This window comes from Nostoc sp. (assembly GCF_036917575.1).
In the GTDB taxonomy this organism is placed as follows: domain Bacteria; phylum Cyanobacteriota; class Cyanobacteriia; order Cyanobacteriales; family Nostocaceae; genus Nostoc.
In genome coordinates, this window is record NZ_JBALDC010000054.1 from 57,672 (window position 1) to 109,150 (window position 51,479).

Consider the following 51,479-nt stretch of genomic DNA (forward strand, 5'->3'; position numbering starts at 1 on the left):
GTAAACAAATCCCGGCGACTTGGCACATAGCCGGCACTGAAAATGAATCGGCGCTGTGCTTCCCGACTGGTAAAATACTGAATTGCTTTCCAAGCTTCTTCTGGATGTTGAGAGGATTTCGCAATCCCTAAACCCCAGCCCCCTAGACAAGCAGCTCCCATCTTACCTGGAGCATGAACCATCGGTTTAATCGCAATTTTGCCCCGGATTGGCGAATTTTCTGCCTGGGCTAAAGGCCACGCATAGGGCCAACTGCGTAAAAATGCTACTTTACCACTTTGAAACAAGCGTCGGGTATCTTCTTCCTGGTAAGTCGTGACTCCAGGAGGAGAAATGCCTTCTTTAACGGTAGTACGCAAAAACTCAATGGCTTGTAATGTTTCTGGTCGATCTAGTCCAACTTCGAGCGTCTTGGGATTAACCCAGAAGCCACCAAAGCCATCGAGGACTTCCGCAAACATCGCCACAAGTCCTTCATATTGCCTACCTTGCCAAAGATAGCCCCAATTTACCTGTTTTTTCTTCTGCAAAATTTGGGAAATTCTAATCAAATCATCAAAGGTTTCTGGCGGTTTCAACTCTGCTTGTTTAATTAAATCTTCCCGGTAGTAGAGCATTCCTACGTCGGAACGTACTGGTATGCGGTACAGCTTGTTTTGGTAACGTCCCCCTTCTACATCCTGGGGTGAAAATGCTGCCAACTCTTTTTTAGAAATGCGATCGCCTAAGGGTAGCAACCATCCAGCAGCAGCAAACTTGGATGTCCAGATCACATCCATATTGATCAGGTCGTAAGGGGATTCACCCAAGATAAAAGATGAGGTATACAGGTCTTCGAGCAAATTTGTGGCATTGGGCCCTTCAACTAAGTTAATACGAATACTAGGGTTCTCAGCCTCGAAGTCTCTAATTAAACCCTGCCTCCAAGGTTCGGCATCAGGAGCAGTCATTAATATATTGAGGGTAACTGGTTGCTGCGAGAGTGCTACCCAACTGAAAAATATAATGCTCAAGAGAGTTGCCAGGAAAACCCCTATATGCAGATAGCTTTGTTTTTGGATGAATTTTTGTAACTTGTTTATTGGCTTTCGGTACAACATTATCAATGTAGCGATCGCTAGTGGTAATTATTAAGAAATAAAAACATAAAATATCTGAAAAAAGATTATTTTGTATTATTTTTTATCCTTTGCAAGTACCTAAACATACAGCTTGATAGTTGATAAATTTCTGCCTGTTAACTCTGTCATTTGTTAGAGTAAACGATTGTTCTTGTTGACTAGGATGTGAGTGCTGTCCTTAGTTCCTATACATGGAAGAGAGCGATCATGGCTACACTTGAACAATTGCAAGCATGGCATGAATTGGCACAACAACTGCGGATTGATAGTATTCGTGCCACCACCGCAGCCGGATCTGGTCATCCCACCTCCTCAATGTCGGCTGCTGACCTGATGGCAGTGCTACTTGCCAAGCATCTACGTTACGACTTCAGCAATCCGCACTCCCCTAACAATGATCACCTGATCTTCTCAAAAGGACACGCATCACCACTGTTGTACTCAATATATCGAGCGGCGGGAGTAATTGATGATAGCGAATTGATGTCCCTCCGTAAGTTTGGTAGTCGCCTAGAAGGGCATCCAACCCCAGCATTACCTTGGGTAGATGTGGCAACGGGTTCATTGGGACAAGGACTGCCGATCGCTGTTGGTATTGCTTTAGCTGGAGAGTATTTAGACAAGCTGCCTTACCACACCTGGGTTTTGTTAGGGGATAGTGAAATGGCGGAAGGTTCTATTTGGGAAGCCTTTGAACACGCCAGTCACTACAAACTGGCAAATCTGATTGCCATCCTCGATGTCAACCGTTTGGGACAGCGAGGTGAAACGATGCTAGGCTGGAACACTCAAACATACTGCGATCGCGCTCTTGCTTTCGGCTGGAAGGCAATTGAAATCGACGGTCACAACCTAGAAGAAATTGACGAAGCTTATGCAGCAGCGATGGAGAACCCCAACTGTCCGACACTGATTGTGGCTCGGACAAAGAAGGGCAAGGGTGTTGCAGATTTAGAGGATGTTGGCGGTTGGCATGGAAAAGCCTTGAAACCTGACCAAGCAAAGGCAGCAATTAAAGAATTAGGTGGTGAACGTCAAATCACTATTGCCGTTTCCAAACCTAATTTACAAATCCAAAGAAGTTCAATTGGACAATTTCAAACTCTCCAACTTCCTAGCTATCAATTGGGAGAAAAAGTGGCAACCCGTAAAGCTTATGGGGATACCTTAAAAGCTCTGGGAGCGTCTCGACCAGATGTAGTTGCCTTAGATGGTGAGGTGAGCAACTCCACCTACGCCGAAGAATTTGCCAAAGCTTATCCTGAGCGCTATTTTGAGATGTACATTGCCGAGCAGCAATTGGTTGCCGCAGCAGTGGGGTTACAAGTGCGGCAGTATAAACCCTTTGCTTCCAGTTTTGCGGCATTCTTAAGTCGCGCTTATGATTTTGTGCGGATGGCTGCCGTTTCTCGCGCCAATATTAAACTTGTTGGTTCTCATGCCGGAATTTCAATTGGTGAGGATGGCCCTTCACAAATGGCACTGGAAGACTTAGCTTCTTTGAGAGCGGTGTACGGCAGCACCGTGCTTTACCCTAGTGATGCCAATCAAACTGCTCAACTTGTCGCCCAAATGGTCGATTGTGATGGGATTGTCTACCTACGCACAACCCGTGAAAGCACACCTGTTCTCTATGAAGCTGAGGAAGATTTTTCAATTGGTGGCAGCAAGGTCATCTATAGTTCTGAGCAGGATCAAGCAGCAGTGATTGCAGCAGGTATTACGCTACATGAAGCACTTAAAGCATATCAGCACCTCAAGCAGGAAGGGATTACGGTACGCGTTATCGATGCTTACTCAGTCAAACCAATTGATGCTACAACCCTGCATCAGGCTGCCCGTGATACCCAGGGCAAACTCGTTGTAGTCGAAGACCATTGGGGCGAGGGTGGACTGGGAGCTGCTGTCCTTGATGCTTTTGTGGATACAGATGCTGTTTCTACCTCTGGTGGATTGCCACTAAACCTAATCAAACTGGCAGTACAAAATCTGCCTGGATCTGGGACTCCAGAAGAGTTACTTCATGCAGCAAAAATTGACGCTTCTTCTATTGTCGAGGCTGTGCGATCGCTTGTTAGACAACCTGCTTGGGTATCAACGAAGTAACGACTTATTACTTAATTTACTACAAAAGTGAGGGGAGAAAGCGGCAGGCGACGGTTGCCGCTTTCTCCTCTTTATGAGAATAATAATTTTTATCAAAAATGAGGATGTTTTATTTTTTGGAAATCTTTAACAGCCGCATTACAGATATCCACCTTTAGGAATAGGATTTCTTGTAAACATCTAGTTTGACGCTTTGTCTTTTGACAGCGATCGCAACTTCACTTACAGTTCCGCATTAGAGGAGTGTTGAGTACTGAGTAAAGAAGAAAAAAAATTTTCTTATTACTTCTTCAAAATCTTTATGCGGACACTCAGGACTCAAAACTCAGAATCTCGGAACTTTTTTTATGGTAGATTTGTTGCTGATCGCAATCCTGGGGTTCCTGGGGAGTTTTGGACATTGCTTTGGGATGTGTGGCCCGCTAACAGTGGCATTTTCCCTGTCTCATCAGCCAAAAAGTCCACAAACAGTCTCCTTGGGACGGACATTAACCTTAAAAAAACCCGATACTTGGCAACAGCAATTAAAATTTCATATCCTGCTAAACCTGGGGCGGATGTTGAGCTATGCTCTAGTCGGTGCTGGCATTGGGGCGCTAGGTTCGGTATTGCTGCAAGGTGGACAGCTAGCGGGTGTTGGCAGCGACTTCCGGCGCTGGATGGCAATTCTGACTGGTGTGATGTTGATTTGGTTTGGCTTAGGACAAGTGAAACCCGATTTACTACCGCGCATTCCCGTATTACATCCCTTATTGCAAGGTAGTTTACACGATCGCCTCAGCAGAGGAATGGTTAAGCTTTCCTTAAAAACCAAATGGTGGACGCCAATGCTTTTGGGGATGACTTGGGGTTTAATGCCCTGTGGTTTCCTGTATGCTGCCCAAATTAAAGCCGCTGAAACTGGCAATTTATGGATGAGTACAGCTACTATGCTGGCTTTTGGTTTGGGAACCTTGCCCACGATGCTAGGTGTAGGCGTTTCCACATCTTTAGTAAGTAAAGACAGGCGCAGTCAGTTGTTTCGATTAGGCGGTTGGGTAACACTCACCATTGGCATCATCACCTTGCTACGGACTGGTGACACAATGGTAGATTACACTGGACACGCGGCGTTAATCTGCTTAATTTTGGCGTTAATTGCGCGTCCGATTAGTGGCTTGTGGGCTTCACCACTGCGTTACCGCCGCGGCTTGGGAGTAGCATCTTTTGTGCTTTCTGTGGTTCACACCTTCCACATGATAGAACACTCATTGCAATGGAATTTTGCCGCCTTTTCGTTTCTGCCGCCAGAATTTCAGTGGGGGATGGCTGCGGGTGCTGTAGCATTGGTATTAATGTCCCCCGCCGCTTTTACAAGTTGGGAATCGTTGCAAAAATCTTTGGGCAAGCGTTGGCGACAGATTCATCTATTGGGTGTGCCAGCCTTGCTATTGAGTGCCATTCATACTGTGTTGATTGGTTCCCATTACCTGGGTTCCTTGCAGTCAACTTGGGGAAATAAATTAGCGGCAGTACTGATGGTAATTGTTACTTTCAGTGTATTGCTAGTGCGATCGCGCTTTTTTTGGTCAAAGTTAGCCGTAGAAAAGTTTTATGTTCCCCCAACCAAATCGCGGTAAATCATCCTTATATTCTGGCTCTATTCTAACGAGTCAAAAACAGAGGCGTTACCCCTTCAAAGGCATTTTCTGGAAGAATCAAGCAACAATAAAGTATTTATTATTCCTCAGTTGCTTAGTTATATCAATAACTAATCTTTACCCTGCTTTTGCTCATAAAGTGGAGGTAGCCTCAGATGTTGGCGGCACTCTTCACATTGAACCAAATGATAATCCCCGTGCTGGAGAACCAAGCCAAGCCTGGTTTGCACTTACCCATAAAGGTGGAAAGGTAATTCCCCTATCACAGTGTAATTGTCGGTTGGCTGTTTATGCCGAACCTTATGCAGTCGGAGAGCCACCGCTGTTAGAACCACAGTTAGAACCTGTGGCAGCCGAACGCTATAAAGGTATCCCAGGTGCAGAAGTTGTCTTTCCCAAACCAGGTCTTTATGAATTGCAACTAAATGGTAAACCTGTCTCTGGGGCAAGATTTAAACCCTTTGAATTCAAATTTGAAGTTACTGTGGCAGGAGGCGGGTCTACACAAAACACACAAAACCTGCGAAATGTCAATGGCGATTTAGCAGAGGGTGAATCTCAACAATTACCAACTTGGGCGATCGCACTGCCAATTCTCGGATTTATTGGCATCTTAGTTGTCGTCATGCAAAGTATGAGGAGGGGTGGGGAATAGGGAGTGCTGAGTGCTAAATGCTGAGTTGGAAATCTCAATTATTTACTCAGCACTGGGAACTCAGCACTGGGAACTGTTTTGCTCCATGCCCTTACTTATGTCGCTTCTGATGCCACTGCCACGCATGAGCGACGATATCTTTGATGGATGGATACTGAGGTTGCCAGTTTAAGATTGTTCTGGCTTTATCACTGGTGCCAATGAGAATTGGGGGATCGCCAGGACGGCGATCGCGTTCTTCTACTGGTATTGAAATTCCTGTCACGTCTTCGACTGCGGCAATGACTTCTCTGACGGAGAAGCCGCTGCCATTGCTCAAATTAAAAACTTCGCTATCGCCACCTTTTAATAAATATTCCAATCCCAAAATATGGGCATCTGCTAAGTCATTAACGTGAATATAATCTCGAATACACGTACCATCGGGCGTGGGGTAATCAATGCCGAAAATTGAAATGGCTTCTCGTTTGCCTAAAGCTGTCATTAGTACCAAAGGAATCAAATGGGTTTCTGGGTTGTGATCCTCGCCCAGTAAGCCATTGGGATTAGCACCAGCAGCATTGAAATAGCGAAAACGCACTGATTGCAAACCGTAAGCGACATCAAAATCAGAAAGAATCCTTTCTACCATCAGCTTTGTAGCGCCATAAGGATTAATCGGATTTTGGGGATGGGTTTCTGGAATAGGCACGAATTCCGGTACCCCGTAAGTAGCACAGGTAGAAGAAAAGACAAATTTCTTTACAGATGCTGTCAGCATCGCTTCTAACAACGTCAAAGTACCAAGGACGTTATTGCGGTAATATTTGGCCGGATCGCTAACAGATTCTCCTACGTAGGCATAAGCAGAAAAATGCATCACCGCAGCAATATCGTGGGTTTTAAATAGATGATCGAGCAAGGCGCGATCGCTTGTGTCCCCAATTATCAGTTCTACCTGTAAAACCTTTTCTACTAAATCGCGATGTCCATAGACCAGATTATCAAGTATGACAACGCTATAACCCGCTTTCTTCAAAGCAAACACTGTATGGGAACCAATATATCCAGCTCCTCCCGTTACCAGAATAGTAGGCTTTTCAGGCGACATAGTTTTTCCTTTTAAGTCGATTACTTAATTAATTTAGTTTATCGGTGCTATATTACTCTTCTGGAAAATTATAAATAATAGACGCAGTGTCAAAAAATTGCACTAAAATCACTACGACGGTAGTCTTTGGGTGTGAGGTTTGAGAAATTTTAAGTCAAACAGTACGATTACAATTTGACAATAAAATAAATCCATTTCCCGAAACCTCTAGGTTGAGCCTTACGAGTGACGCTTATAACGTCGTCAGTAAGAAGTCACCAGTTGTTTTATGCATGGTTTCCCTGCATAGCAGTCCTTTCTGGGGGCAACCCCAATCGAAACGGACTGCCTTACCACCACACTGACTCACTACACCAGAAAATTTGAGAGTTAGTCTATGTTTCTATTGTTAAGCCGGGTACTGCTGTGGCTGCTGATTGGCACTATCGTTTATTCTCTGTTCCAGCGATTTTATCCCTCTGGAAGTTTTGTCGGGCGATTAATCTTAGTGGTTATCTTGGTAATCGTAGCCCTATCATTTCTTAACCCCAATGAACCTGCTGTGGCGTCGTTGTGGAGGATGCTATCTTTTCCACTCAAGCCTCTAGGAGCTTCTGTTTTACTGATGATTATTGCCGCTCAGAAAATCAAAGGAGGTGGAATAGACAAGCCAGGAGGATACTTGATCGGTTGGGCACTGACGATTTTGCTGTTGGCAAGCACACCAGCAGTCGCCTATTTACTTTATAGAGCGCCAATAGCAATGACGACAGGTGAAAGCTCTGTCGCGACTGCTACACCAACATTTGAGACACTGGTGGCATTAGGACAACCCACCACAGCTAACATCTCAGATGTAACGGGAGATAGCATTCTTTCTTATAATTTAAGAGTGCCTCCTTATTTATTACAAGGAAGTCCTCAAGATATTCGCACACGCGGTTTACGACTTGAAGACTTTGTACCAAATTCGGAAACATTGCAATTGACAACAAGAACTTGGGAAAGTTATCTCGTTGAAATTTACAGGTTCATGCGTGTTCAGCGGTAATCAGGTAAGAAAACTTTACTGGGTTCGTAGTAAGCGCTTGAGTGCTCAATCCAAGGACTAAAGTTTTTACTACGAACTTATTTCTTTATTAAAGTTGCTGTGATGGACTACTAGTACCAAACGGCAATAACTATCCAGTTAAAAGAGGTAACAAAAGCTGAAGTTATCACAAGCAGTATTTCCTCTGCATAGCTGCCTTCTTGGACTAGCAGTTAATCTAGATGATAAAGTTGCACAATTGCTTTAATGGCAAAATCTCGACGAATCGCTAAACTCGGTGCTTACCTACAACCCCATTGGCGGGAAGCCTCCTTGGGTATTCTCGCTTTGTTGTCTGTCAATGCACTGGGTGTTTATATCCCTTGGTTGATTCGTGCTGGTGTTGACAAACTCTCGACAACCTTCAGCTGGAACCAAATACTACATTATGTAGTAATTATTGTCTTGCTCAGTTCGGCGATGTGGCTAATGCGGATGGCATCACGCATTTGGCTATTTGGGGTGGGACGTCAGGTGGAATTTGACCTGAAACAACGGATTTTTGAACACTTACTGAAGCTGGAGCCTGCTTATTTTGCCAGTAATACTGCTGGCGATTTGATTAGTCGGGCTACTAGTGATGTGGACAATATCAAGCGGTTATTAGGTTTTGCGGTCTTGAGTTTGGCAAATACGGTGTTTGCTTACGCCCTGACACTGCCAGTAATGCTGGCGATTAGTGTGGATCTCACCCTAGCCGCCCTAGCAGTGTACCCTTTTATGCTTTTGTTGGTGAGTCTATTTAGCGATCGCTTACGTAAACAACAAGCAGCAGTCCAAGAGCAACTCTCTGACATCAGCGAACTCATCCAAGAGGATATGAGTGGCATTGCCTTAATTAAAATCTATGCTCAAGAAGCAAACGAGCGTCGAGCTTTTGCCAAGAAAAATCAGCAGCTATTGACTGCTAACCTGGAATTGGCAAAACTCCGCAATACACTGTTTCCGCTAATTGGCGGGCTAGCTAATATCAGTTCACTGGTAATCATCTGGCTAGGGTCGGCACGGATGTCTGCTGGGACACTTCAAGTTGGCGATTTTTTAGCACTGTTAATTTATGTAGAGCGCCTAGTTTTTCCCACTGCCCTTTTAGGATTCACAATTACTGCTTACCAACGCGGTGAAGTTAGTATCGATAGGCTAGAATCTATTCTCTCTGTGACACCAAAAATTAAAGATGCAGCCGATGCCATACATTTACCAGTGGCTGAACTCAAAGGCGAACTGACAGCTAAAAATCTTACTTACAATTACCCTGGTTCTAGGACTCCAGCTTTAGCAAATGTTAATTTTACCATTGCTTCTGGAGAAACTGTAGCGATTGTTGGGGCAATTGGTTCGGGTAAATCTACTTTGGCCAATGCTTTACCGCGCTTGTTGGATATTGAATCAGGACAATTGTTTTTAGATGGGTTAGATATTACTAAGATCGCTTTGACAGATTTACGAGCTGCGATCGCCTACGTTCCTCAAGATAGCTTTCTATTTAGCACTACAATCAAAAATAATATTCGCTACGGCGATCCACTTAGCGAACAACAGCAGGTAGAATCTGTCGCTAAACTTGCCCAAATTGAATCAGAAATTCAGAATTTTCCACAGCAATATGAAACTATTGTTGGCGAACGCGGTATTAATCTTTCTGGCGGTCAACGGCAACGTACTGCTTTGGCTCGCGCAATGTTGGTCAATGCTCCAGTGTTAATTTTGGATGACGCTCTCTCTAGTGTGGATAATCAAACCGCCACGCAAATCCTCAAAAATCTTTCCAGTGGTACTGAACGTAAAACAGTAATTTTTATTACGCACCAGTTATCAGCGGCGGCGGCGGCTGACCGAATTTTTGTAATGGATAAGGGAAAAATTGTGCAGGTCGGAAATCACTTAGAACTTTTAAAACAACAGGGTTTATACAAAAGTTTGTGGAGCCAACATCAAGTTGAGGAATTACTGCGGTGAAAATACTAATTCGTAATTCGTAATTCGTAATTCGTAATTCGTAATTCGTAATTAAAAGGAACGGAACACCGCGCTAAATTTTTTTAAGTTAGCGGTCTAAAATTAGTTGGGGTTTAAATCCCTAACTAATTAAATTACAAATTACGAATTACGAACTAGTAATTATAGCCGTAGTCACACTCTTTAGGACATAAGGATGGGGTGAAAGAAGAGAGTTAGCAATAGTTTTACCTCCTGCAAGAACTGCCCTCTGCCTCCTGCCTCCTGCTATATTTTAAACATCCGCCCTTTTGGAATCACGCAGTTAGGTCTAGACTTATCATTAAGACTGCTCTTAGCAGAAAGCAGAGGGAAAGAGGGTTTTAAAATTTTTGCATAGATGCCCAGAATAATAACTAATTAAGCGGACATGATATGACTCCAATTCATGCCCAATTTTGATGGCTGACACCTTTATTCTTTTCTGTTAAACTTCTCTACCGCCTGTATGTGAGGAAGTCAACGTCAATAGATAGCCGTCCGGCCCAGTCAAGGTAAATGAACTATGGATTCTGCCTGCTTCGATCTCAGAAACAGTCAGTCCCCACTTCCTAAAAGTATCTCTGGTGACGGAAACATCATCTACCATTAGATCAAAAGGCGCATTCATTCCAGGAGCGATCGCCTCTGAACTTGTTCTCAAAACTAAGTGCGTTCCTCCGCGTAATTCTAAAACAGCTAATTGTTCTGATTGAGCGATCGACCGCAGCCCTATCTTAACGAAAAAATTGCTAGCTTCCGATACATTACTCACATATAATCTCACATGACCAATCGCCACAGGAGGACGAGTATCCTTTTGTTTTGCAATAGTTTCTGACAATGACATAGCTTTAATCCAATTTCATCTAAAAATATTTAGTTACTGTTCAACTCTGTTGACATCAGTAGGTTTTTCATCTCCACAATCAGCTTGTTCAAATTCAGCAGTTTTGGGCAAATTTATCTCAACGTTTGATAGAGTATCAAGTCTTACTGACGGTTAAAATAATTATCTATAAATAACGTTTGAGTTTCATCAGATAAAAATTCTTACTTTCAAATACTCCTATACTACGTAGGAAAATTCATAGACGCTTGGAAGGTGGCTTCTGGTAGAGTGGGAGATTGACAGCAATTAGCTTACAACATAGCAATAAATGCAAGCATTGATGAAACAAATCTTTTTGTAAACTGCTTGATTCTTTTGTCTGTCTCGTGATAAATTTCTTTCTACGTCCATAAACTACTGTAATTTTATCAGCTTACCGTAGTTTATTAAATATCATTAACTTAGTTGCAAGGATTTGAAGTTAAGAATAAATAGTTAATCTATCGAGATTATTTATTACAGGTAGTATATTGCGAACCAACGAACTAGAAATTAATCTCTAAGCCAGGGCAACCTTATGAGCAAAATACGTGCTGTGATTGTCGATCCCAATGTACCGGGGCGTTTGGCACTGAGCGAAGTGACTGCACCAAAGCCTGTCCCAGATGAAGCTCTAGTGCGGGTAGCGGCAATTTCCCTCAATCGGGGAGAGATAAAACGTTCAACTTCTGCTGAGGCTGGTTGGCAGCCTGGTTGGGACTTAGCAGGTGTAGTGGAAACCTCTGCTGCTGATGGTTCGGGGCCTCCCCAAGGGGCGCGTGTAGTTGGCTTGCGCCGTGCCGGTGCTTGGGCAGAACTGGTGTCTGTTCCTACTAACGCCTTAGCAGTAGTGCCGTCATCGGTATCTTTTGCTCAAGCCGCCACACTGCCTGTAGCAGGTTTAACTGCATACCATGCAGTGTTAAAAGGTGGTTCGCTTTTGGGTCGGACAGTTCTGGTTACAGGTGCATCAGGAGGTGTTGGTTACTTCGCTATCCAATTGGCGCAACTGTCAGGAGCGCAAGTTGTGGCACATATTCGTCAAGCTGGCTATGAAACTTTAGTTAGAGAAGCAGGAGCGCAATCGGTGGTGATTAGCGAAGACCTTTCACCCGCCAGCGAGTATGGGCCCTACGATCTAATTGTAGAGTCAGTAGGTGGCAAGACTTTGGGGATAGCCCTTGGCTTACTGGCACAGGATGGGAAAACTGTGCTGTATGGAGTATCTGGGGGAGCTGAAGTGACATTCAACGCGGCTCAGTTTTATGGGACTGGTAGCGTTAGCCTATATGGTTTACGTCTATTTGATGAATTGAGATTTGAATCAGCCGCAGTCGGTCTAAAACGGCTTTTGAGTCTAGTAGAAGCAGACCAGTTACATCCTCACATTGATTTAGAAGCTTCTTGGACAGAAATAGCTGATGTAGCACAACAACTACTCGACAGGCGTTTTCCTGGCAAAGCTGTATTGCACATTTCCAAATAATTCGTAATACTCGCCTTCATGCGAGAAGCAAGCTACGTAATTCGTAATTCATAATTAATTCTTTTTTCATGCACTCATTTATGGAGAAAGACTAATGTTCTTCGTTGTTGCAATTAGGCAGATTTATCTGTGGGGTGATAATTATGAATTACAAATTACAAACTACGAATTATGCTGATTTCTGGTTCAAACTAGAGCGGCTTGTAGCCATTAGCAATCTCAAGATAGATCGCCCAAAAGGAACATCACATCCACGTTATCCATCCTTTGTTTATCCACTGGACTATGGATACTTGGAAAATACTCACTCTGGAGATGGAAATGATATTGATGTCTGGATAGGTAGCTTGTCTAATCAAACAGTAACTGCTGTCATTTGTAGTGTTGACTTGGAAAAGCGTGATACAGAAATAAAGATACTTCTAAGTTGTACATCTGATGAAAATCAAGCAATCTTGGATATCCACAATACAGGTTTTCAATCGGCAGTATTATTGGTTCGCAAGTAAATTACATTTTTGAAGGTAACTGTGTATGAGTTTAGAACTAAAACTATCAGGTAAAACAGCGATCGTCACTGGAGGAAGTGCGGGAATTGGATTAGCTACTGCCAAAGCACTTTATAGTGAGGGTGTGAATGTGGCGATCGCAGCTCGCAATCAAGAAAAACTAGAAAATGCAGTAGCTGCCATCCAGTCTTTACCAACTCCTGGCGCTAAAGTTATTGCCATCAGTGCAGATTTGACTAAAGCAGAGGATATTGAGAAAGTTGTCTCCACAACATTGGCCCAATTTGGTCAGATTGATATCTTAATTAATAATGCAGGTTCAGCCCGTGCTGGATCTTTCCTAGAATCCACTGATGATTTATTTTTGGATGCTTGGAACTTAAAATTATTGGGCTATATCCGCTTAGTTAGAGCCGTCGTTCCCCATCAAAAAAGTCGCGGTGATGGGCGGATTGTCAATATAGTCGGTGGTGCAGGCCGGACACCTCGTCCTAACTTTTTAGCTGGTGGTACAAGCAATGCTGCTTTGCTGAACTTTACAAAGGGCATTTCTAAAGAGCTAGCTGAGTACAAGATTCGCATTAACGCTATCTCTCCTGGTGCTACCGCTACTGAGCGTGCCGAGACTTTAGCTCGGCAAAATGCCCAAGCGCAAGGGATCACTGTCGAGGAAGTAAAGGCACAAAACATTCAAAGTATTCCTTTAAAAAGAATCGCCCAGCCAGAAGAAATTGCCGCGCTGGCGCTATTTTTGGTGTCCGATCTAGCTGCATCGATTACAGGAACAGAGATTATCGTTGATGGCGGATCTACCCCTGGTATTTAGTAGAGACGCGATTAATCGCGTCTCTACTGTTGTAAAAATATAAACTTCTTGGAGATAAAAACATGAGTTCTCAATACTTTGATATCAAACCAGTTGCAGGACGTATCGGTGCTGAAATTATTGGTGTTAATCTGAGTTCTAACCTCAGCGATGACATCATCAGTGATATTCGCAAGACTCTAGTCAAATACAAAGTCATCTTTTTCCGTGATCAGCAACAACTCGATGCTGATGGACAGGTTGCCTTCGCTCGTCGTTTTGGTGAAGTCACTACAGCCCACCCAACTGTACCATCGTTGCCAGAAAACTCAGAAGTCTTAGACCTGAATTATGGGCGTACCACTTCTCGCGCCAATAGCTGGCATACTGATGTAACATTTGTAGACCGTCCTCCTCTCGGCTCTATCTTACGAGCGCTTGACATTCCGCCAACTGGTGGCGATACAATCTGGGCAAACTCAGTAACTGCATATCAAGATTTACCTATTCATCTACGTAATCTAGCAGATCAACTTTGGGCAGTACACAGCAACAAATTCGACTATGCTACTGCATTTGACTTACCTGAAGATGCCAAGGCTTATCGGGCTGTCTTCACTTCGACTGTATACGAGACTCTGCACCCAGTTGTACGCATCCATCCCGAATCTGGGGAGCGTGGGCTATTCATCGGCGGATTTGTGCGCCAGTTCCGTGGCTTATCAACAACTGAATCAGATGACATTCTGCGGCTGTTGCAAGCATACATCACACGTCCGGAAAACACAGTGCGGTGGCGTTGGCAAGTTGGTGACGTAGCCTTTTGGGATAACCGCGCTACTCAACATTATGCGATCGCAGATTACGGCGACCAGCCCCGCCACGTTCAACGAGTCACAATTGTCGGCGATCTCCCAGTTGGCATCGATGGTAAACAAAGTGAAGCGATTAAAGGAGATGCTTCTGAGTACAATCGACGTCAGGCGGTAACTGCGTAATCGGAACTGGCGTCAAAATAAAATACCAGCTAGACAATCTCTATGAAGTAGAAGATTTCAAACTTGGGCAGAGGAGCGATGCATGGGTAATACACGTGCTACTGTTTTGGAAACAATAGCGGATACTTTAATCAAGCGTGCTGAGGCTCTGCCTTCTCGTGTTCTGCAAGTAGCGGTAACAGGCATTACTGCTAGTGGCAAATCCACTTTGGCACAGGAGCTAGCGCAGATACTAACCAGACGGGGAAGAAGTTCTGTTCAGATTGCAGTAGATAATTTCCATAACCCACGTGATCTGCGCCATCGCCGAGGTCGTGAGTCGGCTGAAGGCTACTATTTTGATGCCTACAACTATCCGCTCCTCAAAAAGCTTGTGCTTGAACCACTCGGGCCTGGGGGTAATTTAATCTACCAGGCATGTGGGTTCGACTTGGAAACAGATGCTCCAGTGGAAGAGGCACTTAATAAAGCCCATCCTGGAGACATTTTTCTTTTTGCTGCCAGTTTTCTGCTACGACCAGAGATTGTCTCTTACTTTGACTATCGTATCTATATAGATACAGATTTTGAAGTGGCCGAGCAGCGTGGGGTAGACAGGGATGCAGCACAGCTTGGGTCTAAGGAAAACGCAGTTCGTCTATATCGTCAGCGATACCATGCTGCACAACGAATCTACTTTGCAGAATCTAATCCTGTGCAGTATGCCGATGCTTTATTGAAAAATAATAATTTGGCAGAACCAATTCTCTTGTTGAGAGCAAATCATCTTTTCTAATTTCTTGACTAGACATTTGAACCCAGTATCTAATGATGATCGCGCTTTTTTATGAAACTCTTCTATACACCTAACTCACCCTATGCACGCATTGCACGGGTAGTAATAATAGAATTGAATCTGTGCGTAGGCGTAGCCCGTCGTAGACATCGCATCGAAACGCAAAAAGTCATTGCACGAGATCCAAACAGCGACCTACTAAATTACAACCCTACAGGTAAAGTACCAACGCTAGCGACTGATGACGGATTTATCTTGAGTGAAACACGTATAATATGCGCTTATCTGAATCATTTAAATCCTGAGATCAAATTAGTTGCTGACATTTCTAATGGCTTTTTACAACAACTCGAAGGTATGACTGGTGGGTTCATAGATGGTATTGCTGTCTGGGTAAGGGAGTTAAGGCGTCCCCACAATGAGCAATCACCTGGGGTAATCGAGTTTGAGCGTGAGCGGGCGTTAAGAATTTTGGACTATTTCGAGAAGATATCAGATAAACTCGACCAAACTCCAAAACTTGCTCATATAACCCTCGCCTCTGCACTTGGATTAGAGATCCGTCTTCCTGATTTGCAATGGCGGCAGAAATATCCAAAACTTGCCCATTGGTACGATGAATTCTCTAAACTACCCTCTATGCAAGCAACAAAACCAGAGTCTTAATAACTAACATTTTCTTGTTCCAAACAAGAGAAAGAAAAAAGCATGAGTACGCTCTCGCAAATATAAATATGAGTACGAAAAAACAACTTAAACTCGGAGCATTTTTACCTGGTAGTGGTCATCATGTGGCAGCATGGCGACATCCCAACACCCCGGCTGATGGAGGTCTAAACTTCCAACATTATAAGCAGCTGGCACAAACGGCTGAACGGGGCAAATTTGATATGCTTTTCCTTGCAGATGGTTTAGCCGTCTGGGATCGAGGGCAAGGGACTGAGGCTTTTAGCCGTTCGGGACAATTCAGCGTCCACTTTGAACCTTTAACTTTGTTGTCGGCTCTATCTGCGGTGACAGAAAATATCGGATTGGTGGCGACATCATCAACGACTTATGATGAGCCTTTTCATCTCGCCCGCAAGTTTGCGTCACTAGATTACTTAAGCGGTGGTCGTGCCGGATGGAATCTTGTAACCTCTGCTGCTGAAGCCGCAGCGCAGAATTTCAGCCAAGAAAACCACCTAGAACACTCGCTGCGCTATGAACGGGCGAGGGAATTTGTGGATGTTGTCACCAAACTTTGGGACAGTTGGGAAGACGATGCTTTTCTCCACAATAAGGAGTCAGGTATTTACTTTGATGCAGAAAAGTTGCATGTTCCCCACCACAAGGGTAAATATTTCTCGGTGCGCGGCCCGCTCAATGTGGCGCGTCCACCGCAGGGATATCCAGTAATCGTACAAGCTGGATCTTCCGAGGCTGGCCAGGATTTGGCTGCCCAAACAGCAGAGGCGATTTTCACTGCACAACAGACATTGGCAGAAGCTCAAGCCTTCTACGCCAACGTCAAGGGGAGATTGGCTAAATACGGACGTTCCCCTGACCATCTCAAAATTATGCCAGGGGTATTCCCGGTAATTGGTAAGACTGAGCAGGAAGCTAAGGATAAATATGAGCAACTTCAGGAGTTGATCCATCCCTTAGTAGGATTAGGGCTGCTTTCTGGGCTAGTGGGTGGACATGATTTGTCTAAGTATCCTCTAGATGGGCCCCTGCCTGATCTGCCAGATACCAATAGTGGCAAAAGCCGCTTGCAGCTGATTACCGATCTTGCCCGTAGAGAGAACTTAACAATCCGACAACTGTATTTGTGGATTGCAGGAGCGCGGGGACATCGAACGATTCTCGGAACACCAGAACATATTGCCGATCAGTTAGAAGATTGGTTCGTTAATGGTGGGGCTGATGGATTTAACATCATGCCGCCCTGGCTACCTGGAGGTTTAGAGGAATTCGTAGACTTGGTAATTCCCGAACTGCAACGCCGGGGAATATTTCGTACTGAGTATGAAGGTAGTACCTTACGCGAAAATCTCGGTTTGCCTCGTCCGGTGAACCAGTTCACCACAAATACTGCTCCTGAACCTGTAGGCGTCGGTTCCTTGGCATAGTTTTGATTGAACAACTGGCAGTGTTTTTGAAGCGACGGCTTTGATTTCCTCAAACTTAATCTGGTTTGTTATTCCAGTGGTTTTAACAATACAATCAAGTCGTCTCTAAGGAAACTTTTTATCGTGTTGGGCATCCTAACGGTTCTTCTATCCTCCTTTGTTTTGACGTTTCACAACGTTACTGTCCGAGTTTTGTTTTCAGAACATCTCGTACTAGGTTTATTTTTACTCGGTGGATACGTTAAACCGGATTTGCAAAATTCCTTCTTGCTGATGTTCATGCGAATGCTGCTGGTGGTTCCACTGATGGCATCTCTATCATTCAAGCTATATCCATCTGCTCTTAAAGAACTCCAAGACTTGTTCACCCGCAACCGTAGGGATGTTCTGATTCAAGCTCTTGGCTGTGGAGTGCTGATGTTTGTATATATTGCCTCACTCTACATTGCTATTGGCTTGATTCCCACAGGCATTGCCTTGACCCTCTTCTTCACCTATCCCGTATTTACAGCACTGTTGTCATGGAGGTTTTTTGGCGATCGCCCCACATTGTTCCGTTGGCTGGTAATGGCTATTATTCTGCTGGGAAGCGCTCTCACCATTCCCCAATCCTCTGCTACTTACAGTAGTCATACAATTGCGATCGGCATTTTCGCTAGTTTTGGCGCTGGAATTGTTTACGCCTTTTATTGCATCATTGCTCAAAAATGTTTAGAAAAATTCCATCCAGTTCCCTTTACCTGGATCAGTTTTGCCTCCACTCTACTGCTCTCTGGTATTAGCTTAGTGTTTTGGCCAGCTAAGAGCGGCCAACTTGACTGGACACCCCTATGGATTGGCAGCATCTTTTCGGGTCTGGTCAGCTTTCTTGGACACACTTTAAACAATGTGGGAATTCGGATGGTTGGCGCTTCTACCGCTTCCATAATCGGCTCTAGCAGTCCAGCATTGACGGCGCTAGTTGCATGGCTAACCATTAGCGAAACTTTAAACGTGATTCAGAGTGTAGGGATTGGTATTGTCACATTGGGGATCGCCTTACTTAGTGCCGAAGGTTTTGTGAAATCGCTCAAAATTAAGGGTCGAATTGGGAATTAAAATATGCCTTTCTTTGCTATCCTTTTCGATCTTGACGGGACTTTGACAGATCCTAAACCTGGCATCACTGGTTGCATTCAGTATGCGCTTTCTGAACTCGGTTACAAACCACCGAATGCTGATGAACTAAATTGGTGTATTGGGCCGACACTCAAAGATAGCTTTTCGCAATTACTCAATACCTTAGATAGCACAGTAATTCAACAGGCTATTTTACTATATCGTCGCCGCTTTGCCACAATTGGATTATTTGAAAACTCCCTTTATTCCCAAATTTTAGAAGTCCTAAAAGCCATTCGTTTTGCTGATTATAAAACTTTTGTTGCGACTTCTAAACCATATATTTATGCAACGCAAATTATTGAATATTTTAGTTTATCGTTGCTTTTTGATGGTGTTTATGGTAGTGAGCTTGACGGAACGCGGAGTAGAAAAGGTGACTTAATTCACCATATTTTATTAACAGAAAAACTTTTACCCTCTAGTGTGGTGATGGTAGGCGATCGCTCACATGACATCATTGGAGCCAAGCGCTATCATATCACTTCAATTGGTGTCACTTATGGCTATGGAACTGAAGAAGAATTAAAAGCTCATGGTGCTGACTTTATTGCCCATTCTCCAAGCGATATTCCCAAATTAATAATTCGTAAATAATGCCACCATCTTTAACACTTTTCCATAGCTTACTTCTCTTTAGTACCGCTTTCATTGCAGGCGGGCTAAATGCTGTAGCAGGTGGTGGAAGCTTTATCACCTTTCCAACTCTCATCTTTACAGGTGTACCGCCGATCGCAGCTAACGCCACGAATAATACTGCAATTTGGGTGGCTGCTCTAGCAAGTGCTGGAGCATATCGTCAAGATTTAGACATCAAGCGACGAGATTTTTTACTTTTATGTAGTGTCAGTTTAGTTGGTGGAATAATTGGCTCTGTAACTTTGTTATATACATCGCCAGATGTATTTAAAAAGCTTATTCCCTATCTGTTACTGCTGGCAACCCTGGTGTTTACCTTTGGCGAACCTTTCAAAAAGTGGTTGCAGCGTCAACGTCAGAAGTCATCACCTGAATCTGTACCTTTGTTTAATTTGGTACTGGCTCAACTAGCGATCGCAATTTATGGCGGTTTCTTCGGCGCAGGTTTAGGGATTTTAATGCTGGCAACTCTGGCATTTTTAGGTATCAAAAGTATTCACAAAATGAATGCTTTTAAGACATTTTTAGGGAGTTGTATCAATGGTATTGCCATCGTTCCATTTATTTTTGCAGGTGTAATTGCTTGGCATCAAGCTATTTTGATGGCAGTAGGTGGTTCTCTGGGTGGTTATTTAAGCGCTCATTATGCTCGTCAACTTGAACCGCACTTAATTCGGAAATTTGTGATGATTGTTGCCTTCAGCATGACTGCCTACTTTTTTATTCACGGTTAAGGACTGGGAACTAGTAGTCTGCCAACCCAAAGATGCGCTTTTTCGGGCTGGGGAAAGGGGAAAGGGAAAAGGGTAAGGGATTTAAAACCTTTCCCCCTGCCCCTTATCCCCAGAGGGGACCCCACCTTCCCCCTTACCCAATAAAGAGCTTTCGTCACGAAAGCGAACTACTAGTGAGAGGTGATGTATGGAAGCATCAAGAAAATCGCAGGTCATGCTTCGTGCTTTTGGTTCCAGAAATTTTCGCCTGTACTATATAGGTCAGGGAATTTCTTTGATTGGTACGTCAATGACTCAAGTGGCTACAAGTTGGTTAGTATATCGCCTCACCGATTCCGCCTGGTTACTAGGTTTGGTAGGTTTTGCCAGCCAAATTCCCACGCTTGTTTTGATTCCTCTAGGTGGAATCATCGCCGATCGCACGAACCGCCATCGTATTCTGCTTATCGCCCAAGTTCTGGGGATGCTTCAGTCTTTGGCTCTGACATGGCTGGCTTTGAGCAGTACTATTAACGTCTGGCAGATTGCATTTCTTGGTGTGTTACAAGGGATAATCAACGCCTTCGATATTCCCACCCGACAGGCATTTTTACCAGAAACGGTCAGTAAGGAAAATCTTGGTAATGCGATCGCTTTGTACTCCTCCCTTGTCAGCGTTTCAGTGATACTTGGGCCTGCGATCGCAGGTATATTGATTGCGGCCATTGGTTCAGGCGCTTGTTTTCTGATTGATACTATCAGTTATATTGCTGTAATTATTGCCCTCCTAGAAATGCACCTTGCCCCCAAAAAAGTCGTTATTTTCACACGGAAACCCTTAGAAGAATTGAAAACTAGTTTTAACTACGCTTTTGGGTTTTTGCCAATTCGATTTGTCTTGATTGGTTCAGCTTTAGTCTGCTGTGTGTGGGGATTTTACTTAGCTTTGGGGCCGATTTTTGCCAAGGAGATTTTGCAGGGCGGGTCTAACACCTTCGGCTTCTTGATAACAGCTTCCAGTTTGGGAACCTTAGCTGGTGGTATTTATTTAACTAAGCATAACAATGTACTGGAGTCGGGTAAAGTTTTAACATTAGGTATATGTTTTATGGGAGTAAGCTTAATTGTCTTTGCCCTATCGCGTGTGTTCTGGCTTTCACTGCTTTCATTATTAGCGGCTGGTTTCGGCTTTATTTTGCAGATAATTGCCGGACGCACTTTACTTCAGTTGTTGGTGAATGATGAAAATCGCGGACAAATTACAGGTCTTTATGTTATGGCATCTACAGGCGCAGTACCTATAGGTAACTTAATAGCTGGCGCACTAGCAAGCAAAATTGGTAGTAGTAATACTGTCATCCTTGGTGCAAGTATTTGTATTGCAGGCTCAATTTTCTTTATGCAGCAAATCTCTACCTTCCGCGATCTGGTTCGTCTGAATCTACGTACTGAAGAAGCTTAAAAGAAAAATAGCTCTGGCTATTTGAAAGAATGCATAATCAGCGATAAAACCAAAAATTGGTAAAAACAATGACTACTATAAATGATCCTACTGTTATAGCTCAAGTAACTGATTTGTACCTCAAATATGAAGAAGCCCTTTCTAATAACAATTTAGAGGTGATGGATAGCTTGTTTTGGGATGCGCCCGAAGTAGTGCGGTTTGGAATTACAGAAAACCTCTATGGCGGCGATGAAATTCGTAACTTTCGCCAGAATCGACCAAACCCAAAAATAGAGCGAGAAATCTCGAATCTCAAGGTTGTAACCTTTGGGAAAGATGCAGCAACAGTAACTTTAGAATTTCGCCGGATTATCAATGGTGTAGAGCGTTTCGGGCGACAAAGCCAGACTTTGTACAGGTTTATCGAAGGATGGAAGGTGGTTTCAGCGCACGTTTCATTATTGCCAGTGTGAGTTTCAAAACTATGACTAGTATTTTAGTTAGATGTTAGCTGCCAGAAAAGATAGTAAGTGGCTCTAATACTAGCTTTACGTGATTTTAAATCATTAAAAATAATTCCTGTACAAAGCAGATAAATAGAGTTTTCAATATGGAAAATTCATTTGATTGGATTGTTCTAAAATCTAGACATTTAGTAAAAGACAAATGGATTTCAGTACGCTCTGATACTTGCCAAATGTCTAATGGAACAATAGTTGACCCCTATTATGTTCTTGAATATCCAACATGGGTAAATGTTGTAGCTTTAACCAAAAATCAGGAAGTTATTTTAGTAAAGCAATATCGCCACGGTCTGAAAAAAACAATTCTAGAATTGCCCAGTGGTGCTGTAGAGACTAAAGATATTTTACCATTGGAAGCCGCAAAACGCGAATTATTGGAAGAGACTGGTTACACTAGCAATAATTTTATTGAAACTGGTATATTATCACCAAACCCAGCCAATCATAACAATTTAACCCATTGTTTTTTAGCAACAGATGTAGAATGTGTAGCTAATTTAAAGTTAGACCCTACCGAACAAATTGATGTAGTTTTATTCCCTTTAAAAAAGGTTGTTGAAGGTATTGATAAAGGTATACTGCTGCAAACATTACATATTAGCTCATTATTTTTTGCTCTAAAAAAACTTAATAAAGTGCAATTTTCTTAGTCATCTAGCTAGAGTTGTCTTTGTTAATAACTTTACTAATGACTAAACGAGGATTTACTAATGATATTGGAAACTCAACGCTTATTACTACGGGAAATGACACTTTCTGACCTCAACGCCTTATTGCTTGTCCTTGGCGATGCAGAGTCGATGCGCTACTATCCAAAACCCTTTGACCGTGAGATGGTGGAAAGATGGATTGACCGGCATCGCCACAACTACGCACAGCATGGCCTTGGCTTGTGGAGCATGGTTCTCAAGACGACGGGTGAGGTAATCGGCGACTGCGGACTGATTTGGCAGGAGGTCGAGGGACACCAAGAACTCGAAATTGGTTATCATGTCCGTCGCGACCAACAAATGCAGGGTTATGCAACTGAAGCTGCATCTGCTTGCCAAGATTACGCCTTTAATGTGCTGGGTAGCACTCGTGTCATCTCCCTGATTCGCCCACAAAACATTCCCTCTCGTCGTGTAGCTGAAAAGAATGGACTCAAGGTCGTTCAGGAGACACTCTGGCGCGACATACCGCACTATATATATGCTGTGCAGCGCTCAGAAAGTAAACTTCTTACAACAAGCAATCTTAGCAGAGAAGTTTTATAATCTGTGTACTAATGTTGAGGCTGCTCACCTGGAACATAGTTATACCATTTCACCAAATTTCTGATACAAATCTCTTTGCCTGCTTCCCCTGCCACCCCTGCTTGCCTAAATGTATCAACTTTAAAGTGAAACGGTATTAGTTATTGCATCAACATTAGAACGAAAGTATTTGGTCATAGGGCATTTGTACTGAGCAAACGCGAGTGCGTCTCGTAGAGAAGTTTTGGGCATTGGGCAAAACAGTTTCTCTTTTCCGAGTTCCGTTAGCGTTAGCGGGACTTTAGCCCGTGCTGAGTAAAGAAGTGAGATTCCCCACTCAGCACTCTTGATAATTGGGTTATCTCGTTTCTACCCTCTGACTATGAATGTTTGTCGTTGGGGCTTTTACTTCAAGACTTGCAGCAGCAGCCCAATCAGCAGCATTTCTAGCCTCTGGCTGGAAACGAGATTTGAAAAAGATTAAGCGTTTGGTTGGCTATGCTTCAAAATATTAGGTGCATTTAATTTTTTGGGTATAAAATCTAGCTGCTAAAAGAGCCGCACCTGCTACTAAAGTTGCTAGTACACTATCAGGTTCAGGGACAGCAACAACTTGAGCATCAATTCGTGCAGTTCCAGCAAACAAACCTGACAATTCAGAGTCGCCTAATATATTCGCAAATTCTGGAGAAATTAACAATCGAACATCAGGGATGGTTAAATTTCGGCCATTAAATGCCACAGATCCCGGAGTGCTCAAATCAAATAAAATTGTATTTAAAGAAAATGTGTCTCTTAAAACAAGTCCGCTGGCACCTGTAACAGTACGTCCTGGAGCAAAACCGATTGAAAAATTACCAACAGTAATTTGATTGTTGAATGTAACAGTACCAGTATGCTCGATTGTACCTGAAAGCGGAGTAAAATTGCCCTCGTCACTGAACGTGAAGTTGGTAGCTGAGTCGATGTTGAAGCCAACTAAATAATTGCTAGGAATTGGTGGAACTGTCTGATTAGTACCTGTCAAGTTTAGCCCAATACTACTAAGAATATCCTCATGATCGCGATCAATACTGGTAACTCCAGATACCACTTTAAAAGTTGCAGCTTCTACCTGTATGGGTGCTATTGAGATAAAAGCTGCTGTAGTACAACCAATAATTCCTGCAAACTGAAAAAAACGCATATATATTTCTGATGATCTTCGTAGTTTATTTTATCTAACAAAACGTCCTTTGTTAATATATAAACTCAAAAGTTTTCGCTAAAAAAGTATTCTTAAAATTTAAGATTATATAAACATACAGTTAATAACAAAATGTAACCCATACAGCTACAAATACAAAATTGAATATGTAGTTACAAATAAAAACTACTCTTCAAAAAGAGGCGTAAAGTATGAAAAATAAAGCCTTAAGGATATAAAATGCAAAAAATATAGTTATGTTTAATTATGTCCAATGCCAATTTTTTTAGAGTAAATTTCAAAGTTACTCTGACAAATTTGTGAGAGGGATTTAGGGTGAAGGTTTTTGATTCATCCAAGAAGTATAGCAAAGTGCTAATTGCTGAGTAAAAACCCAGTATTTTCATGGTTTTGAGCAATCATCAATGTCCTGACCGCCTTGGTGATTGCTATATAATTAAGTATTTGCAAACTCTAGCTGAGAACCAGAAAAAGCTGATTTACTTCTTAATTCACAGGCTTGTTCTAATCCACCAGCTTATTTTCTCTAAATTGGAATCTATTTCCTGCCAAAAACTTGCTGATGAGTCTGTTTCTCTTGTTTCTGCGAGTATTGTATATATGCTCTCGAAGTTTTTTTGAATCAATTGCTTATCTAGTTTAGGAATATCTAATTTCAAATATCTCAGGCGGTTGGGTAACTCTACTTGCTCTTTTGTCGGCAAGTAGTGAATCTGCTCAACTTGTTCTAAAATTTTGTCTACTGATACAATTATTTCTAACAAACTGGGCTTTTTTGCTTTTAATTGCAAATCTTTTTCTTCAAAGGCTTCTTCTTGATTCCCTAACTTTACTAATACTATTTTTACAAAGAAAATATTGTAATCTACCTGATTAACTTCACCGACTTGCTGATAGTATTTTCCACTTTTATTTATAACGACTATGTCACCTTTCTCGATTCTATTGTTCATAATTTCTACAATTTAGTAATTTAATTACTTAAATAATCTCCTGTATAGAAAATACTACTCTAAAACCACAAACCCTCAATCCACCATGTGACTCATTCCAGCTACGACTGGCGCTACGACACAGTTCTGGACTGAAACTCCAAGAACCACCGCGTAGCACCCGGCGATTCATATCACCGCCAACTTCCCAAGCTGTTCCATCTAAGGGTGCGTCGTCGTAATTGTTATGCCACGAATCAGCACACCATTCCCAAACTAACCCGTGCATATCGTACAATCCAAAGGCGTTAGCGACTTCAAAACTACCGACGTTTGTTGTTTCTTTACGGAATTTGCTTTTTGGTTCGATAGTGCAGCTGACTAACTCAGGAGTAATAGTTTCGCCAAAATGGAATGAGGTTGTAGTTCCAGCCCGACAAGCATATTCCCATTCCGCTTCACTCGGCAAACGATAGTTGCGTCCAGTTTTTTCTGATAGCCTGAGACAGAATTCTACAGCCTCATACCAAGATACATTTTCCACTGGTCTATCTAGACCTTTGAATTTCGATGGATGAGGATTTAAAGCTTGTTTGACTTTGGGTAAAGCTGCTACTACTCTCCACTGTGCTTGAGTTACAGGAAATTTTCCCATAAAAAATGGTTCAACGCTAACTTGATGTCGAGGACGTTCGTCAGCATCTCCTTCAAATTCTAGTGAACCCATCATGTAAGTATCACCAGGAATAGATACCATTTCTAATGTGACAGACTTACCTAATTCTTCAGCAAAGAAGTTTGCATTACAGTTCATGCGGTTTACTTCTCTACCACCTGTGTCTACTGTCACTACGTCAAATTCAAAGGTTTCTAATGGAGGTAATGGTACGATTATTTTTTGTGGTAGCGGCGGTAATATAGGTTGAGGCATTGAAACAATTTTTAAGGCAACAGGTTCAATGTTCGATATGGCAAACTTCAAATCGTTAATGACTTCTACTGCTGTTTGATACCTTTCATTCGGTAAATGTTTGAGTAATTTATCTAAAATTTTTCCTAATTCGTCGCTGATAGTAATACCTTTTTTTTGTAAACGTTCGCGCCACAACCATTTAGCGCTCATAGCATCATAAATAGGGTCATTAATTTGTCCAGAAGCATCCTGCAAAGGCAAACATTGAGTTAAAAGACGCACACAAGTTACGCCCAAAGCATACAAATCACTACCGTGACAAGCAAATCCAGCCATCTGTTCTGTTGGGGCATAGCCAAGGGTATAAATTACCGTAGCTTGTCTTCCGATACTGGTTTGTGTCACCTGTTTAGCACCGCCAAAGTCAATTAAAACAGGTTTTTCATCACTTGCACGGCGGATGATATTTTCTGGTTTGATATCCCGATGAATGACGTTATGAGTATGAATAAATTTCAGAACTGGCAATAAATCAGCTAAAAGTTCCCAAATTTGTTGTTCGCCATAAATTTGTTGCTGAACTTCTTGTAAAAGAGTTTTTCCTTGAATAAATTCTTGTACGAGATACAAGCTACTACCTTGTTCAAAATAAGCTAGTAATCTAGGAATTTGAGTATGATTTTCTCCTAGTTCATATAACCGAAAAGCCTCTTCTTTGAAAAATTCTGCGGCTTTAGTGCGTTGTCCTGTTCCCTGAAACTGCGGGAAAAATTGCTTGATGACGCAAGGGGCGTTTAGTCTATCTACATCTTCTGTAGAATATGTTCTACTAAATCCACCTTCACCTAAGAGTCTTAATACGCGGTAACGGTTTCTGAGAAGTTTACCAAAGTTGCTTTGTCCGCAACTCACGCAAAATCTATTGCTATCAGAGTTGAATGGATTTGAGCAATTGAGATTTTGGCAGATTTGCATAATGAGGAGGAAATAGCATCTTCTCCAAAGTTAGCCCCAATATTATCTAATTGAAAACAGTTATGTAGAGAAGCGAACACGGAAGTTTATTCATGTGTTTAAAACTATCTTTCACACGAGGGCATAAGAATAAATAAATTAAATTTATACCAATTAAATTAATGATTGCAACATATACTTGGCTTAATATGCGATGAATCGCGTCTCTACAAATGGTGTATTTATCACATTTTTTTTACAATTGGCATTACTTATCTGTACGATAATGTTGTGTTAGCAGAAAGTATGGCACATTGCCATAAGATTGGGGCGTTAGGCTTGCCGTAATGCACCGGAAATTTTAATATAACTGTTGTTCGCTATTTAAAAAAGTTCACGAAGAACGAAATCATCTACCTTTAACTTTTATTGCAAATAGCGACTTTTATTTAAAAGTTTTATTCTCTCCAGAAGCGCGAATTAATTCAGCTACAAGTGCAACGATCGCGGATACTAAAATTAACATCACACTCAGAGCATTAATATCAGGTTTAACTCCGGTTCTAATCCGGCTAAAAATTTCCATCGGTAGGGTGTTAGAACCGCTACCAGCAGTAAAACTGGCAATGAGAAAGTCATCTAAGCTAAGAACAAAAGCCAATAGACAACCAGCGACAATCCCAGGCATTAATTGAGGTAACAATACTTTGATGAAAGCTTGGGTTGGTGTCGCACCTAAATCTAGTGCTGCTTCTTCTAAGTGGGGATCTAAATTAGTTAGTCGGGAAGCAACCACAAGTCCAACGTATGCCAGACAAAACACGATATGGGCTGCAACTATCGTCCACAAACTCAAAGGTATAGCAAAGGCTGCTAAACATACTAGGGTAGCCACTGCGATCGCAATATCGGGAATAATCAATGGTAGGTAAGCAATACCACGATACAATTTCTTACCAGGAAATTCGTAACGCGCCAGCCCAACCGCCATCAAGGTTCCCAGCACTGCTGAAATTGCCACGGCACAACTAGCAACTATCATACTGTTTTGCAAAGCTGATAAGATGCGATCGTCACTGAACAACTTGCGATACCAATCGAGAGTAAATCCTTGCCAAGTTGCACTGTAGGGCGACTGATTGAAGCTATAAAAGCCAAGTACCAGTATAGGCAGGTACATGAACACAAACATCAACAGTGAGAAAACCGCCTGCCATGAGACACGCGGTTTTTTAAGAGATGAAGAGGTATTCACATTTATATTTGGTTTTTTTTGTTAGCAACACAATATATCATATTTAATGTAATAAGTCAAAATTTTGACTAATAAAAAATCTATCCTTTTGCGCGTAGGCGTAGCCCGTCCTAGACATCGCTCCTGAATTGTTCGGATAATCTGTGAGAATTACTTTATCTAACGTTAGCGATCGCTCCTGGCCGCTCTTTGAAGTCTTAAATTGCTCAAATGTGGTAAATATCCAACTCTCATCGCATCTTGCTCTAGTTCCTGTAAGATTATTGCTAATTACTAGCATTAATTTTACTATCAATCGCCAGTTATGACCATTACTATGACAGCGCAGGAAGAAGAGGAACTGTGGGATGAGGTTGCCCAAAGTGTTGTATGTGATGCTATGTTAGAACCCTTTGAATTTACTTATGAAATGCCTAAGCAATTAGGCAAAGGTGGTTCTCGCTGTATTGAAGTACATCCTGAAATTTCGCTGGCGATTATGGACTATCAATATCATAATGATGTGATTATAGGATGTACCGAATGCGAACACCCCTTGCAATTTGGCGTTTTGCTTTCAGGTAGCGTCATAGATGAATATGGAGGAAAAGTTGGAGAAGGATACACTTGTATCTCTGGTAGTGGTATCCAACGCCAAATGTCCCTTAAAATTCCTAAAACGCGGCGTGTGGGTGTGGATATTCACATGTCCTCTGATGTATTAAAAACCTTTTTCCCAACAGCAGATGGAGAAATATTGCCCCAGTTGCGTCTACTAGCAAAGGGTGATGATTGGCAAACTTTAATTTACCCGGAAACTACACCAATTATACAAGGTGTCGTACAGCAAATCATTAATTGTCCTTACCACGGTATAACCAAGCGGATGTATTTGCAAGCTAAAGTTTTGGAATTGATGACATTGCAACTAACTCCGATTTTGGCACATCAGGAGGGATTGCAACCATCACCGAGATTAAAGTCACAAACCATTGCCAGAATCCATCATGCTAGAGAAATTTTGCACTCGCATTTAGAAAACCCACCCTTATTAGTGGAATTAGCGCAACAAGTAGGAATTAGCGATCGCACTCTGCGACGCGGATTTCAAGAACTCTTTGGCACAACAGTATTTCGCTACCTGACAGACAAGCGCATGGAGTGGGCAGAACAGTTATTACGTCAGGGAAATATAACCATTGCCGAGGTTGCCCACCAAGTCGGTTATTGTGAGCAAGGACGCTTTGCGTCTGCTTTTAAACGGAGATTCGGTATCATGCCGAGTGAATGCTTATCCAGTAAAAAGTCCGTTTTGGACTGACGATGCCGTTTTTGCCATAGACTCAACAGGCAACTTTTGTTTATACTCACTCTCATTAAAGAATAAAAATAATTTGCAATAAACCAGCTTTTATTTAAAATCCTGGGCTTGTGTGCACATTCAATAAAAGCTGAGTGGTTTAATTGCCTGTTAAAGGGAATTAAGGTTTTAGTCAGTCAAGGAGTTGAACGATCAATCTCTGCTTTTTGAGATGCTCGTTGCAAATAGTGTTAATAAAGTTAGGGTTCAGCGAGTGGTGTTTGAGGAGTTGTGATGAAAAATTCGTGGTTATATAGTGGTTTTCATCTGTGGCTGGCACTGAGTTTATCAGGATGTTTGAGTGCTTTAGTGATGATGCCTGGATCGGCACAGGTGAAATCAGAAAGTAATGTAAATTCCGCTGCTTTGAGCAACCTAACTCCCCTTTTGAAAGCTGGGAAGGGCAATCGCAATTATCCTAGAATTCGACAACTAAGTGAAGTCGAACCTCCGATTACTAATGCCCAATTGTTGTTAGTACAGTCGCCTACACCACAAATAACACCCATATCAGAAATAATACAAATTACCGGAGTTAAAGCAAATTCCACTGATAAAGGTGTGGAGATAATTTTACAGACTCCTCTTGGAACCCAACTACAAATAAGAAATCGCAGTACAGGTAATAATTTTATTGCTGATGTATCTGGTGGGCAGTTGCGTTTAGCATCGGGCGAGGCTTTTACATTTCGTTCGGAAAAACCGCTTGCGGGAATTACAGAAATAACAGTTACGAATATTGATGCAAACACTGTCCGAGTCACAGTGGTAGGTGTTGCAGCTATGCCTACGGTTGAGTTATTTGATGATAATACAGGGCTGGTTTTTGGGATAACAACTGCTGCAACGGCGATGCAGCCACCGCAGCAACCCCAAGCTTCACAGAAGCCAACGAGTGAAACCCCGCAACAAAAGCCAACAACACAGGAAGATGAGCCGATTGAGTTGGTGGTAACGGGTGAGCAAGATGGGTATCGCGTGCAGGATGCGACGACTGCAACGAGGACAGACACCCCTTTACGCGATATTCCCCAATCGATTCAGGTTGTGCCGCGACAGGTGCTAGAAGATCGCAACGTGAGAACTCTGACTGAGGCTGTGGAAACAGTTAGTGGCGTTACCAGTGCAGATACTGTATTTAACGCACCTGGAGGCAGCTATACTATCAGAGGATTTGAACAAGCAGGAAATTTCCGAAATGGCTATCGAGATGTAGGTAGCTTTGGTCTGACATCAACTGCATCGATCGAGCGAGTGGAAGTTTTGAAAGGGCCTGCCTCGGTTTTGTTTGGAGCAGTAGAACCCGGGGGAATCATCAATGTTATCACTAAACAACCCCTCAGTGAACCCTATTACAATCTTGAATTTCAGGCAGGAAACCGTGACTTATATGAGTCCAGTATTGATTTTTCCGGCCCATTGAATGACGATAAAACCCTGCTCTATCGCTTAAACGCCAGCTATGAAAGTTCAAACGGGTTTCAAGATTTTGTCACCTCACATTTGACTACGATCGCACCCTCAATCACTTGGAAATTGGGAAATAGGACAGACCTAAATCTATATTATGAATCTACTAAATTCAATGGTATTCCTGAGAGTTTCAATACTTTTTTCAGCGATAATACCATCAAGCTGCCTCGAAGTCGTTACTTAAGTTATCCTCTCGATGGGCAACATTATACCACTCAAAAATATGGCTATACGCTAAACCACAAATTTAGCGATAACTGGCAGCTCCGTAATAATTTTTCTATAACTGCTTTTAACGCTATCGAGGAGTATACGGTAGGAACGGATCTAGTGGATGATCGTTTCTTAGAGCAATATGCTGCCAGACGTAACTACATGGTAGACAACTATTTTGGACAGATCGACTTGGTTGGTAAGTTTAATACAGGCTCGATTCCACACCAACTAGTATTCGGCTTTGATGTCAACCGCAATGTGACAATTTTTAATCCTACTTATCTCTCCGTGCCTGCTCTAGATGTCTTCAACCCAAACTACAATATTCCAATTACTACTCTTGATACTTCTACTAGCTATGGGACTATTCAATCTTATGGTTTCTACCTTCAGGATCAGATTAGCTTTCAAGATAACCTGAAGTTACTGATTGGCGGGCGTTTTGATTGGATTTCCCAAAACAATGGCATAGACCAACCAGAACAGAATGATAATGCGTTCAGCCCCCGAATCGGGTTGGTGTATCAGCCCAGCAAATCTGTTTCTCTCTACACCAGTTATAGTCAATCTTTTAACCCTAACTCAGGATTGAACGGTGATGGTAGCCAGTTCGAGCCAACCAAAGGAACCCAATATGAAGCAGGTATTAAAGCTGACTTTCTAGAAAACAGACTTTCGACAACGTTGGCAGTTTATCAAATCACCAAGACGAATATTACAACAGACGATCCCAATAACGATGACCCTAATTACTTCATTCAGATAGGAGAGGTAAGAAGTCAGGGGATTGAGTTGGATATCACAGGTGAGATTTTACCAGGGTGGAAGGCGATCGCTTCCTATGCTTATACCAATGCAGAAGTCACTGAGGATAACTCTGACCCTCCTACTGTTGGCAATAGATTAGAGGATGTGCCAAAGAATCAAGCTAGCCTTTGGACAACCTATGAATTCCAAAATGGCGATTTCAAAGGTTTGGGATTTGGTTTGGGGCTGTTTTATGTGGATACGCGGGCGGGAGATTTAGCAAACGAATTTGAAATCCCCGATTACTTACGTACTGATGCGGCGATTTACTACCGTAGAGATGCTTTAAAGGCTGCTATCAATATCCGTAATCTATTTGATACAGAATATTTCGTTGACAGCAATGGAACAAGAGCAAGGGTTAAAACAGGTGCGCCCTTTACAATCATCGGTTCCATCAGTTGGGAGTTTTAACTAGCTCTCCTTTGGGCAATCGCCTGAATAACTTACCCCTACACAGTTTTAACTATCTTAATTTATTCTCTGGAAGTCCCTAAAGCCCCAGAAATAGTACAGCATGGCGTAAATCCAGCTGGCATTTCAATTAACCAGACAAGTTGCTTAATCAACTGGTTAAAAGTAGGTAAACTTTCGTCACTGTATACTAGTTAATTGTTCTGACTTTTTCCGGTATCTGAAAAACCTCTCTTCTTGATCTCTCTCCTAAAAATCGGAGCCACTGCGTTGGGCGGCTACAGGTTATCCTTTAAAGTACGGAAAACCGCCTAAAGAGTGTCTACACTACTCATTCTTTAATCAACATTTGAAAATCAGATAATTGACAGGCGATAGTAGAGCTTTTTCGCCCATTCTCACCATTTAAGTTAGATTTTGACGATTCCCGAAAACTTATACTTATAAAATAATCTATATTTAAAATTTCACCAAACCACAAAAAATTAATAAATTAGAATGTATTTACCTCTTTAGTAGTGGGTAATTTCCGTACTAAGATAGACTTAAAATCTAGAAGTAAAAGCATAATATTTAAAAGAAACTGTTAATTAAGTTTGCTATCTGAAGTGGCTTTCTGATGTCACAGTGAATCAATTACAAGCACTAAAACAACAGAAATCAAAAACTTCTAATTCAATTTTTGTTTTTTAGGAGGTTTATGATGCGAATTGCTCAAATAGCTCCACTGTGGGAAAGAGTTCCACCTCCAGCTTATGGTGGCATAGAGTTAGTAGTGGGGTTACTGACCGATGAATTAGTTCGACGCGGACACGAAGTAACTTTATTTGCATCGGGAGATTCTATTAGTTTAGGAACATTAACATCAGTTCATCCCCGCGCCCTCAGACTCGATCCTACTATTAAAGATTACAGCATTTACGAGATGCTAAATGTAGCTTCGGTATATGAACGTGCAGAGGAGTTTGATATTATTCACTCCCATATTGGTCATGGGGCACTGGCTTACGCGAATCTGGTAACAACTCCTACGGTTCACACGTTGCACGGTATTTTTACACCTGACAACGAAAAGATGTTTAATTTTGGTAAGAAACAACCCTACGTGAATATTTCCAATGCCCAAAGAGAACCAAGGTTAGGGCTGAACTGTATAGCCACGGTTTACAACGGGATTGATGTCAGCAGTTATGAGTTTCACTTGCAACCAGAAGATCCTCCTTACTTAGCGTTTTTAGGTCGGATATCTCCAGAGAAAGGAGCGCACTTAGCCATAGAAATTGCCAAAGAAACTGGTTGGCATTTAAAAATGGCAGGTAAGATAGATGTCGTTGATGTTGAATACTTTGAAAAAGAAATTAAACCGCACATTGACGGAGAGCAAATTGAGTATCTTGGTGAAGCCAACCACGCTCAAAAAAATGCTTTGATGGGTGGTGCAGTAGCAACTCTATTTCCGATTACTTGGCGAGAACCTTTTGGATTGGTGATGGTAGAGTCTATGGCTTCAGGTACGCCAGTGATTGCGATGAAATTAGGGTCTACTGAGGAGGTAATTTCTCAAGGCAAGACGGGTTTTCTCTGCAATAATATTCAAGAGTGCATTAGTGCTATTGATCGCGTCACAGAGTTAGACCGCTATGCTTGTCGTCAGTATGTCGAAAACCTTTTTAGCGTTGAACACATGACTGATGGTTATGAGACAGTTTATCAACAAATCATAACAGAACGATTTTCTCAGAATGGGCATTTTCGCAGTTTAGTTGATTTAGCTAGCGATCGCATTTAAATATCGTATTTGTGTAATATTACATCTTTTTAATTGAGTAGAACACTGATTATTGTAGTAGGGTAGCACAGATGTGCTACCCTACCAAGCTAGGAGATCATCACATTTTTGTACAGTTCTAGCACTAACTCTTGAAACTCGTTTTAATTTTTGTAAAGATATAAATTTTTGCTGTTGACGAATAATAATTATTTACTGTGTTAATTTTTTAGCCGCGCCAGGAAGAGTTGCTAATTCTTTTCAACTTACGGTGTTTATTAGTTATTTTTGGAATTGTTTGTAACTCAGTTGATGAAGAAGTTTTTATTTTAGTACACCGTGTTTGTTCTAATTTAATTTTTTCTTGAATTGCTGGTGGTAAGCCTGGTTTTACTTTGGCATAAAGACGAGCAAATTCTCGCACATAATGGGCAGCAATTATCGGATTTTCAATCACCACAAGTGTCTCGTCGTTACCATTATTGGCAGCATCTGACCAATTATGAGAACCTGTAATTACTGTTTGGCTATCAATAACACTAAATTTATGATGTAATAAATCACCTTTGGGTAACACAGGTACACCTACGGTAGTAATTGGATTTAACCAAGGATGATTGTCAATTTCATATTTACATTTGTTACTTAGAGCAACCCCCATCATATCTAAGGCTTCGCTATAAGGACGATAGGCGAATTGTGGTTCAATTAAAGCGCGAATTTGCACACTTTGTTGATGGCGCTTTTCTAAAATATTGGCAAGACGCTGTTCAGAAAAAACAAATAATGCCATATCAATAGACTTATTTGCTGAATCTAAAGTTTTACCAATTAAACCATTACTACTGTTATTCCAAGGTTGAGTTGGAGAAGTAGGCGAAAATTGTACAGTAATTTTGGTATTACCTAAAGTTATTTGTTTAGGTAAACGCAACGGTTTTTTTAAACCAAATCGACTATCTGGTTGACCTCCTGGCCCATCTCCCCACATAATGTTAAACTCTTCTGTAAATAAAGATGCTAATTCTGGGCTGTCAATCTGCAATAAATTATTGGCATTGCCTAAACTATCAGAATTTGTAAAATCACCAGAAGTATCACTTAATGTAAAATTAGCTGAAGTGATAATTACAAGGCGATTATCCACAATTACAAATTTATGATGCATCAAGCTGCTACCCGCCGAACCATCTGCTCGATCGTCTAGCCAGGGAATTTTGGCATTCTGCAAAATTATCAAAGCATCTCTTTGATTAATTTCGGCTGGACTAAGTTGATTATCTTGGTTAATATCGATAAATTGGCGAAATTCATTGTAGCGTTCTTGTTCTCTTTTATCTAACTTACCTACTTCAGCAGATGTTAAGCTACTCCAAGGTCGGCTATAGGTATTTTCTAAAATTATCCTGACTTTTACCCCAGCTTTTTGTCTATCAACCAATGCTTGGGCAACTCTGGGCAAACGTAATTCTTGCACCGCCACATCTACTGTAAATTTAGCTTGCGTAATAGCATCGACAATCTGTTTTTCTAAATCATCCCCCAGACGAGTTTGCTGACGATAAGCTTCTTGGTATTCTGAAGACTCAGAATGGTTAAAATAAACTTGAATTAACGGGTCTTGTGGTAAGGGTGCTGGACGCTGATTATAAGACTGGACTCGTTGACAACCTGTGAGGGAAAATATCAGTAAAAAGATAGATAAAAAATATCTTTGTTTATAGAGAAGTTGCACTGTAATCTGTTAAAAGTGAATTGGAAGTAGATATATTTATCATTCCCAAAATTTTGTATTCTGAATTAAGTAGAGAAATAAGTTTCTAAGTGAAGGGAAAAATCCACTATTAGATGTAGAATTACAAAGATTTTTTCAGGATTTGTCCACTAAAACTGTATATGCTGACAAGATCGACAATTTATCACTAACGTGTGTTCTCACTATTATCGGTTATATGCAAATTTATTTAGATTACAGTGCCACTACTCCGACTCGAAAAGAAGCGATCGCAGTTATGCAAACAATTCTCACTCAACAGTGGGGCAATCCTTCCAGCTTACATGAGTGGGGACAACGGGCGGCAACGGTTGTAGAACAAGCCAGAGTCCAAGTTGCTGGTTTAATTAATGCCGCCACTCCTGAATCGATCGTTTTTACTTCTGGCGGCACTGAGGCAGATAATCTAGCAATTATGGGTGTGGTTCGGTTGTATGCTGTTCCGCAACATCTAATTATTTCCAGCGTTGAACATTCCGCAATTTCTGAGACAGTAAAGTTGTTAGAAATGTGGGGTTGGGAAGTTACGCGTTTGTCTGTAGATATTAAAGGCAGAGTTAATCCTTCGGATTTAAAGGCGGCGTTGCGACATAATACAGCCTTAGTTTCTATAATTTACGGTCAAAGTGAAGTTGGGACTGTGCAACCGATCGCAGAACTGGGTAAAATTGTGCGATCGCATGGTGCTCTGTTCCACACAGATGCAGTGCAAGTTGCAGGACGCTTACCCATAGATGTGCAACAACTACCTGTAGACTTACTTAGCCTTTCCAGTCATAAAATATATGGGCCGCAAGGTGCAGGGGCGTTGTACGTGCGTCCTGGTGTGGAATTGATGCCTTTACTAGGTGGTGGTGGACAAGAAATGGGACTGCGTTCTGGTACGCAAGCAGTACCCGTAATTGCCGGATTTGGTGTAGCAGCAGAATTAGCAGCGCAAGAATTAGCTACAGAAACACCACGGTTGATTGAATTACGCGATCGCGCCTTTGCCCAATTAGTTGAGATTCCTGGTTTAATCCCTACAGGGGATGCTTGCGATCGTTTACCTCACCATATCAGTATGTGTTTAGAAAAGGCCGATGGCAAAAAACTTAGCGGTAAAGCCTTGGTGCGGCAATTAAACCTTGCTGGTATTGGTATCAGTGCTGGTGCTGCTTGTCATAGTGGTAAACTTAGCCCTAGCCCGATATTGTTAGCAATGGGCTATTCCGAAAAAGCTGCTTTGGGGGGAATTCGCATCACATTGGGGCGTGATACGACGCAAGCGGATATAGATTGGACGGTGATAGTATTGAAGCAAATTTTGCAGAGGCTGACACCGGATTTATCTTTAGTTAAGCGTTGATCGCTCATACTAAAATTTAGATCCAGCTAGAGCGATAAATCTAATAACTCTTACTCATGTGAAGCTATGGGTAAATAATATTTGTATATAGATTATCTGATTTGATATTTAGATTATATTGGTCTTGCACAACCTCTCCAATACTAATTAGAGATTTCTCTAATCTAGATTATTGAAACAAGTTTTGCAGAGGCTGACACCAGATTTATCTTTAGTTAAGCGTTAAATTATTGGCAACTGTACTAAAATTTAAACCGTGTAAAGTCCAGGAATTCTTCATTGTCAGTGTAGATGGAAAAAATAATGAAACTTATTCAGGGCTTAGGGAAGAAATTAAAATAGAAAATAAGCGAGACTTAATCTACAACTAGATTACGAAATACTAGCTAATTTAAGAAAAATATCATGAACACTGCCAAACTCACCACTAATGGCACTCACCAAATCGTTATTTTGCCCGAAGAATTTCAACTTACTGGTACTGAAGTTTACATCAAAAAAATTGGTAACGCCATTGTCCTGATTGCTAAAGATAACCCCTGGCAATCCCTAATAGAGAGTCTAGACAATTTTTCCGATGACTTCATGACTACCAGAGATCAGCCAGTTATTGATACTAGAGAAAGTTTTTAAATGCGATACCTGCTTGATACGAACATCTGCATTTACCTGATAAAGCAAAAACCCCAAAAAGTACTGGATAAATTTCAAACCCTTAGCATATCTGATGTTGGTATCTCCTCCATCACCGTTGCTGAACTCGAATACGGAGTTGCCAAAAGCCAACAGCAAGAGAAAAACCGCATCGCCCTGATGCAATTTATGCTACCTCTAGAAATTGTCGAATTCAATCAATCATCTGCAACAATTTACGGCAGCATCAGAAGTGATCTCGAAAGTAGAGGACTTATTATTGGTGCAATGGATATACTTATTGCTTCTCATGCGCTGAGTTTAGGAGTTACCCTAGTCACCAATAATGTACGAGAGTTTTCTCGTATTCCTACGCTCCTATTAGAAAACTGGGTTGATTAGTTGTCAATATGCGAGATGTGATGATATTGCATTACTGGCATCCTGTAATATCAATCAAAATAACTTTAAAATCGGCATTATGAGTATTATCGTCTTCGGCAGCATAAATATAGATTTGGTAGCAACAACACCCCGATTGCCAATTGCAGGAGAAACGTTGCTAGGAGAAGAATTTTTTAAAATTTCGGGAGGAAAAGGAGCCAATCAAGCTGTAGCATTAGCAAAATTGGGCATTCCTACCCAGATTGTAGGGCGTGTAGGTGCAGACGATTTTGGTAAGGAACTTGTTAACAATTTGCAAGCATCTGGTGTACAGACTGATAACATTTTTGTAGATAAAACTGTTAGTTCTGGAATCGCCATCATTACTGTGAGTCAGACTGGTGAAAATCAAATTGTTATCATTCCTGGTGCAAATGGGCGCGTCAATCAAGAAGATGTAGAGCGATTATCCCACTTTTTACCAGCAGCTACAGCACTACTTTTACAACTAGAAATTCCTATTACTGCCGTGGTTGCTGCTGCTCAAGTGGCACGACATAGAAACATAAAAGTGATTTTTGACCCCGCACCCGCACAATCTAATTTACCAGATGAATTGTATTCATTGGTAGATATTATTACACCAAATGAAGTTGAAGCAGCACAGTTGGTTGGCTTTCCTGTGGATGGGGAGGAACAAGCAGCCAAAGCAGCTGCGATTTTATTGCAACGGGGTGTGAAATGTGCGATCGTCAAACTAGGTGCTAGGGGTGTTTTTTGTGCTACTGCTGAAGAAAAGTTTTTTGTACCCGCGTTTTCAGTTCATACAGTTGACACAGTAGCCGCAGGCGATGCTTTCAATGGTGGTTTAGCAGCAGCACTTTTTGAAGGACTTTCCTTACATCAAGCAGTTGTTTGGGGTGCAGCAGCAGGTGCTTTGACAGCGACAAAACCAGGCGCTCAAACTTCGCTACCGGATAGGTTTACATTTGATGCATTTCTTAAGGAAAGGGGAATGAATGGTGGTTTTCAAGGGTAGGTATTTAAAAAAGTATAGATAAACAGGTAAAATCCTTATCCAATCAGGGTAGGCAGAAATATCAGTGCAAAGCTTCTGGATGATGTATGGTGTGTAGCAGGAGAAATGCAGGAGGAATTAAGTATGGCACTATATTTAGACTCAGCGATCGCATCGGAAGCTGAAGTTGTTAAGGTTTGGGGATGGGTAAAAGGTATTACAACAAATCCCACCTTGTTATCTCAAAGCAATACTCCACCAGAAACCACGCTCAAAAAATTGGTCGCTTTGACAAAAGGCCCGTTATACTATCAACTTATGGCATCCGATAAAGCTGGGATGCTAGCTGAAGGTAGAAAAGCTTTCGAGATTATTGGTTCGCAAACAATTTTGAAGATTCCTGCAACACCGTTAGGGTTTGAAGTGGTGGCAAGTCTATCACCAGAAATTACTTGTTCAGTGACAGCGATTTATAGTGCAGCCCAGGCAGCAGTAGCACGAGAAGCAGGAGCTAAAATTGCCATAGCTTATGTAAATCGAGCTACCCGATTATTAGGTGATGGTATTGCCTTAGTAAGGGATATGGCTAGTGTACTCAAAGGTAGTGATACGGAAATCTTGGCAGCTAGTATCAAATCTCCAGAAGAAGCAGCCGCATCGTTGCAAGCTGGGGCGGATCATTTAACTTTACCACTGGCAATGTTGCAGGCGATCGCAACTCATGAATTCTCACAAAAAACTGTTGAAGAATTCGCTAAAGCAGGCATCGGTTTAACTAATTCGTAATTCGTATGTCTTCAATAAGTGAATTTAGCTAAACTATAAAAATCAAATTTACTCAACATCTCTAAAAAGGTGAATACCGCAGGCACTTGTAGAGCATTAGATAAAATTGCCGTTGCAATTACTCTTTCGAGTGGTGCGGGTAAACTGTATACCTGTACCTTTGGGGGAATTGGTACAGCTGCTAAACGAGGCATAATAGCTGCTCTCAGTCCTTGATTCACCATGCTAACGACTGTGGAATCTTCTTGAATGTCGCTAGCAGTATTGATTGGAATTGCGAAAGTCTTTAGGTGGTTGTGAAGAATGCGTCCACAAGGCGTACAAGGAAGCAAAACCGGCGGATAGGCTGCGATATCTTCCCAAGTAATTTTTGGACTGCTAATTTTGGTATCTGGTGGTAGCAAAGCTACATACTCATCCCGAAAAATTTCCCAGGTTTCAAATTCTTCACCAGTTGGCAGACAGGTAATACCAATATCGGCACGTCCATCATGCAAACACTGTTCTACATCTGTGAAAGCAGCACACTCTATAATTGTGACAGCAATTTCTGGAAATTGATTGTGAAATTGAGCGATTGCCTTTGGTAATAGATGAGTAGCGACGCTCCGAAAAGCCGCAATTCGCACATGACCGCCGTGTAAACCTTTATGCAGGTTTGCTTCGTGTTGCATCATTTTTAGATGCTGCATTGCTTGACGCGCATGATACAAAATACGCTCTCCAGCAGGTGTCAGCACAGCACCATGACGACCTCTGGCAAATAATGGCACACCCAATTCTTCTTCTAGGGTGGCAATGGCATGACTAATTGCAGGTTGGGAAAGCTGCAATTCTAAGGCTGCCTCACTAAAGTTACCACAATCTGCTACTGCAACTATGGCTCGAAGTTGGGAGAGTTTCATAGGCAATTGATCAGAACAAGGGCATACATATCCTGACTTTATTGTGGCAAAAAGGTTGTATTAATGATTTTTCATATCTATAAATTCCATTTATAGAACCTATGCAAGCCATGATTTGATTCCTAACTGAGATGTTGTTACTGTTTTATTTACTTAGCAACTTTCAGGAATAGTTTTATGAATAATCACATTAGGTGTCTATTAACAGAAGATATAGAAATAAATTGTAGTCTGTCATTTCAGAAAAAAATCCACTCCAACTTTTGGAAATCTCTGTATATTATTTGGGAAAATTTTGTCAAAAAAATCCTAGCAGATCCTCATGAATTACAAGTTTGGCAAAAGGTTGACCGCCACGGTAATATCTATTGGCAAGCTTACGACCCTGTAACCGGAAAATCTTTCTCTTCAGGTTCCGAAACTGATGTGTCTATGTGGATTGAACAACTTTATCGGCATTAAAAATATGACACAACTTACTTTGGTAATCGGCAACAAAAATTATTCATCTTGGTCGCTTCGTCCTTGGTTAGCGATGAAGCAATTCGATTTAGAATTCAATGAGATTCGGATTCCTCTCTATAACAACCCAGGTTATTCATCAAAAATTCGGCAATATTCGTCATCAGGAAAAGTACCTGTGTTATTGCACGATGCGCAAACAGTGTGGGATTCTCTCGCTATTTGTGAATATCTAGCGGAAACATTTCCGAATCTGCAATGGTGGCCAGAGGATAAGGCTGCGAGAGCATTAGCGCGTTCTATCAGTGCGGAAATGCATTCAGGATTTCAAAACTTGCGTCAGAATATGCCGATGAACTGCCGTACTAAATATCCTGGTAAAGGTTTAACATCAGTTGTACAAGCAGACATTGACCGCATTATCACTATCTGGCAAGAATCGCGTCAGAAGTTTGGGGCTGGTGGCAGTTTTTTGTTTGGCAATTTCACGATTGCTGATGCGTTTTTTGCTCCAGTTGTCCTGCGGTTTATCACCTATGATGTGCAGTTAGATACTGTTTCTAGAAGTTATCTGGAGTCAGTTTTGGCACTTCCGGCAATGCAAGAGTGGATAAATGCAGCAAAAAATGAGACAGAAATTATTCCTCAATATGAGTTGTAGTGAAATAGCAAATAGCCAGAAGATGAAGGATAAAAATATTTTAATTCGAGATGCAAATAAAAAAGATATTCCTGCAATTATAGAATTGATTTATTTTAAAGCCGAATTTGATGAATAAACTAAAATTATGTCGTTTAGATGGTCAGATATTATAGTAGGGCAAACATTTTCTAGCTTCTCAAATTTTCACAATATCCGCGATCGCACCAAATCGTCAACGCGGTTATTGGCTACTGCGTTGCCCTACGACTCAGGCGTGCTGAGTCTTTCGCGATCCCTCCTATCCTCTCCCTTGGCTCTTGCATCCTAGTGTCAAGGAATAGCGCTCCTCACTATCGCCGCCACAATCGGTAATTCTGCTGAATCAAAACTTCCTGGAGTTGGGCCTGGTCGCCGTGGGCAGGGAGTTAGGGATGAACCACCAATATTATCATCCCCCAAGACCTCACCAGTCGATAGCGCACCCATCAGCCGATCCAGCCCCATATACTCTTCAATTGGGAGTTCCGAGGCATTATCACAGATTCTACCGACTTCTGCTTTCATTGCTGGTGTCAAATAACCATCCTGGAGAGCTTGTTCTACAATTTTTTCGATACTCATAACGTTGATTATCTTCATATCTGTAAGTTTTACTGTCAGGGTATCTAATTTTTAGGACTATTAGCTTCTAACTTTACAAACGTGTTATTCTTCTCTAACGGCTGTTTAATAGCGTTAGAAAAGAATAAATTTATTTTAATATTAGTAATGCCTAATATTCAAGAACACGTAAACACTCTCTTGACAAAATTTATTCCTAGTTATAGATTTATTCGGTTACAAGAACTCACAATTGATAAAACTAATTCACTGCAAACAGAAATTAATAGTAAATCAATTAAAGTTCTCAGTTGGAATATTGCTAAACAAAACTATAATAAGACTTGGCTAAAAGATTTTTCAAAAATGATTGAGACTTATCAACCAAACTTCATATTTTTACAAGAATTTTCTTTAAAGTTAGAGGCAAAAGAATGGGCAAAATGGTTGCAAATGAATTGGAGTTTTGCTCCTAATTTTGTAGATATTCATCATCAAACTTATTCAGGAATTTTTACAGCTTCGACAATTAACCCAATTAACAAAAAAGTAATAATTACTAAAAATTATGAACCAATTGTTAAAACTCCTAAAATTTCTTTAATTACTGAGTATCTGCTATCTGAACAAAATACAACTCTCCTGACAGTCAATACTCACTTAATAAATTTTGTAGATTTAAATAAATTTAAAATCCAGCTAAATGAATTAGAACAAGTTTTATCTACACATCAGGGGCCACTAATATTTTCAGGAGATTTTAATACTTGGAGTCGAAAAAGAGCAATTATCCTCAATCAAGCAATAACTCAATTAAGATTAAAACCTGTAATTTTCGCACCTGATGAGAAGGAGAAAATTAAACGCTTCCTGTTATCACCTCCTTTAGATCATATCTTTTATCGAGATATCAGTGTGAAAAAAGCCAGTGCTAAAGTGCTAGACCAAATTTGTTCATCCGATCATAAGCCATTGCTGGCAGAATTTACTTATACCAATACTCAAAAAAATTAAGATGCTTGTGAATGCTGGTGTTCTAGCTATTTTTAGCACAGCTACAGTTGTTGTTCATGTCGTGGGAGTTGCACATGCAGCCCATGCAGTGATGAATGTGCGTTCTTCCCAAGGGGCAATTGCCTGGAGCATTTCTCTTATTACCTTTCCCTGGCTAGCGATTCCGTTGTATTGGATTTTAGGAAGAACTAAATTTCATGGATATGCTGAAACACTGCGTTCAGTCTATGCAGAACACTACAAGCTTATTCAGCCGATTTATAGTGAACTGATTAAATTTCAGGTTGCACCACCAGATAATCTAGCCCCATTGCAACCATTAGCGGAGGCTTTTACAGAAATTTCTTTCACATCAGGCAATGCTGCCGAATTACTGATTAATGGTCAGCAAACCTTTGAAGCAATGCTGAAAAAGATTGCATCGGCGAAAAATTATATTTTGTTTCAATTTTATACTGTTAACGATGACCAATTAGGTAATAAGTTTAAAGAAGCGTTGATTGCTAAAGCCAAGCAAGGAATAAGCATCTATTTTCTCTACGATGAAATTGGTTCAAAGAAATTATCTCGTCCTTATATCCAGTCTCTACAACAGCATGGAATTACAGTGAGTGCATTTAACACTACTAAAGGTCAGGGTAATCGGTTCCAATTTAATTTTCGCAATCATCGGAAAATTTTGGTAGTAGATGGAGAAATCGCATTTGTAGGTGGACTGAATATTGGTGATGAATATTTAGGAAAAAACCCTCACTTGAGTCCCTGGCGCGACACCCATATCATTCTTGAAGGGCCAAGTGTACAAAGCCTACAAAACTCTTTTGTGCGAGATTGGTATTGGGCAACTCGAAAACTTATCGAACTTAACTGGCAGGTAAAAATTAATCAGGAAATCAATCAAACTGTATTCATATTTCCTACAGGCCCCGCAGATTCGCTACCAGCTTGTAAGCTTTTTTTCGTCGAACTAATTAATCAAGCTCAAACTCACCTCTGGATTGCTAGTCCATACTTTGTACCAGATGAGGCAACATTGTCAGCCTTAAAATTGGCAGCAATGCGAGGTGTAGATGTGCGAATTCTCTTACCAAATCGACCTGATCATTTATTTGTTTATTTATGTTCTTTCTCTTACTACACCGAAATGGAAAGAATCGGTATCAAGTTGTATCGTTACAAAAATGGGTTTATGCACCAGAAAATTATAGTTGTTGATGAGAATTTAGCAGGGGTAGGAACTGTTAATTTAGATAATCGCTCTTTTTCCCTCAACTTTGAAGTTATGGGTTTTGTTACTGAGCCTCAGTTTGTCCAAAGTGTGAAAAAAATGTTAGAGGATGATTTAGCTGTCTGTGTTGCTGTCGATCTTAATGAGTACGATAAAAAACCTTTTTGGTTCAAATTAGCTGTAAGAGTCTCTCGATTACTGACTCCTTTACTTTAATCACTAATAATTGCCCCTACATCTAAATATATAGATGAATAGAATAATCCATCAGGTAAAGTTAGGGTAATTTACTCAGTGGTGTTGCTAAACCGTCAATGCTGACAAGATTTCTCTGCTGTTGAAATTCTCGAACTCCCTCTTCGCCTTTTTTACTAGCCCAGTTTACTAGAGTCTGGCGCTGACCTTGATATTCATAGAGTGGTACGCCAAAACCACAGGAGGTCTGGATTTTTTCAATATCAGCGACGATAATTTGACGAGCTCCAGGTATGGGCGAAAATAGAGAGTACAGGGAGTCCCACTCTGGAGAACTCGGTAAAATCGTGGTTCCTTGACCGTAAAGACGCAAGATACACGCGGGTTCTTGAAAAGCACAAAACATGAAGGTTATCCGCCCATTTTCTTGCAAATGGGCAGATGTTTCGTTACCACTACCTGTGAGGTCTACATAACCTACTCGGTTGGGAGAGAGAATGCGAAAGCAGTCCTGACCTTTAGGAGACAGGTTAACATGACCCGTAGCATTCAAAGGTGCAGAGCCAACAAAGAATAGGTGTTGGGCAGCAATAAAGTCTTGTAGTTCCTCAGTAATAGATTCAAAAAATTTAGACATAGACTGTCTGATTTCTATTTACAATTTATGTTTTCAGCCTATGTCTTAGCTAAAAATCTAGCAAGGTATAGTTACTAATGTTTGGTTTATCAGAAAAGAAATAGGAAAAAGTATTACCGTCTCATGTATCGACTAGCCATTTGGATCGCATCAGCAATATCGACATCACCATCACCATCAGCATCCAAGAAGGAATTTAGTACAGAATTTCCGCCAGCTTGGGGATTTTGAGCATTAGCGCCTGATTGCAAAAAGTTTAGCACCAAAGGTACTGCCAAAGGCAGCAATTGTTGAACGATACCAGCATCTAACCCAGTGCGCTGGGCAGCAACTTCAGCTACTTGCTGTTGAATCTGAGGAGAAAACAACGAATTGACGGCTTGAGGGTTGGGAGAAGTACCAGCATATTGATTGACTAAATTTTGTGTGGCTTCATTACCATCTGTGGCTTGTTTATCTTGTAAAGCAGAACGTACTTGACCACCCACAACAGACAAAACAGATTGGATAGTAGAAGGGTCTGCGCCTGTGCGATCGCTCAACTGCTGTACAGTATTAACAATATTTCCTATTTGACCTAAACTCCCCTGTTGATTGGGATTAGCGACTGCACCAAGAATTTGATCGAAAAGTCCCATAAGTTTGTTTCTCTGTTTATTCTCAAAAACTTGCCAAAACTGGCTTGAAGTTTTTTGTGTACGCGGACTTTTGTAAGTCTACTAAAAAAGATTAAAACACGCTACCTCTAAATTTTAACAGTTACTAACTCAAGTATGAGAAACCGATCGAGCCATACCTGTGGTGGGCAAAGCCAACACAAATTTTGTTCCTCGATTTAACTTATACCAATTCAATTAATGATTGCAACACATCTTTGAGTAAAGACGCGACGCCAGTCGCTACAACGGGGGGAACCCCCGCAACGCGCTGGCTCATGAATCGCGTCTCTACAAATGGTCTATTTGTCGCATTCTTTTTTAAAATTGGTATTAAATTGGTAGATAATTTTACCTTAATGTTTTTTTACTACAGTTTGAGATGTGTAGGCTAGCAAGAACCGCAGGCATCGCTAATCCCAAACCCTTACTAATGCGTCGTTTGTAAAAAATAAATCGCCGTCTGTAGATGAATGTTCATCTATCTTTCAGACAGCGATCGCAAAATGCTCAACATATTTTCCCGATATTTGCTCTACGCTAATGCCGCTACTTTCTCTAGTAAGCCTTGAAATAACCTCAAGCCATCACTACCTCCCAGCATTGCGTCTGATGCCCTTTCTGGGTGCGGCATCATCCCCAACACATTGCCCTGACGATTGCAAATCCCGGCAATGTTGTTCAGTGAACCGTTGGGATTCTCCCCTTGATAGCGAAATATGACTTGCCCGTTATCTTCAATTTTTGCAAGAGTAGCTGCGTCAGCGTAGAATCTCCCCTCTCCGTGGGCAATAGGCAAAGTGATGACTTCACTACTGGTATAAGCTTGTGTCCATAAGAGATTGGTACGCTCGACTTTTAAGGGGATGCGATCGCAAATAAAATGCAAATCTCGATTTCTGGTTAACACCCCTGGCAAAAGTCCAGCTTCAGTTAATACCTGAAAGCCGTTGCAAATACCGAGGACAAACTTACCCTTTTGGGCGTGTTCCACAACCTGCTGCATCACGGGTGAAAAACGTGCGATCGCACCACAGCGCAGATAATCCCCGTAACTAAAGCCACCAGGAATAATCACGACATCCAAATCAGCAATATCTGTTTCTTGATGCCAAACCATGCGAGTTGGTTGTAAGAGTAAATCTCTGGTTACATAAGCAACATCGCGATCGCAATTAGAACCGGGGAAAACAACAACACCGAATTTCATGATTAGTTAGGGGAGTAGGGAGTGGGGAGGCAGGGGAGCAGGCGGAGCAGGGGAAGCAGGGGAGGCAGGGGGAGAGAGAATAACTAATGCCCAATCTCCAATCCCCAATCCCCAATCCCCAATCCCTAAAATACCCCAGTTTGAGTTTCGACCTCAATTAATTCAAAGCGGTAATTTTCAATTACGGGATTTGATAGCATTTGGTCACAAATGGTATCAAGGTCTTGACGCGCTTTCTTCTCTTCAGTTGAGGTGATGGTGAGTTCAATGTACTTGCCAATCCGCACCTGGTCAACGTTATCGTATCCCAGTTGCTTGAGACCGGATTGTACTGCCACGCCAGCAGGGTCTAAAACTGAAGGACGAAGGGTCACGAAAATTTTGGCTAGATACTTGGTTTGCACGGCTTTTGCTGAATGCTGCGATCGCTATACTATAACTTTCTGTTCCAACTGAGTGAAAATAAGATTACGAGGCGGTTAAAGTTAATCGATCGATTAGCTCATCTAACAGCTTCAAACTACAGTGGCATACCTAAATAATTGTCTATGAGAGCCATACGCACCCGCAGTCAAGAGCGTATTTTCAACCTCCTGAAAAGTATAAAAAAAGGCATTTCTGCTCAAGATATTTACGTAGAACTACGTAATACAAATCAGAGCATGGGTTTAGCAACAGTTTACCGTTCTCTAGAAGCTTTAAAACTAGAAGGCATGGTACAAGTGCGAAATTTGGCTAATGGTGAAGCCCTCTATAGCCTAGCACAGCAAGATAAACACCACCTTACCTGTTTGCAATGTGGTGTCTCAATTCAGATTAATCAATGCCCAGTTCATGACTTAGAAAACCAGTTAGAATCAAGCCATAAATTTAAAGTTTTTTACCACACCTTAGAGTTTTTTGGGTTATGCAGTCAATGTCAAGTGAATCAAACTACTGAGATTAGTTAATAGTCATATAAATCTTATATGGTGTTGCACTTTATTCTCCTGCAAACTAAAGCCTATGGCTAGCAGAACCTAGAAGCAAATCGGCTTTTTGCAGTGTAGCTTTGTGAGACAGGTTAATGATATAAATTTTCAGATAGAAATGGTGTGAGCAGAAAATTTTCTTTGTTCTTCAAGCTTAACTACAGAAATTATAGGGTGTTGAGAATTAACGTTGAAGAAGCAGCTATGAATTTAAAATCTCTTCTGGAACAAGTAGCTAGGGGAGAAGAAGTAATTTTGCTAGAACAAGATAAAGCTGTCGCTCGTTTAGTTCCTCCGCTATAAAAAGAAGAACGATTAGCAAGTGTGAAACAATTTCATGATTTTCTTGTGATTAAGGGTGAGTCATTACGGCAGTCAGTATCACTGCTGATTGCTTTTCTCTAGCCCTTTAGTCCAAAGTCCAGTACAACTGTAATGCCTAATGAATCAGCTCAAATAGCACTTAAACTGATGATTAAGCACGATTACAGTCAATCTTCTCACGATCGCCATCGTTTTCTCAGCCACCAAACCACAAAACCAACAATGATTCCCACTATGAAACTGGAACTGAAAGGGTAGTCGCAAAAGAAGCGAACTTGCTTAAAAAAAATATCTTTATTACAATCTTTTGCAGGCTCTCTTACCAAAGATATAGTTGCTATACTAGCACCCGCAACAGCTACAAGCTCTTGGAAGTTATGCTCTCGTTCAGATTTTTCCACTTCTATGCGACTGCGAGTAGCGTTAATTGTATCTTCTAAAAGCTGCAAGCCAAGCTGCATATTTTCGATATCTTTGGTAATTTGTGGTAAGTATTTTTTGTTGGCTATGCCGCTAAATTTTTCTAAAAAATCTAACTGATTATTTTGACCTGCTTTTTCTTTAATTAAAGCCAAGCGAAGTTGATAATTAGATAAATTAATTTCAATAATGTTTTTCTGAAAAGAGAGGTTGAGTAAGTCGATTGTATATTGCTGGAGAATGTTATCAATATTATTTAAAATTTTGCGAGAGGTGGTAATATTCTGCTTTTCTTGCCTAGAATTACTTTGATTGGTAATTTTTCTATTTGATTCAATCTGTTTATAATGATTAAGTAGAGATTATTTGACTAAACGACTTTGCCAATAAGCCCACGTAATCTTATTTCGGTAACAAAATAATCCCATCCAATCTTTATAAAATTCCGCAGCTTGTTCTGCGCTCTCTCGATTAGTATAAATAGCAATAATTACATGATGTTCGGGACTATTTAGAGCATTGTTTGCTTTTTTTATGCTGTAGTTTTTATTTTCTGAACGCCATATTTCAAAAACTTTTCCGTCTAAAAAATTACCTTGTTCTGGTTGCCAATAAGTATCTTGAAATAAAGCATAATAGCAATCTTTGGCAATATCTTCAGGCTTTTGAGACGAGTTTTCTGGTAGCCAACCAGAAAACAACCAAGTTTTTCCAATTGTTGCCAGTTCTTTATTTAGTTTTTGTTCGATTTCAGTTTTTAAGATTGCAAAAGACTTAGCTGGTTGAGTTTCAGTCTGATTATTAATAGAACAATCAAGTTGTAAGCCATAAGTGTCATTTAATCTTACAGGATAATAATATCCTTCTAAAGTTTTATTCTGGGAAATAAAGTTAATTTGAGCAGGATGGGTAATCTCTAAATACTCGGTTTCAATGTCAGGATCGTGGAACTTAGTGTCAGAGGGTAATTGAGCTAAAAAAGCAGCTTGGTTTTTTTCTGTTTCTGCATCAGTTGTGTTTAAAGAACTTTTTAAAGCATATAAAAACAAATCGAGTGTAGGATAGATTAAATCGCTCATTACAATGGAAAAACTAATTTGATGGATTGGATTGAGATAAAAGTTGTTTCCATTTTTCTAAAAATGTGGCTTGTTTAACTGTTTCTTCTGGTTTTTCAGAACTACCAACAATAACTACAACATTATTAAGTTGGCTTTCGTAGCCTGTAGCTTCATCTTTGGGTTTAAAACCTCTAGTTATTAAAGCCTTTTCACGAGAAACGAGCTTACTAATTTCAGCTTCACTTGGAAGTAAATTCTGAGGAATTTCTTCTAGATTATCCAATTGAGACTGATAAAATTGATAAGACTGACTTAATTCTGAATTAGCAGCAATTATTTCTAATAAACGTTCTTTAATATGGACTTCCCAAGCTTTAGGTTGAGTTTCTAATTGCTTTGCAACTTCCTTTAAGGTCTGTTTATGTTGTTCTCCAAGGGTAGTTTTTAAGTCTCGAAATGCCAAGAGAAAAACGATGATAGTATTGTCAGGCTTTGTCTTCATAGGTTTTTATACCAAACTTAACTTACTACGACTAGTATAAACATAATTTAAGTGAGATTATTACAGCAAATATTTGATGTTCAGTTTTAATTTTTTCTGTCTATAAAGAATAATTTACAGAATAAAACGCTCTTTATTATACTTTTTGTTGCGTAAATTAATATAGCTGATTGCACGCTTTTCTAGTTATTTTCCGTAAAAACTAAAGAATACTGTGAATTAGGTATTAAAGCTGTAGACAGATTTTGCCTACAGTTCAACGAAATGTTCTAATGGTTAGTCAGGTAAGAAAAATGGCATCGGAATGGGCTGCTCAAGTTATTGGAATTAATTATTACCCAGAGTACACTACCCTAAAGCCGCTAAGCTGCTACGCAGCTAAATTTAATAAACAGCATTACCTTTATTTTTAATCTTACGCTCCCATTTAATAACAAGACCTCCTTCATTTAGCAATTTATTTAATAGCTCTTCTAGCTGTGACACTGACTCGAATAATCT

At 41.0% G+C, this 51,479-nt stretch carries 52 protein-coding genes and 2 pseudogenes (1 of these 54 only partly in view); 35 read left to right on the plus strand and 19 right to left on the minus strand.

Annotation, left to right across the window (positions count from 1 at the left end):
* Nucleotides 1-1,100, minus strand: partial view of an ABC transporter substrate-binding protein gene (locus V7K79_RS16365; RefSeq protein WP_335049063.1) — the 5' portion only. 223 nt of this gene lie to the left of the window's left edge; only the first 1,100 of its 1,323 coding nucleotides appear in the window; it begins with the start codon at nt 1,098-1,100; its stop codon lies off the left edge, out of view.
* Between the two features lie 228 nt (nt 1,101-1,328).
* On the opposite strand from V7K79_RS16365, the gene V7K79_RS16370 reads away from it, so the two are divergent.
* The 3 genes from V7K79_RS16370 (at nt 1,329) to V7K79_RS16380 (ending at nt 5,522) form a co-directional block, all read left to right on the plus strand.
* A complete protein-coding gene (locus V7K79_RS16370) occupies nt 1,329-3,227 on the plus strand; it encodes a transketolase (RefSeq protein ID WP_335049064.1) in 1,899 nt (632 codons plus the stop codon).
* Between the two features lie 347 nt (nt 3,228-3,574).
* Entirely contained in the window at nt 3,575-4,846 is a 1,272-nt protein-coding gene (locus V7K79_RS16375; RefSeq protein ID WP_335049065.1) for an urease accessory protein UreH domain-containing protein, read from the plus strand.
* Entirely contained in the window at nt 4,821-5,522 is a 702-nt protein-coding gene (locus V7K79_RS16380) for a hypothetical protein (protein ID WP_335049066.1), read from the plus strand. Before V7K79_RS16375 ends, V7K79_RS16380 begins: the two co-directional genes overlap by 26 nt.
* A gap of 91 nt (nt 5,523-5,613) precedes the next feature.
* Here the strand turns inward: V7K79_RS16380 and galE are convergent, their stop codons facing one another.
* The gene (galE, locus tag V7K79_RS16385) at nt 5,614-6,612 is read right to left on the minus strand and encodes a UDP-glucose 4-epimerase GalE (protein ID WP_335049067.1); all 999 of its coding nucleotides are present in this window, start codon (nt 6,610-6,612) and stop codon (nt 5,614-5,616) included.
* Between the two features lie 376 nt (nt 6,613-6,988).
* Between galE and V7K79_RS16390 the strand changes: the two genes are divergently transcribed.
* The gene (locus V7K79_RS16390; protein WP_335049068.1) at nt 6,989-7,642 is read left to right on the plus strand and encodes a hypothetical protein; all 654 of its coding nucleotides are present in this window, start codon (nt 6,989-6,991) and stop codon (nt 7,640-7,642) included.
* Between the two features lie 246 nt (nt 7,643-7,888).
* Nucleotides 7,889-9,640 carry an ABC transporter ATP-binding protein gene (locus tag V7K79_RS16395; RefSeq protein WP_335049069.1) on the plus strand — a complete coding sequence of 584 codons (1,752 nt, stop codon included), beginning with the start codon at nt 7,889-7,891 and terminating at the stop codon, nt 9,638-9,640.
* Between the two features lie 466 nt (nt 9,641-10,106).
* On the opposite strand, the gene V7K79_RS16400 is transcribed toward V7K79_RS16395, so the two are convergent.
* Complete coding sequence (locus V7K79_RS16400; RefSeq protein WP_335049070.1) at nt 10,107-10,508, minus strand: VOC family protein; 402 nt, start codon at nt 10,506-10,508, stop codon at nt 10,107-10,109.
* A 559-nt stretch (nt 10,509-11,067) separates the two neighbouring features.
* Here V7K79_RS16400 and V7K79_RS16405 point away from each other — a divergent pair.
* From V7K79_RS16405 to V7K79_RS16475, 15 genes are all read left to right on the plus strand, one after another.
* Nucleotides 11,068-12,015 carry a zinc-binding dehydrogenase gene (locus V7K79_RS16405; RefSeq protein WP_335049071.1) on the plus strand — a complete coding sequence of 316 codons (948 nt, stop codon included), beginning with the start codon at nt 11,068-11,070 and terminating at the stop codon, nt 12,013-12,015.
* A gap of 143 nt (nt 12,016-12,158) precedes the next feature.
* On the plus strand, nt 12,159-12,524 hold the full coding sequence (locus V7K79_RS16410) for an inorganic diphosphatase (protein WP_335049072.1): 366 nt from the start codon (nt 12,159-12,161) through the stop codon (nt 12,522-12,524).
* 25 nt (nt 12,525-12,549) lie between these two features.
* Nucleotides 12,550-13,350 carry an SDR family oxidoreductase gene (locus V7K79_RS16415; protein ID WP_335049073.1) on the plus strand — a complete coding sequence of 267 codons (801 nt, stop codon included), beginning with the start codon at nt 12,550-12,552 and terminating at the stop codon, nt 13,348-13,350.
* Nucleotides 13,351-13,412: 62 nt separating this feature from the next.
* Nucleotides 13,413-14,327 (plus strand): TauD/TfdA dioxygenase family protein, encoded by a 915-nt coding sequence (locus tag V7K79_RS16420; protein ID WP_335049074.1) that lies wholly within the window; start codon nt 13,413-13,415, stop codon nt 14,325-14,327.
* An 82-nt stretch (nt 14,328-14,409) separates the two neighbouring features.
* Nucleotides 14,410-15,102 carry a hypothetical protein gene (locus V7K79_RS16425; RefSeq protein ID WP_335049075.1) on the plus strand — a complete coding sequence of 231 codons (693 nt, stop codon included), beginning with the start codon at nt 14,410-14,412 and terminating at the stop codon, nt 15,100-15,102.
* Between the two features lie 51 nt (nt 15,103-15,153).
* Nucleotides 15,154-15,768, plus strand: a complete 615-nt coding sequence (locus tag V7K79_RS16430) for a glutathione S-transferase family protein (protein ID WP_335049076.1) — start codon at nt 15,154-15,156, stop codon at nt 15,766-15,768.
* A gap of 68 nt (nt 15,769-15,836) precedes the next feature.
* Complete coding sequence (locus V7K79_RS16435) at nt 15,837-17,216, plus strand: LLM class flavin-dependent oxidoreductase (RefSeq protein ID WP_335049077.1); 1,380 nt, start codon at nt 15,837-15,839, stop codon at nt 17,214-17,216.
* A 162-nt stretch (nt 17,217-17,378) separates the two neighbouring features.
* Nucleotides 17,379-18,314: a DMT family transporter gene (locus tag V7K79_RS16440; RefSeq protein WP_335049078.1), complete on the plus strand. Its 936-nt coding sequence runs from the start codon at nt 17,379-17,381 to the stop codon at nt 18,312-18,314.
* A gap of 3 nt (nt 18,315-18,317) precedes the next feature.
* Nucleotides 18,318-18,971, plus strand: a complete 654-nt coding sequence (locus V7K79_RS16445) for an HAD hydrolase-like protein (RefSeq protein WP_335049079.1) — start codon at nt 18,318-18,320, stop codon at nt 18,969-18,971.
* Nucleotides 18,971-19,747 (plus strand): sulfite exporter TauE/SafE family protein, encoded by a 777-nt coding sequence (locus tag V7K79_RS16450; RefSeq protein WP_335049080.1) that lies wholly within the window; start codon nt 18,971-18,973, stop codon nt 19,745-19,747. The genes V7K79_RS16445 and V7K79_RS16450 overlap by 1 nt, the downstream gene beginning before the upstream one ends.
* A 187-nt stretch (nt 19,748-19,934) precedes the next feature.
* Nucleotides 19,935-21,188: an MFS transporter gene (locus tag V7K79_RS16455; RefSeq protein ID WP_335049081.1), complete on the plus strand. Its 1,254-nt coding sequence runs from the start codon at nt 19,935-19,937 to the stop codon at nt 21,186-21,188.
* Nucleotides 21,189-21,256: 68 nt separating this feature from the next.
* Nucleotides 21,257-21,643, plus strand: a complete 387-nt coding sequence (hpxZ, locus tag V7K79_RS16460; protein ID WP_335049082.1) for an oxalurate catabolism protein HpxZ — start codon at nt 21,257-21,259, stop codon at nt 21,641-21,643.
* A gap of 137 nt (nt 21,644-21,780) precedes the next feature.
* Complete coding sequence (locus V7K79_RS16465) at nt 21,781-22,344, plus strand: NUDIX hydrolase (RefSeq protein ID WP_335049083.1); 564 nt, start codon at nt 21,781-21,783, stop codon at nt 22,342-22,344.
* 60 nt (nt 22,345-22,404) lie between these two features.
* Nucleotides 22,405-22,950, plus strand: a complete 546-nt coding sequence (locus V7K79_RS16470; protein ID WP_335049084.1) for a GNAT family N-acetyltransferase — start codon at nt 22,405-22,407, stop codon at nt 22,948-22,950.
* 365 nt (nt 22,951-23,315) lie between these two features.
* Nucleotides 23,316-23,444 carry a hypothetical protein gene (locus V7K79_RS16475; RefSeq protein ID WP_335049085.1) on the plus strand — a complete coding sequence of 43 codons (129 nt, stop codon included), beginning with the start codon at nt 23,316-23,318 and terminating at the stop codon, nt 23,442-23,444.
* On the opposite strand, the gene V7K79_RS16480 is transcribed toward V7K79_RS16475, so the two are convergent.
* The 5 genes from V7K79_RS16480 to V7K79_RS16500 form a co-directional block, all read right to left on the minus strand.
* Nucleotides 23,441-24,115 (minus strand): hypothetical protein, encoded by a 675-nt coding sequence (locus tag V7K79_RS16480; RefSeq protein WP_335049086.1) that lies wholly within the window; start codon nt 24,113-24,115, stop codon nt 23,441-23,443. The two genes, V7K79_RS16475 and V7K79_RS16480, sit on opposite strands and share 4 nt — an antisense overlap.
* Nucleotides 24,116-24,627: 512 nt before the next feature.
* Nucleotides 24,628-25,089 (minus strand): hypothetical protein, encoded by a 462-nt coding sequence (locus tag V7K79_RS16485; protein WP_335049087.1) that lies wholly within the window; start codon nt 25,087-25,089, stop codon nt 24,628-24,630.
* Nucleotides 25,090-25,117: 28 nt separating this feature from the next.
* Nucleotides 25,118-26,956 (minus strand): bifunctional serine/threonine-protein kinase/formylglycine-generating enzyme family protein, encoded by a 1,839-nt coding sequence (locus V7K79_RS16490; RefSeq protein WP_335049088.1) that lies wholly within the window; start codon nt 26,954-26,956, stop codon nt 25,118-25,120.
* A gap of 424 nt (nt 26,957-27,380) precedes the next feature.
* A complete protein-coding gene (locus V7K79_RS16495; protein ID WP_442938949.1) occupies nt 27,381-28,127 on the minus strand; it encodes an ABC transporter permease in 747 nt (248 codons plus the stop codon).
* Between the two features lie 106 nt (nt 28,128-28,233).
* Entirely contained in the window at nt 28,234-28,470 is a 237-nt protein-coding gene (locus V7K79_RS16500) for a hypothetical protein (RefSeq protein WP_335049090.1), read from the minus strand.
* A 24-nt stretch (nt 28,471-28,494) separates the two neighbouring features.
* Here V7K79_RS16500 and V7K79_RS16505 point away from each other — a divergent pair, with 24 nt between their 5' ends.
* From V7K79_RS16505 to V7K79_RS16515, 3 genes are all read left to right on the plus strand, one after another.
* Nucleotides 28,495-29,490 (plus strand): helix-turn-helix transcriptional regulator, encoded by a 996-nt coding sequence (locus tag V7K79_RS16505; protein WP_335049091.1) that lies wholly within the window; start codon nt 28,495-28,497, stop codon nt 29,488-29,490.
* A gap of 273 nt (nt 29,491-29,763) precedes the next feature.
* Nucleotides 29,764-32,439 carry a TonB-dependent siderophore receptor gene (locus V7K79_RS16510; protein ID WP_335049092.1) on the plus strand — a complete coding sequence of 892 codons (2,676 nt, stop codon included), beginning with the start codon at nt 29,764-29,766 and terminating at the stop codon, nt 32,437-32,439.
* Nucleotides 32,440-33,142: 703 nt separating this feature from the next.
* Nucleotides 33,143-34,228 carry a glycosyltransferase family 4 protein gene (locus V7K79_RS16515; protein WP_335049111.1) on the plus strand — a complete coding sequence of 362 codons (1,086 nt, stop codon included), beginning with the start codon at nt 33,143-33,145 and terminating at the stop codon, nt 34,226-34,228.
* Nucleotides 34,229-34,436: 208 nt separating this feature from the next.
* On the opposite strand, the gene V7K79_RS16520 is transcribed toward V7K79_RS16515, so the two are convergent.
* Nucleotides 34,437-35,942: a phospholipase D-like domain-containing protein gene (locus tag V7K79_RS16520; protein WP_442938947.1), complete on the minus strand. Its 1,506-nt coding sequence runs from the start codon at nt 35,940-35,942 to the stop codon at nt 34,437-34,439.
* Between the two features lie 217 nt (nt 35,943-36,159).
* Here V7K79_RS16520 and V7K79_RS16525 point away from each other — a divergent pair, with 217 nt between their 5' ends.
* The 5 genes from V7K79_RS16525 to V7K79_RS16545 all read left to right on the plus strand — a co-directional run bounded on the left by V7K79_RS16525 (nt 36,160) and on the right by V7K79_RS16545 (nt 40,150).
* Nucleotides 36,160-37,329, plus strand: a complete 1,170-nt coding sequence (locus V7K79_RS16525) for a cysteine desulfurase family protein (protein ID WP_335049093.1) — start codon at nt 36,160-36,162, stop codon at nt 37,327-37,329.
* Nucleotides 37,330-37,734: 405 nt separating this feature from the next.
* Entirely contained in the window at nt 37,735-37,962 is a 228-nt protein-coding gene (locus V7K79_RS16530) for an antitoxin (protein ID WP_335049094.1), read from the plus strand.
* Nucleotides 37,963-38,364, plus strand: coding sequence for a type II toxin-antitoxin system tRNA(fMet)-specific endonuclease VapC (gene vapC / locus V7K79_RS16535; RefSeq protein ID WP_335049095.1), 402 nt, complete (start codon nt 37,963-37,965; stop codon nt 38,362-38,364).
* A 79-nt stretch (nt 38,365-38,443) separates the two neighbouring features.
* Nucleotides 38,444-39,385 (plus strand): ribokinase, encoded by a 942-nt coding sequence (gene rbsK / locus V7K79_RS16540; RefSeq protein ID WP_335049096.1) that lies wholly within the window; start codon nt 38,444-38,446, stop codon nt 39,383-39,385.
* Nucleotides 39,386-39,508: 123 nt separating this feature from the next.
* Entirely contained in the window at nt 39,509-40,150 is a 642-nt protein-coding gene (locus tag V7K79_RS16545) for a transaldolase family protein (RefSeq protein ID WP_335049097.1), read from the plus strand.
* 11 nt (nt 40,151-40,161) lie between these two features.
* Here the strand turns inward: V7K79_RS16545 and V7K79_RS16550 are convergent, their stop codons facing one another.
* Complete coding sequence (locus tag V7K79_RS16550) at nt 40,162-41,055, minus strand: LysR family transcriptional regulator (RefSeq protein WP_335049098.1); 894 nt, start codon at nt 41,053-41,055, stop codon at nt 40,162-40,164.
* A gap of 177 nt (nt 41,056-41,232) precedes the next feature.
* On the opposite strand from V7K79_RS16550, the gene V7K79_RS16555 reads away from it, so the two are divergent.
* From V7K79_RS16555 to V7K79_RS16565, 3 genes are all read left to right on the plus strand, one after another.
* A complete protein-coding gene (locus tag V7K79_RS16555; RefSeq protein ID WP_335049099.1) occupies nt 41,233-41,517 on the plus strand; it encodes a hypothetical protein in 285 nt (94 codons plus the stop codon).
* Nucleotides 41,518-41,521: 4 nt separating this feature from the next.
* A complete protein-coding gene (locus tag V7K79_RS16560; protein ID WP_335049100.1) occupies nt 41,522-42,178 on the plus strand; it encodes a glutathione S-transferase family protein in 657 nt (218 codons plus the stop codon).
* A gap of 127 nt (nt 42,179-42,305) precedes the next feature.
* Nucleotides 42,306-42,488 carry a hypothetical protein gene (locus V7K79_RS16565; protein ID WP_335049101.1) on the plus strand — a complete coding sequence of 61 codons (183 nt, stop codon included), beginning with the start codon at nt 42,306-42,308 and terminating at the stop codon, nt 42,486-42,488.
* Between the two features lie 128 nt (nt 42,489-42,616).
* Here V7K79_RS16565 and V7K79_RS16570 read toward each other — a convergent pair.
* Nucleotides 42,617-42,781, minus strand: a pseudogene (locus V7K79_RS16570) (late competence development ComFB family protein); the annotation flags it as partial.
* 81 nt (nt 42,782-42,862) lie between these two features.
* On the opposite strand from V7K79_RS16570, the gene V7K79_RS16575 reads away from it, so the two are divergent.
* Both V7K79_RS16575 and cls read left to right on the plus strand, forming a co-directional pair.
* Nucleotides 42,863-43,774, plus strand: coding sequence for an endonuclease/exonuclease/phosphatase family protein (locus tag V7K79_RS16575; RefSeq protein ID WP_335049102.1), 912 nt, complete (start codon nt 42,863-42,865; stop codon nt 43,772-43,774).
* Between the two features lies 1 nt (nt 43,775).
* Entirely contained in the window at nt 43,776-45,218 is a 1,443-nt protein-coding gene (gene cls / locus V7K79_RS16580; RefSeq protein ID WP_335049103.1) for a cardiolipin synthase, read from the plus strand.
* Nucleotides 45,219-45,279: 61 nt separating this feature from the next.
* Here the strand turns inward: cls and V7K79_RS16585 are convergent, their stop codons facing one another.
* From V7K79_RS16585 to purS, 4 genes are all read right to left on the minus strand, one after another.
* Nucleotides 45,280-45,834 carry a pyridoxamine 5'-phosphate oxidase family protein gene (locus tag V7K79_RS16585; RefSeq protein ID WP_335049104.1) on the minus strand — a complete coding sequence of 185 codons (555 nt, stop codon included), beginning with the start codon at nt 45,832-45,834 and terminating at the stop codon, nt 45,280-45,282.
* A 113-nt stretch (nt 45,835-45,947) separates the two neighbouring features.
* The gene (locus V7K79_RS16590; protein ID WP_335049105.1) at nt 45,948-46,472 is read right to left on the minus strand and encodes a DUF937 domain-containing protein; all 525 of its coding nucleotides are present in this window, start codon (nt 46,470-46,472) and stop codon (nt 45,948-45,950) included.
* Nucleotides 46,473-47,025: 553 nt separating this feature from the next.
* Nucleotides 47,026-47,700 carry a phosphoribosylformylglycinamidine synthase subunit PurQ gene (gene purQ / locus V7K79_RS16595; protein WP_335049106.1) on the minus strand — a complete coding sequence of 225 codons (675 nt, stop codon included), beginning with the start codon at nt 47,698-47,700 and terminating at the stop codon, nt 47,026-47,028.
* A 125-nt stretch (nt 47,701-47,825) separates the two neighbouring features.
* Entirely contained in the window at nt 47,826-48,104 is a 279-nt protein-coding gene (purS, locus tag V7K79_RS16600) for a phosphoribosylformylglycinamidine synthase subunit PurS (RefSeq protein WP_292747447.1), read from the minus strand.
* Nucleotides 48,105-48,248: 144 nt separating this feature from the next.
* On the opposite strand from purS, the gene V7K79_RS16605 reads away from it, so the two are divergent.
* Nucleotides 48,249-48,650 carry a Fur family transcriptional regulator gene (locus V7K79_RS16605; RefSeq protein WP_335049107.1) on the plus strand — a complete coding sequence of 134 codons (402 nt, stop codon included), beginning with the start codon at nt 48,249-48,251 and terminating at the stop codon, nt 48,648-48,650.
* A gap of 225 nt (nt 48,651-48,875) precedes the next feature.
* Nucleotides 48,876-48,974 (plus strand): type II toxin-antitoxin system Phd/YefM family antitoxin, encoded by a 99-nt coding sequence (locus tag V7K79_RS30025; protein WP_442938948.1) that lies wholly within the window; start codon nt 48,876-48,878, stop codon nt 48,972-48,974.
* A gap of 197 nt (nt 48,975-49,171) precedes the next feature.
* Here V7K79_RS30025 and V7K79_RS16610 read toward each other — a convergent pair whose 3' ends face one another.
* The 4 genes and pseudogenes from V7K79_RS16610 to V7K79_RS16625 form a co-directional block, all read right to left on the minus strand.
* Nucleotides 49,172-49,570: a hypothetical protein gene (locus V7K79_RS16610; RefSeq protein WP_335049108.1), complete on the minus strand. Its 399-nt coding sequence runs from the start codon at nt 49,568-49,570 to the stop codon at nt 49,172-49,174.
* Between the two features lie 207 nt (nt 49,571-49,777).
* Complete coding sequence (locus tag V7K79_RS16615) at nt 49,778-50,464, minus strand: hypothetical protein (protein ID WP_335049109.1); 687 nt, start codon at nt 50,462-50,464, stop codon at nt 49,778-49,780.
* A 43-nt stretch (nt 50,465-50,507) separates the two neighbouring features.
* The gene (locus tag V7K79_RS16620) at nt 50,508-50,978 is read right to left on the minus strand and encodes a hypothetical protein (protein ID WP_335049110.1); all 471 of its coding nucleotides are present in this window, start codon (nt 50,976-50,978) and stop codon (nt 50,508-50,510) included.
* 384 nt (nt 50,979-51,362) lie between these two features.
* Nucleotides 51,363-51,479 (minus strand): annotated as a pseudogene (locus tag V7K79_RS16625) (IS630 family transposase); the annotation flags it as partial.

Excerpts from the sequence above, each read along its gene's own strand:
- V7K79_RS16370 (WP_335049064.1), top strand. The coding sequence starts at position 1,329 with ATGGCTACACTTGAACAATTGCAAGCATGGCATGAATTGGCACAACAA.
- V7K79_RS16375 (WP_335049065.1), top strand. The coding sequence starts at position 3,575 with ATGGTAGATTTGTTGCTGATCGCAATCCTGGGGTTCCTGGGGAGTTTT.
- V7K79_RS16380 (WP_335049066.1), top strand. The coding sequence starts at position 4,821 with ATGTTCCCCCAACCAAATCGCGGTAAATCATCCTTATATTCTGGCTCT.
- galE (WP_335049067.1), bottom strand. The coding sequence starts at position 6,612 with ATGTCGCCTGAAAAGCCTACTATTCTGGTAACGGGAGGAGCTGGATAT.
- V7K79_RS16390 (WP_335049068.1), top strand. The coding sequence starts at position 6,989 with ATGTTTCTATTGTTAAGCCGGGTACTGCTGTGGCTGCTGATTGGCACT.
- V7K79_RS16395 (WP_335049069.1), top strand. The coding sequence starts at position 7,889 with ATGGCAAAATCTCGACGAATCGCTAAACTCGGTGCTTACCTACAACCC.
- V7K79_RS16400 (WP_335049070.1), bottom strand. The coding sequence starts at position 10,508 with ATGTCATTGTCAGAAACTATTGCAAAACAAAAGGATACTCGTCCTCCT.
- V7K79_RS16405 (WP_335049071.1), top strand. The coding sequence starts at position 11,068 with ATGAGCAAAATACGTGCTGTGATTGTCGATCCCAATGTACCGGGGCGT.
- V7K79_RS16410 (WP_335049072.1), top strand. The coding sequence starts at position 12,159 with ATGAATTACAAATTACAAACTACGAATTATGCTGATTTCTGGTTCAAA.
- V7K79_RS16415 (WP_335049073.1), top strand. The coding sequence starts at position 12,550 with ATGAGTTTAGAACTAAAACTATCAGGTAAAACAGCGATCGTCACTGGA.
- V7K79_RS16420 (WP_335049074.1), top strand. The coding sequence starts at position 13,413 with ATGAGTTCTCAATACTTTGATATCAAACCAGTTGCAGGACGTATCGGT.
- V7K79_RS16425 (WP_335049075.1), top strand. The coding sequence starts at position 14,410 with ATGGGTAATACACGTGCTACTGTTTTGGAAACAATAGCGGATACTTTA.
- V7K79_RS16430 (WP_335049076.1), top strand. The coding sequence starts at position 15,154 with ATGAAACTCTTCTATACACCTAACTCACCCTATGCACGCATTGCACGG.
- V7K79_RS16435 (WP_335049077.1), top strand. The coding sequence starts at position 15,837 with ATGAGTACGAAAAAACAACTTAAACTCGGAGCATTTTTACCTGGTAGT.
- V7K79_RS16445 (WP_335049079.1), top strand. The coding sequence starts at position 18,318 with ATGCCTTTCTTTGCTATCCTTTTCGATCTTGACGGGACTTTGACAGAT.
- V7K79_RS16450 (WP_335049080.1), top strand. The coding sequence starts at position 18,971 with ATGCCACCATCTTTAACACTTTTCCATAGCTTACTTCTCTTTAGTACC.
- V7K79_RS16455 (WP_335049081.1), top strand. The coding sequence starts at position 19,935 with ATGGAAGCATCAAGAAAATCGCAGGTCATGCTTCGTGCTTTTGGTTCC.
- hpxZ (WP_335049082.1), top strand. The coding sequence starts at position 21,257 with ATGACTACTATAAATGATCCTACTGTTATAGCTCAAGTAACTGATTTG.
- V7K79_RS16465 (WP_335049083.1), top strand. The coding sequence starts at position 21,781 with ATGGAAAATTCATTTGATTGGATTGTTCTAAAATCTAGACATTTAGTA.
- V7K79_RS16470 (WP_335049084.1), top strand. The coding sequence starts at position 22,405 with ATGATATTGGAAACTCAACGCTTATTACTACGGGAAATGACACTTTCT.
- V7K79_RS16475 (WP_335049085.1), top strand. The coding sequence starts at position 23,316 with ATGTTTGTCGTTGGGGCTTTTACTTCAAGACTTGCAGCAGCAGCCCAA.
- V7K79_RS16480 (WP_335049086.1), bottom strand. The coding sequence starts at position 24,115 with ATGCGTTTTTTTCAGTTTGCAGGAATTATTGGTTGTACTACAGCAGCT.
- V7K79_RS16485 (WP_335049087.1), bottom strand. The coding sequence starts at position 25,089 with ATGAACAATAGAATCGAGAAAGGTGACATAGTCGTTATAAATAAAAGT.
- V7K79_RS16490 (WP_335049088.1), bottom strand. The coding sequence starts at position 26,956 with ATGCAAATCTGCCAAAATCTCAATTGCTCAAATCCATTCAACTCTGAT.
- V7K79_RS16495 (WP_442938949.1), bottom strand. The coding sequence starts at position 28,127 with ATGTTTGTGTTCATGTACCTGCCTATACTGGTACTTGGCTTTTATAGC.
- V7K79_RS16500 (WP_335049090.1), bottom strand. The coding sequence starts at position 28,470 with ATGCTAGTAATTAGCAATAATCTTACAGGAACTAGAGCAAGATGCGAT.
- V7K79_RS16505 (WP_335049091.1), top strand. The coding sequence starts at position 28,495 with ATGACCATTACTATGACAGCGCAGGAAGAAGAGGAACTGTGGGATGAG.
- V7K79_RS16510 (WP_335049092.1), top strand. The coding sequence starts at position 29,764 with ATGAAAAATTCGTGGTTATATAGTGGTTTTCATCTGTGGCTGGCACTG.
- V7K79_RS16515 (WP_335049111.1), top strand. The coding sequence starts at position 33,143 with ATGCGAATTGCTCAAATAGCTCCACTGTGGGAAAGAGTTCCACCTCCA.
- V7K79_RS16525 (WP_335049093.1), top strand. The coding sequence starts at position 36,160 with ATGCAAATTTATTTAGATTACAGTGCCACTACTCCGACTCGAAAAGAA.
- V7K79_RS16530 (WP_335049094.1), top strand. The coding sequence starts at position 37,735 with ATGAACACTGCCAAACTCACCACTAATGGCACTCACCAAATCGTTATT.
- vapC (WP_335049095.1), top strand. The coding sequence starts at position 37,963 with ATGCGATACCTGCTTGATACGAACATCTGCATTTACCTGATAAAGCAA.
- rbsK (WP_335049096.1), top strand. The coding sequence starts at position 38,444 with ATGAGTATTATCGTCTTCGGCAGCATAAATATAGATTTGGTAGCAACA.
- V7K79_RS16545 (WP_335049097.1), top strand. The coding sequence starts at position 39,509 with ATGGCACTATATTTAGACTCAGCGATCGCATCGGAAGCTGAAGTTGTT.
- V7K79_RS16550 (WP_335049098.1), bottom strand. The coding sequence starts at position 41,055 with ATGAAACTCTCCCAACTTCGAGCCATAGTTGCAGTAGCAGATTGTGGT.
- V7K79_RS16555 (WP_335049099.1), top strand. The coding sequence starts at position 41,233 with ATGAATAATCACATTAGGTGTCTATTAACAGAAGATATAGAAATAAAT.
- V7K79_RS16560 (WP_335049100.1), top strand. The coding sequence starts at position 41,522 with ATGACACAACTTACTTTGGTAATCGGCAACAAAAATTATTCATCTTGG.
- V7K79_RS16565 (WP_335049101.1), top strand. The coding sequence starts at position 42,306 with ATGTCGTTTAGATGGTCAGATATTATAGTAGGGCAAACATTTTCTAGC.
- cls (WP_335049103.1), top strand. The coding sequence starts at position 43,776 with ATGCTTGTGAATGCTGGTGTTCTAGCTATTTTTAGCACAGCTACAGTT.
- V7K79_RS16585 (WP_335049104.1), bottom strand. The coding sequence starts at position 45,834 with ATGTCTAAATTTTTTGAATCTATTACTGAGGAACTACAAGACTTTATT.
- V7K79_RS16590 (WP_335049105.1), bottom strand. The coding sequence starts at position 46,472 with ATGGGACTTTTCGATCAAATTCTTGGTGCAGTCGCTAATCCCAATCAA.
- purQ (WP_335049106.1), bottom strand. The coding sequence starts at position 47,700 with ATGAAATTCGGTGTTGTTGTTTTCCCCGGTTCTAATTGCGATCGCGAT.
- V7K79_RS16605 (WP_335049107.1), top strand. The coding sequence starts at position 48,249 with ATGAGAGCCATACGCACCCGCAGTCAAGAGCGTATTTTCAACCTCCTG.
- V7K79_RS30025 (WP_442938948.1), top strand. The coding sequence starts at position 48,876 with ATGAATTTAAAATCTCTTCTGGAACAAGTAGCTAGGGGAGAAGAAGTA.
- V7K79_RS16620 (WP_335049110.1), bottom strand. The coding sequence starts at position 50,978 with ATGAAGACAAAGCCTGACAATACTATCATCGTTTTTCTCTTGGCATTT.